The 55,787-nt window shown below is 66.1% G+C and carries 56 protein-coding genes and 1 pseudogene (1 of these 57 running past the window's edge); 12 read left to right on the top strand and 45 right to left on the bottom strand.

Annotated features, from left to right (window positions below):
* The 3 genes in view from ACODTA_RS19860 to ACODTA_RS19850 are tightly spaced (at most 49 nt apart) and all read right to left on the bottom strand, a layout consistent with a single transcriptional unit that may run on beyond the window.
* Positions 1-888 carry the 5' portion of an LLM class flavin-dependent oxidoreductase gene (locus tag ACODTA_RS19860; RefSeq protein ID WP_489067815.1) on the bottom strand. Its footprint begins 177 nt before the window's first position, so only the first 888 of its 1,065 coding nucleotides appear in the window; it begins with the start codon at positions 886-888; its stop codon lies off the left edge, out of view.
* Entirely contained in the window at positions 885-1,805 is a 921-nt protein-coding gene (locus ACODTA_RS19855) for an aldo/keto reductase (RefSeq protein ID WP_489067813.1), read from the bottom strand. Before ACODTA_RS19855 ends, ACODTA_RS19860 begins: the two co-directional genes overlap by 4 nt.
* Before the next feature lie 49 nt (positions 1,806-1,854).
* Positions 1,855-3,111 carry an MFS transporter gene (locus ACODTA_RS19850; RefSeq protein WP_489067811.1) on the bottom strand — a complete coding sequence of 419 codons (1,257 nt, stop codon included), beginning with the start codon at positions 3,109-3,111 and terminating at the stop codon, positions 1,855-1,857.
* Positions 3,112-3,230: 119 nt separating this feature from the next.
* Between ACODTA_RS19850 and ACODTA_RS19845 the strand changes: the two genes are divergently transcribed.
* Positions 3,231-4,271: a YeiH family protein gene (locus tag ACODTA_RS19845; protein WP_489067809.1), complete on the top strand. Its 1,041-nt coding sequence runs from the start codon at positions 3,231-3,233 to the stop codon at positions 4,269-4,271.
* 48 nt (positions 4,272-4,319) lie between these two features.
* Here the strand turns inward: ACODTA_RS19845 and ACODTA_RS19840 are convergent, their stop codons facing one another.
* From ACODTA_RS19840 to ACODTA_RS19775, 14 genes are all read right to left on the bottom strand, one after another.
* Entirely contained in the window at positions 4,320-5,327 is a 1,008-nt protein-coding gene (locus ACODTA_RS19840; RefSeq protein ID WP_489067807.1) for a LacI family DNA-binding transcriptional regulator, read from the bottom strand.
* The gene (locus ACODTA_RS19835; protein ID WP_489067805.1) at positions 5,324-5,791 is read right to left on the bottom strand and encodes a MarR family winged helix-turn-helix transcriptional regulator; all 468 of its coding nucleotides are present in this window, start codon (positions 5,789-5,791) and stop codon (positions 5,324-5,326) included. Before ACODTA_RS19835 ends, ACODTA_RS19840 begins: the two co-directional genes overlap by 4 nt.
* A 34-nt stretch (positions 5,792-5,825) precedes the next feature.
* Positions 5,826-6,662, bottom strand: a complete 837-nt coding sequence (gene dapD / locus ACODTA_RS19830; protein ID WP_489067803.1) for a 2,3,4,5-tetrahydropyridine-2,6-dicarboxylate N-succinyltransferase — start codon at positions 6,660-6,662, stop codon at positions 5,826-5,828.
* Positions 6,663-7,334 (bottom strand): pyrimidine 5'-nucleotidase, encoded by a 672-nt coding sequence (locus ACODTA_RS19825; RefSeq protein WP_489067990.1) that lies wholly within the window; start codon positions 7,332-7,334, stop codon positions 6,663-6,665.
* A gap of 124 nt (positions 7,335-7,458) precedes the next feature.
* Positions 7,459-7,812, bottom strand: a complete 354-nt coding sequence (locus tag ACODTA_RS19820; protein WP_489067801.1) for a HesB/IscA family protein — start codon at positions 7,810-7,812, stop codon at positions 7,459-7,461.
* Complete coding sequence (locus ACODTA_RS19815; RefSeq protein ID WP_489067799.1) at positions 7,812-8,285, bottom strand: SUF system Fe-S cluster assembly protein; 474 nt, start codon at positions 8,283-8,285, stop codon at positions 7,812-7,814. Before ACODTA_RS19815 ends, ACODTA_RS19820 begins: the two co-directional genes overlap by 1 nt.
* A complete protein-coding gene (locus ACODTA_RS19810; RefSeq protein WP_489067797.1) occupies positions 8,282-9,484 on the bottom strand; it encodes a cysteine desulfurase in 1,203 nt (400 codons plus the stop codon). Before ACODTA_RS19810 ends, ACODTA_RS19815 begins: the two co-directional genes overlap by 4 nt.
* Positions 9,485-9,540: 56 nt before the next feature.
* Positions 9,541-10,677: a SufB/SufD family protein gene (locus ACODTA_RS19805; protein ID WP_489067795.1), complete on the bottom strand. Its 1,137-nt coding sequence runs from the start codon at positions 10,675-10,677 to the stop codon at positions 9,541-9,543.
* Positions 10,674-11,417: a Fe-S cluster assembly ATPase SufC gene (gene sufC / locus ACODTA_RS19800; protein WP_489067793.1), complete on the bottom strand. Its 744-nt coding sequence runs from the start codon at positions 11,415-11,417 to the stop codon at positions 10,674-10,676. Before sufC ends, ACODTA_RS19805 begins: the two co-directional genes overlap by 4 nt.
* Position 11,418: 1 nt before the next feature.
* Positions 11,419-11,721, bottom strand: a complete 303-nt coding sequence (locus tag ACODTA_RS19795; RefSeq protein ID WP_489067791.1) for a hypothetical protein — start codon at positions 11,719-11,721, stop codon at positions 11,419-11,421.
* Entirely contained in the window at positions 11,718-13,187 is a 1,470-nt protein-coding gene (gene sufB / locus ACODTA_RS19790; protein WP_489067789.1) for a Fe-S cluster assembly protein SufB, read from the bottom strand. Before sufB ends, ACODTA_RS19795 begins: the two co-directional genes overlap by 4 nt.
* Entirely contained in the window at positions 13,187-13,594 is a 408-nt protein-coding gene (locus ACODTA_RS19785; protein ID WP_489067787.1) for an RrF2 family transcriptional regulator, read from the bottom strand. Before ACODTA_RS19785 ends, sufB begins: the two co-directional genes overlap by 1 nt.
* Before the next feature lie 93 nt (positions 13,595-13,687).
* Positions 13,688-14,563 carry a helix-turn-helix domain-containing protein gene (locus ACODTA_RS19780; protein WP_489067786.1) on the bottom strand — a complete coding sequence of 292 codons (876 nt, stop codon included), beginning with the start codon at positions 14,561-14,563 and terminating at the stop codon, positions 13,688-13,690.
* Between the two features lie 253 nt (positions 14,564-14,816).
* Positions 14,817-16,646: a DUF885 domain-containing protein gene (locus ACODTA_RS19775; protein WP_489067784.1), complete on the bottom strand. Its 1,830-nt coding sequence runs from the start codon at positions 16,644-16,646 to the stop codon at positions 14,817-14,819.
* 98 nt (positions 16,647-16,744) lie between these two features.
* Between ACODTA_RS19775 and ACODTA_RS19770 the strand changes: the two genes are divergently transcribed.
* Together ACODTA_RS19770 and ACODTA_RS19765 are read left to right on the top strand one after the other, a co-directional pair.
* Entirely contained in the window at positions 16,745-17,779 is a 1,035-nt protein-coding gene (locus tag ACODTA_RS19770) for a quinone-dependent dihydroorotate dehydrogenase (RefSeq protein WP_489067782.1), read from the top strand.
* Between the two features lie 79 nt (positions 17,780-17,858).
* Entirely contained in the window at positions 17,859-19,652 is a 1,794-nt protein-coding gene (locus ACODTA_RS19765; RefSeq protein WP_489067780.1) for an AMP-dependent synthetase/ligase, read from the top strand.
* Positions 19,653-19,771: 119 nt separating this feature from the next.
* Here ACODTA_RS19765 and ACODTA_RS19760 read toward each other — a convergent pair whose 3' ends face one another.
* From ACODTA_RS19760 to ACODTA_RS19715, 10 genes are all read right to left on the bottom strand, one after another.
* Positions 19,772-20,170 (bottom strand): hypothetical protein, encoded by a 399-nt coding sequence (locus tag ACODTA_RS19760; protein ID WP_489067778.1) that lies wholly within the window; start codon positions 20,168-20,170, stop codon positions 19,772-19,774.
* Between the two features lie 5 nt (positions 20,171-20,175).
* Positions 20,176-20,589, bottom strand: a complete 414-nt coding sequence (locus ACODTA_RS19755) for a hypothetical protein (RefSeq protein WP_489067776.1) — start codon at positions 20,587-20,589, stop codon at positions 20,176-20,178.
* Between the two features lie 46 nt (positions 20,590-20,635).
* Complete coding sequence (gene gloB, locus ACODTA_RS19750) at positions 20,636-21,364, bottom strand: hydroxyacylglutathione hydrolase (protein ID WP_489067774.1); 729 nt, start codon at positions 21,362-21,364, stop codon at positions 20,636-20,638.
* A complete protein-coding gene (locus tag ACODTA_RS19745) occupies positions 21,358-22,419 on the bottom strand; it encodes an NAD(P)H-dependent flavin oxidoreductase (protein ID WP_489067772.1) in 1,062 nt (353 codons plus the stop codon). Before ACODTA_RS19745 ends, gloB begins: the two co-directional genes overlap by 7 nt.
* Positions 22,413-22,808, bottom strand: coding sequence for a VOC family protein (locus ACODTA_RS19740; RefSeq protein ID WP_489067770.1), 396 nt, complete (start codon positions 22,806-22,808; stop codon positions 22,413-22,415). Before ACODTA_RS19740 ends, ACODTA_RS19745 begins: the two co-directional genes overlap by 7 nt.
* Before the next feature lie 210 nt (positions 22,809-23,018).
* Complete coding sequence (locus ACODTA_RS19735) at positions 23,019-23,795, bottom strand: tetratricopeptide repeat protein (protein WP_489067768.1); 777 nt, start codon at positions 23,793-23,795, stop codon at positions 23,019-23,021.
* Positions 23,792-24,529: an alpha/beta fold hydrolase gene (locus ACODTA_RS19730; RefSeq protein ID WP_489067766.1), complete on the bottom strand. Its 738-nt coding sequence runs from the start codon at positions 24,527-24,529 to the stop codon at positions 23,792-23,794. The genes ACODTA_RS19735 and ACODTA_RS19730 overlap by 4 nt, the downstream gene beginning before the upstream one ends.
* A 55-nt stretch (positions 24,530-24,584) precedes the next feature.
* The gene (locus tag ACODTA_RS19725; RefSeq protein WP_489067764.1) at positions 24,585-25,658 is read right to left on the bottom strand and encodes a M48 family metallopeptidase; all 1,074 of its coding nucleotides are present in this window, start codon (positions 25,656-25,658) and stop codon (positions 24,585-24,587) included.
* Between the two features lies 1 nt (position 25,659).
* Positions 25,660-26,886, bottom strand: a complete 1,227-nt coding sequence (locus ACODTA_RS19720; protein ID WP_489067762.1) for a YjgN family protein — start codon at positions 26,884-26,886, stop codon at positions 25,660-25,662.
* 78 nt (positions 26,887-26,964) lie between these two features.
* Positions 26,965-27,219, bottom strand: coding sequence for a DUF6356 family protein (locus tag ACODTA_RS19715; protein ID WP_489067760.1), 255 nt, complete (start codon positions 27,217-27,219; stop codon positions 26,965-26,967).
* A 146-nt stretch (positions 27,220-27,365) separates the two neighbouring features.
* Here ACODTA_RS19715 and thrS point away from each other — a divergent pair, with 146 nt between their 5' ends.
* The 3 genes from thrS (at position 27,366) to ACODTA_RS19700 (ending at position 33,051) form a co-directional block, all read left to right on the top strand.
* A complete protein-coding gene (gene thrS / locus ACODTA_RS19710; protein ID WP_489067758.1) occupies positions 27,366-29,366 on the top strand; it encodes a threonine--tRNA ligase in 2,001 nt (666 codons plus the stop codon).
* 164 nt (positions 29,367-29,530) lie between these two features.
* A complete protein-coding gene (gene infC, locus ACODTA_RS19705; RefSeq protein WP_222991653.1) occupies positions 29,531-30,070 on the top strand; it encodes a translation initiation factor IF-3 in 540 nt (179 codons plus the stop codon).
* A 266-nt stretch (positions 30,071-30,336) separates the two neighbouring features.
* Positions 30,337-33,051 carry a TonB-dependent receptor gene (locus ACODTA_RS19700; RefSeq protein ID WP_489067756.1) on the top strand — a complete coding sequence of 905 codons (2,715 nt, stop codon included), beginning with the start codon at positions 30,337-30,339 and terminating at the stop codon, positions 33,049-33,051.
* 89 nt (positions 33,052-33,140) lie between these two features.
* Here ACODTA_RS19700 and ACODTA_RS19695 read toward each other — a convergent pair whose 3' ends face one another.
* Together ACODTA_RS19695 and mutS are read right to left on the bottom strand one after the other, a co-directional pair.
* Positions 33,141-35,897, bottom strand: coding sequence for a [protein-PII] uridylyltransferase (locus tag ACODTA_RS19695; protein WP_489067754.1), 2,757 nt, complete (start codon positions 35,895-35,897; stop codon positions 33,141-33,143).
* 48 nt (positions 35,898-35,945) lie between these two features.
* A complete protein-coding gene (mutS, locus tag ACODTA_RS19690) occupies positions 35,946-38,525 on the bottom strand; it encodes a DNA mismatch repair protein MutS (protein ID WP_489067988.1) in 2,580 nt (859 codons plus the stop codon).
* A 239-nt stretch (positions 38,526-38,764) separates the two neighbouring features.
* Here mutS and ACODTA_RS19685 point away from each other — a divergent pair, with 239 nt between their 5' ends.
* Positions 38,765-41,029, top strand: a complete 2,265-nt coding sequence (locus ACODTA_RS19685) for an NADP-dependent malic enzyme (protein WP_489067752.1) — start codon at positions 38,765-38,767, stop codon at positions 41,027-41,029.
* 146 nt (positions 41,030-41,175) lie between these two features.
* Here the strand turns inward: ACODTA_RS19685 and ACODTA_RS19680 are convergent, their stop codons facing one another.
* Positions 41,176-41,643, bottom strand: a complete 468-nt coding sequence (locus ACODTA_RS19680; RefSeq protein ID WP_489067750.1) for an outer membrane protein assembly factor BamE — start codon at positions 41,641-41,643, stop codon at positions 41,176-41,178.
* A gap of 128 nt (positions 41,644-41,771) precedes the next feature.
* Between ACODTA_RS19680 and ACODTA_RS19675 the strand changes: the two genes are divergently transcribed.
* Positions 41,772-42,296, top strand: a complete 525-nt coding sequence (locus tag ACODTA_RS19675; RefSeq protein ID WP_489067748.1) for a ubiquinol-cytochrome C chaperone family protein — start codon at positions 41,772-41,774, stop codon at positions 42,294-42,296.
* The gene (locus tag ACODTA_RS19670) at positions 42,293-42,829 is read left to right on the top strand and encodes a YceD family protein (protein WP_489067746.1); all 537 of its coding nucleotides are present in this window, start codon (positions 42,293-42,295) and stop codon (positions 42,827-42,829) included. Before ACODTA_RS19675 ends, ACODTA_RS19670 begins: the two co-directional genes overlap by 4 nt.
* Before the next feature lie 14 nt (positions 42,830-42,843).
* Here ACODTA_RS19670 and ssb read toward each other — a convergent pair whose 3' ends face one another.
* The 4 genes from ssb to ACODTA_RS19650 form a co-directional block, all read right to left on the bottom strand.
* The gene (ssb, locus tag ACODTA_RS19665; protein WP_489067744.1) at positions 42,844-43,416 is read right to left on the bottom strand and encodes a single-stranded DNA-binding protein; all 573 of its coding nucleotides are present in this window, start codon (positions 43,414-43,416) and stop codon (positions 42,844-42,846) included.
* 9 nt (positions 43,417-43,425) lie between these two features.
* Positions 43,426-45,276 (bottom strand): ferrous iron transporter B, encoded by a 1,851-nt coding sequence (feoB, locus tag ACODTA_RS19660; protein ID WP_489067742.1) that lies wholly within the window; start codon positions 45,274-45,276, stop codon positions 43,426-43,428.
* Positions 45,273-45,521 (bottom strand): FeoA family protein, encoded by a 249-nt coding sequence (locus tag ACODTA_RS19655; protein WP_489067740.1) that lies wholly within the window; start codon positions 45,519-45,521, stop codon positions 45,273-45,275. Before ACODTA_RS19655 ends, feoB begins: the two co-directional genes overlap by 4 nt.
* A gap of 111 nt (positions 45,522-45,632) precedes the next feature.
* Positions 45,633-46,298 (bottom strand): COQ9 family protein, encoded by a 666-nt coding sequence (locus tag ACODTA_RS19650; RefSeq protein ID WP_489067738.1) that lies wholly within the window; start codon positions 46,296-46,298, stop codon positions 45,633-45,635.
* Between the two features lie 107 nt (positions 46,299-46,405).
* On the opposite strand from ACODTA_RS19650, the gene ACODTA_RS19645 reads away from it, so the two are divergent.
* Entirely contained in the window at positions 46,406-46,969 is a 564-nt protein-coding gene (locus ACODTA_RS19645) for a urate hydroxylase PuuD (RefSeq protein WP_222991664.1), read from the top strand.
* Here ACODTA_RS19645 and ACODTA_RS19640 read toward each other — a convergent pair.
* The gene (locus ACODTA_RS19640; protein ID WP_489067736.1) at positions 46,963-47,847 is read right to left on the bottom strand and encodes a DMT family transporter; all 885 of its coding nucleotides are present in this window, start codon (positions 47,845-47,847) and stop codon (positions 46,963-46,965) included. The genes ACODTA_RS19645 and ACODTA_RS19640 overlap by 7 nt on opposite strands.
* A 104-nt stretch (positions 47,848-47,951) precedes the next feature.
* Here ACODTA_RS19640 and ACODTA_RS19635 point away from each other — a divergent pair, with 104 nt between their 5' ends.
* Positions 47,952-49,028 carry an alkene reductase gene (locus tag ACODTA_RS19635; protein ID WP_489067734.1) on the top strand — a complete coding sequence of 359 codons (1,077 nt, stop codon included), beginning with the start codon at positions 47,952-47,954 and terminating at the stop codon, positions 49,026-49,028.
* Positions 49,029-49,040: 12 nt separating this feature from the next.
* Here ACODTA_RS19635 and ACODTA_RS19630 read toward each other — a convergent pair whose 3' ends face one another.
* Genes ACODTA_RS19630 through ACODTA_RS19600 form a run of 7 tightly spaced genes read right to left on the bottom strand, consistent with a single transcriptional unit; the run spans position 49,041 to position 53,483 of the window.
* On the bottom strand, positions 49,041-49,724 hold the full coding sequence (locus ACODTA_RS19630; RefSeq protein WP_489067732.1) for an ATP12 family chaperone protein: 684 nt from the start codon (positions 49,722-49,724) through the stop codon (positions 49,041-49,043).
* Positions 49,721-49,945: a hypothetical protein gene (locus ACODTA_RS19625; RefSeq protein ID WP_489067730.1), complete on the bottom strand. Its 225-nt coding sequence runs from the start codon at positions 49,943-49,945 to the stop codon at positions 49,721-49,723. Before ACODTA_RS19625 ends, ACODTA_RS19630 begins: the two co-directional genes overlap by 4 nt.
* Positions 49,942-50,601 carry an HAD-IA family hydrolase gene (locus tag ACODTA_RS19620; protein WP_489067728.1) on the bottom strand — a complete coding sequence of 220 codons (660 nt, stop codon included), beginning with the start codon at positions 50,599-50,601 and terminating at the stop codon, positions 49,942-49,944. Before ACODTA_RS19620 ends, ACODTA_RS19625 begins: the two co-directional genes overlap by 4 nt.
* A gap of 10 nt (positions 50,602-50,611) precedes the next feature.
* Positions 50,612-51,214, bottom strand: a complete 603-nt coding sequence (locus tag ACODTA_RS19615; protein ID WP_489067726.1) for an FMN-binding negative transcriptional regulator — start codon at positions 51,212-51,214, stop codon at positions 50,612-50,614.
* Positions 51,214-52,332 carry an RluA family pseudouridine synthase gene (locus ACODTA_RS19610; RefSeq protein ID WP_489067724.1) on the bottom strand — a complete coding sequence of 373 codons (1,119 nt, stop codon included), beginning with the start codon at positions 52,330-52,332 and terminating at the stop codon, positions 51,214-51,216. Before ACODTA_RS19610 ends, ACODTA_RS19615 begins: the two co-directional genes overlap by 1 nt.
* The gene (gene crcB / locus ACODTA_RS19605) at positions 52,329-52,703 is read right to left on the bottom strand and encodes a fluoride efflux transporter CrcB (protein WP_489067722.1); all 375 of its coding nucleotides are present in this window, start codon (positions 52,701-52,703) and stop codon (positions 52,329-52,331) included. Before crcB ends, ACODTA_RS19610 begins: the two co-directional genes overlap by 4 nt.
* 48 nt (positions 52,704-52,751) lie before the next feature.
* Positions 52,752-53,483, bottom strand: coding sequence for a hypothetical protein (locus ACODTA_RS19600; RefSeq protein ID WP_489067720.1), 732 nt, complete (start codon positions 53,481-53,483; stop codon positions 52,752-52,754).
* Positions 53,484-53,657: 174 nt separating this feature from the next.
* On the opposite strand from ACODTA_RS19600, the gene ACODTA_RS19595 reads away from it, so the two are divergent.
* Positions 53,658-54,092 carry an ExbD/TolR family protein gene (locus tag ACODTA_RS19595; protein ID WP_489067718.1) on the top strand — a complete coding sequence of 145 codons (435 nt, stop codon included), beginning with the start codon at positions 53,658-53,660 and terminating at the stop codon, positions 54,090-54,092.
* A gap of 118 nt (positions 54,093-54,210) precedes the next feature.
* Here ACODTA_RS19595 and ACODTA_RS19590 read toward each other — a convergent pair whose 3' ends face one another.
* From ACODTA_RS19590 to ACODTA_RS19580, 3 genes and pseudogenes are all read right to left on the bottom strand, one after another.
* The gene (locus tag ACODTA_RS19590) at positions 54,211-54,756 is read right to left on the bottom strand and encodes a GNAT family N-acetyltransferase (RefSeq protein ID WP_489067716.1); all 546 of its coding nucleotides are present in this window, start codon (positions 54,754-54,756) and stop codon (positions 54,211-54,213) included.
* Between the two features lie 68 nt (positions 54,757-54,824).
* The gene (gene ribH, locus ACODTA_RS19585) at positions 54,825-55,244 is read right to left on the bottom strand and encodes a 6,7-dimethyl-8-ribityllumazine synthase (RefSeq protein ID WP_489067714.1); all 420 of its coding nucleotides are present in this window, start codon (positions 55,242-55,244) and stop codon (positions 54,825-54,827) included.
* Positions 55,244-55,787 (bottom strand): annotated as a pseudogene (locus ACODTA_RS19580) (3,4-dihydroxy-2-butanone-4-phosphate synthase); the annotation flags it as partial. The pseudogene ACODTA_RS19580 and the gene ribH, both read right to left, overlap by 1 nt.

The following is a 55,787-nucleotide window of genomic DNA, read 5'->3' as shown; positions in this document are numbered from 1 at the left end:
AGCGCGGCCGATGCCGGTCCACAGATTCTCCTCGGCATAGCCGTCGTCGGACGCCGCCTCGCGCAGCGCGACCTGGGCGTTGACGCCGGCCGAGGTGGAATCCAGCGACTTGGCCTTGATCGCGGCACCGGTCTGGGCATCGAGCTTCGACAGCAGCCGATCGGCGGCGGTACGCGCCTCCGCTTCGGTATCGCGCACCACGACATGGGCACGATAGCCGAAGCGCAGCGTGCGGCCGTGCTTTGCGGCGCGCGCGGTCATGTCGGCGATGATCTCACGGACCACCTCCTGCCGGTCGGGCCACATCAGATAGACGTCGCAGCCCTTGGCCGCCGCCTCACGCGCGTCGGGCGACAATCCGCCGAAATAGAGCTGCGGCGCCTTGCCGGAGACCGTGCCGATGCGCGGCGGATCGAGCTTCAGCTTCCAGAACTCGCCGTCGTGATCGAGCGCCTCGCCGTTGAGTAAGGTCTTGAGGATGTGCATCGCCTCGACCGTGCGCGCATAGCGCGGCGCCGAAGCCAGCGTCTCTCCGGGCATGTCGGACGAGATGATATTGACCGTCAGCCGGCCACCCAGGATGCGATCGATCGTCGCGATCTGGCGCGCGAGCTGTGGCGGCCAAGTTTCGCCGATGCGCACCGCCATCAACAGGCGAATGCGCTTGACGAGCGTCGCGATCGCGGCGGCGAAGGCGGTGGTGTCGATGCCCAGCGCATAGCCCGACGGCAGCAGGATATTGTCGAACCCGCCGCTTTCGGCCTGAAGCACGATATCGCGGCAATGCTCCCAGCTCGATTTGAGCTTCGCGTCGGGAACGCCGAGAAATTCGTAATCGTCGTCGCACAGAGCCGAGAACCAGCTGATCTCGCAAGCGCCCTTGGTCATGGCAGCTTCTCTCCCATCGATGTCTGCAAAACCGCGTACCATTCCGCGCGCGTCCAGCGGGGGACGAGCGCCTGGGGTATCTCGCCGATACGCTCCGGATTCTGGGTGCCGACGATCGGGATCGGCCGCGCCGGATGCGCCATGATCCAGCTATAGGCGGCGGCGGCACGCGAGACGCCATAGGCATCCGCCTTCAGGTCGAGCAGCGCGGCCACCGCATGGACATGATCGTCGATCGGCCGGGCGAGACGCCCGCCGCCGAGCGGCGACCAGGCGAGCACCGCCATCTCCCCCGCCATCGCCTGATCGAGCACGCCATCGGTCAGCGGGCCGAGCGCCAGCGCCGAGAATTCGGGCTGGTGGCTTGCGAGCGGCACGGGCAGGAACTTGGCAAGCCCGGCCGCCTGCGCGGCGCTGTGGTTAGAAACGCCGATCGCGGCGATCTTGCCCGCGCGATGCGCATCCTCAAGCGCGCGCGCTGCTTCCTGCGGATGCGTCAGCATGTCGGGACGGTGGATCTGCCACAGCTCGACGCGATCGACGCTCAGCCGCGTCAATGACGCGTCGATCGCCGACGTCAGATAGGATGCGCTCGAATCATAGGGCACGCCCATGACGATGCCGCCCTTGGTCGCCAGCACCATGCGATCGCGCAGCCCCGGGGTCTCGGCGAACACGCGCCCCAGCAGCGCCTCCGCCGCGCCGAAGGGCTCGCCATTGTCGGGGCCGTAAATGTCCGCCGTGTCGAACAGCGTGACGCCCGCCGCCAGCGCCGCTTCGACGCGCGCGCGCGCCGCCGAAATATCGTCGCCGGCGAAGCGCCACATGCCCCAGGCGATCGGCGAAACGGAGATGCCGCTCCGGCCGAGCGGAAGCGTGGATGGTGGCGGGGGAAGATGATCTGATATCGCTGTCATATGACATGATCCTGACTGTTTGGGAAGAGGGCGATATGCATTTCAGCATTCAGTGCGCGAGGATCGGCGGCGTATCTTCCGGCACATCCTCGTCATCCGCGACGATTTTGGGCAGGATGAGTTGGACCGCCGCAAGCGCCAGCAGATAGGTCACCGCGCAGACGAGCAGCATCGGCAGATAGCCATGGCCCGCATCGAGCGACCAGCCTGCGAACTCGATCATGCCCATGCCGCTGAGATTGCCGGCGAAGGCGCCGATGCCGATCGCCGAGCCGACGATGCGCGCCGGGAACACGTCGGTGGTCAGGCCAAACACATTGGTCGAGAAACCCTGATGCGCGAACAGCGCCAGCCCCAGGATCAGCGCCGCGATCCAGGCGCTCTCGGCGTGGACGAGCAAGGGCACGGGCAGGATCAGCAGCGCATAGATCAGCATCGTCGTCTTGCGCGCGGCGTTGAGCGTCCAGCCGCGCCCCATCAGCCGCGCGGGCAGATAGCCGCCGGTCAGCCCGCCGAGCGCGGCCATGAAATAGACGAGCGCGACGGGCAGGCCCAGCGTGCCCTGGCTCAGCCCGAACAGCCGGTGGAAAAGATCGGGCATGAAGAACAGCAGGAACCACCAGACCTGATCGGTCAGCGCCTTGGCGAGGATCACCGCCCATTGCCGCCGGTCGCTCAGCAGCGAGCGCCAGGGAACCTTGGGCGCCGCCGCCTCCGCCGCCGCGCCGGGCTGTTCGGGCAGGCGGACGGCGAGCCACACCACAACCCAGACCAGGCCGAGTCCGCCCGCGATCAGGAATGTCGCCTGCCAGCCCATCGCCAGCGCCATGAGCGGGATCAGCAGCGGCGTCAGGATCGCGCCGACATTGGGGGCGATCCCGCCGATGCCCAGCGCGATCGAGCGTTCGCGCGCGTTGAAATAGGTGGCGGCGGTCTTCACCGCCGCCGGCGTGCCGATCGATTCGGCGGCGCCGAGCACGGCGCGCGACGTGACGAAGCCAGCAACGGTGGTGGCGAAGGCATGCGCCATGCCCGCCAGGCTCCAGACGCCGACGCCCAGCGCGAATCCCCAGCGCAGCCCCACCTTGTCGATGAACCAGCCGGTGCCCAGAAAGGCGAGCGCGGCGGAAAACTGAAAGGCCGAGGCCATGTGGCTGTAATCGCGGTCGCTCCAGTCGAACTCGGCCTGGAGCGTGGGCTTGAGCAAGGCCAGGATCTGGCGATCGACATAGTTGAGCACGATCGCGACGAATACGAGGCCGACGACGAGCCATCGCCTGCGATCGGCCATCTGCGCCTTGGTCATGCCCCTCATCCCTTCTCGACTTGTCGCCATAGGATAGCGCTGTCATAGACAAAGTGACAATGCTTAATCACAGCGTGCCAAAAAGGGCCACGGGGGAACGGGCAGTGAAGGACAGTGCGATGCAACGGCCGTTGCCGGCGGTGGCCGATCTCTATGGCGAACTTTACCAGCCCTCGTCGGTCCCAGGTCTGCGCGATCATATTCCCGGCCTGATCGTCACCGCCTTCGCCACGCTCGCGGCCGCCTATCTCTCCGATCATTATGGCGCGCCGCTGACCTTGATGGCGCTGCTCATCGGGCTGGCGCTCAATTTCCTCAATGCCGACAAGCGCCTTGCCCCCGGCCTCGCCTTCGCGTCGCGCACCTTGCTGCGCGCGGGCATCGTATTGGTCGGGCTGCGCGTCACCTTCGGGCAGATGGGGGAGCTTGGCCCGGCCGCGCTCGTCGCGATCCTGGTGATCGTCGGGCTGACGTTGGGCGCCGGCATCCTCGCCGCACGCGCCTTCGGCTTCAGCGCGGCCTTCGGCACGCTGGCGGGCGGCGCGGTCGCGATCTGCGGCGCCTCCGCCGCGATGGCGCTGGCGACCCTGCTCGGCGAGCGGCGAATCAGCCAGGCGCAACTCGCCCTGGTGCTGGTCGGCGTCTCCGCGATGAGTTCCTTCGCGATGTTCCTCTATCCGATCATCGCGCACCAGGCGGGGCTGGGCGACACGGCGGCGGGCTTCATGATCGGCGCATCGATCCACGACGTCGCGCAGGCACTGGGCGCCGGCTATTCCTTTTCCGAACATGCCGGCGAAACCGCCGCCATCGTCAAGCTGACCCGAGTCGCGCTGCTGGCGCCCGTGCTCGCCGTCGTCGCGATGTTCTTCCCCCTCGACAAGGGCGGCAGCGCGGGCATCGCCGCCCTGCCCTGGTTCGTGGTCGGCTTCTTCGCGCTCGCCGCCGTCAATTCGCTGGTCACGGTGCCGGCATCGGTGAGCAATGTCGCGCAGACCGGCGCTTCCGCCCTGCTCGCCTGCGCGGTGACCGCGACCGGCATCCGCTCGCCGATGGACAGCCTGCTCCGCGCGGGCGCCCGGCCGTTGCTGGTGATCCTGGGAGCGACGCTGGTCGCGTTGATGCTGAGCGCGCTCGGCGCCTTCACGCTGATTCGCTGAGAACCCGTTCAAACCGTTCGGGCTGAGCCCGAACAGGAAGCGGTGGGACTATCCCCCGCCCGGCTGCGCGGTCGATGCGCGGACGATCAGTTCATGATCGAGCCGCCGCCGCTCGACGCGCTCGTCGAACGCCAGCAGCAGATCGGCGGCGGCATAGCCGAGCGCGCGGATCGGCTGGCGGATCGTGGTGAGCGGCGGCCAAACCACTTGCGCCAGATCGGTGTCGTCGAAACCGGCGACCGACAATTGGCCGGGCACCGCGATACCGCGACGATGCGCGGTGGCGAGCACCCCCGCCGCCATCTCGTCGCTGCTCGCGAAGATCGCCGTCGGGGGCCGGTCGAGCGCGAGCAGCGCTTCCGCCGCCGCCGAACCCGATTGCAGATCGAACTGGCCGGCCTGGACCAGTGCGGGATCGAAGCCGATGCCGGCGCGCTGCAGCGCCTGACGATAGCCGGTCAGCCGCTGGCCGCTCGCGACATAATTGGCATGGCCCATCACCAGGCCGATCCGGCGATGGCCGAGACCGATCAGATGCGCGGTCATGTCGTCCGCCGCCTGGACATTGTCGATGAAGGAGGATGACGTCGCGGTCAGGTCCGTCCCCGGCTGTACGCGCACGAAGGGAATGCGCCGGCGTTCCAGTTCCTCCAGCGCGGGCGCGGCGTCAGCGACGGGGGGCGTCAGGATGATGCCGTCAAGCTGGGCCTGATCGATCAGGCTGCCGATATCGTCGATCAGCGCGGGCGAATGGATGTCGCAGGGCTGGACGATCATGCGGAAACCCGCCTCGCGGCAGCGCGCACCGACCCCGGCCTGCATGTTGTAGATATAATAGGGATTGGGATTGTCGTGGATCAGCCCGATCTGGAACGATCGCCGCCCGGCGAGCGTGCGCGCCGCGAGGCTGGGATGATAGTTGAGCCGCGCGACCGCCGCCTCGACGCGCAGGCGCGTGTCCTCGCTGACATATTTTTCCTTGTTGAGGACGCGCGAGACCGTCTTGATCGAGACGCCGGCCGCGTCGGACACGTCCTTGATCGTCGTCCGCGTCATGCCCCGGCATCCTCTGGGGCGAGCACGTCGAGCGCCGCCACTTCGATCCGGCGCAGCATCGTCATGAAACCGGACAGTTCCTCGCTGCCGAAATCCCTGAAGATCCGCGCTTCCAGTTCGAGCGCCTTGGGCGAGACATCGGCATATAGCGCCTGCCCCTCATCGGTGAGCGCGAGCAGGTGCGAGCGGCGATCGGCGCTGTGCGCGCTGCGTGCGATCAGCCCGCGATCGACCAGCGCGATCGCGGCGCGGCTGACCGTCACCTTGTCCATCCGGGTGCGCGTGCAGATGCGCTGCTGCGTCACCTGCCCTTCCTCGGCAATCACCGCGACCAGGCGCCATTCGGGGATCCTGAGCCCGAACAGCGCCTCATAGGCGCTGGCGATGATGTCGCTCACCACGTTGGAGGCGATCGACAGCCGGTAGGGGATGAAATCGTCGAGAACGAGGGAGGCGTGCGTCATGGCCGCGCACGATCCTCCCTTCGGTGCGTCGTCGTCAATCCCGCAACAGTTCGTTGATGCCGGTCTTGGCACGCGTCTGCGCATCGACGCGCTTGACGATCACCGCGCAGGCGAGGCTCGGTCCCGGCGAACCGTCGGCGAGCGGCTTGCCCGGAAGCGTGCCGGGCACGACCACCGAATAGGGCGGCACCTGGCCGATGAAGATCTCGCCGGTGTTGCGATCGACGATCTTGGTGGTCGAGGTGATGAACACGCCCATCGACAGCACCGAACCCTGGCCGACGATCACGCCTTCCACCACTTCGGAGCGCGCGCCGATGAAGCAGTCATCCTCGATGATCACGGGATTGGCCTGCAGCGGTTCGAGCACGCCGCCCAGACCGACGCCGCCCGAAAGATGGACATTGCGGCCGACCTGCGCGCAGCTTCCGACGGTCGCCCAGGTATCGACCATCGTGCCCTCGCCGACATAGGCGCCGATATTGACGAAGCTGGGCATCAGCACCACGCCCTTGTCGATGAACGCGCCGCGACGGACGACGCTGCCCGGCACCGCGCGGAAACCGGCGGCGCGGAAACGGTTCTCGCCCCAGCCGGCGAATTTCGACGGCACCTTGTCGAACCAGTTGGCGCCGCCCGGCCCCTCGATCACGACATTGTCGTTGAGCCGGAAGGAGAGCAGCACAGCCTTTTTGAGCCACTGATTGACCACCCAGTCGCCATCGACCTTCTCGGCGACACGCGCCTCGCCCGCGTCGAGCGCGGCCAGCGCATGCTCGACCGCGTCGCGGATCTCGCCCGTGGTGCCGAAACCCAAGGTATCGCGTGCGTCCCACGCAGCCTCGATCACCGCCTGCACGTCAGAACTCATTCATTCCCCCTTTTCAAGGACATGGTCCAGCCAATCGCCGAGATCGGCGGTTATATAATCGATCAGGTCGGCCTGTGCGTTGGCGCCGGCCTGTTCGGATCCGTTGTTCACCCAGACGGTCGTCATCCCCAGCGCCTTTGCCGGCACCAGGTTGCGCGCCATATCCTCGACGAACAGCGATTCGGGCGCCGCGATGCCGAGCACCGCGCACATCCGCTCATAACCCTCGGCATAGGGCTTGGGCCGATAGTCGAGCAGATGGATGTCGTAGATCGTCTCGAACAGATCGCCCAGCCCGAGCTTGTCGAGCACGCGCGCGGCATAGCTGGCGTCGCCGTTGGTGAAGACGATGCGCCGCCCGGGCAGCCGGGCGATGCCGTCGATCACGCGGTGGTCGGGAACCAGCCGGTCCATCGGCACGTCATGGACGAAGCGGAGGAATTCGTGCGGGTCGACCTGATGGTCGGCCATCAAACCGGCCAGGGTGGTGCCGTGGGCGTGGAAATACCCCTTCTGCACCTTGCGCGCCGCGATCCGGTCGACGCCGAGCAGCCCGCCGATATACTCGCCCATCCGCGCATCGATCAGCGCGAACAGATCCGCCGACGACAGATAAAGCGTATTATCCAGATCGAAGATCCAGTTGCGGATATGGGCGAGCGCTGGGTCCATGACAGGATCGGGCCTGTAGCCGAGGGGCCGGCCGGCGGCAATGGCGGTGCCGGCGGGCCAATATGCGATCTCGAAGATGCTGCGCATCCTCGATCGATTCGCTCAAGCGCCGCGCATCCCGGTATCAGACGGTAAAGCTTTCCCCGCAGCCGCACGCGCCCTTCGCGTTGGGATTTTCGAACACGAAGCCGGCGGTGAAATCATCCTCCACCCAGTCCATCTTCGAACCGATCAGATAGAGGATCGACGCTCCGTCGACAAAGAACAGGCCGCCCGGCGTCTCGATCCGCTCGTCGAAGCCATTGGCTTCGCTGACATAGTCGACCGAATAGGCCAAACCGGAGCAGCCCCGGCGTGGCGTCGAAAGCTTGACGCCAATCGCGCCCTCCGGCGCGTTCGCCATCAACTCCGCGATACGCTTTTCAGCGCCCGAGGTAAGCGTAAGAGCGGCAGGGCGGGTGCGCGTTGCCGTCGTCATCACAGCATTCCCAGTTCGAGCTTGGCCTCGTCCGACATTTTCTGCGGATCCCATGGCGGATCCCAGACCAGATTGACCTCGGCCGATCCGACGCCGGGCACGGACCCGACGCGCAGTTCGACCTCGCCGGGCATCGATTCGGCGACGGGGCAATGCGGCGTGGTGAGCGTCATGGTCACCACGGCATGGCCGTCATCGGTGATATCGACGCCGTAGATCAGGCCCAAATCGTAGATATTTACCGGAATCTCCGGATCGTAGATCTCCTTGAGCGATCCGATCACCGCTTCGTAGAGATCGCCGCCCGGCTGCCCCGCCGGATCGGCGACCGGCGCCTGCGCCAGGAAACCTTCCAGATAATCGCGCTTGCGCTCGAAGATGTCGCGCGGCGCCTCCGCGTCCTCGACGCGCGCCTTGGGCGGCTTTTCGGCCGCATCGACCTGCTCGATCTCGATCCTGCGTTCGTCGCTCACCCGAAGATCCTCGTCACTCTTTCGATACCCTTCACCAGCGCGGCGACATCGGCCTCGCTATTGTAAACGCCGAAGCTTGCGCGCGCGGTGGCGTCGACGCCCAGATGCGCCATCAGCGGCTGCGCGCAATGATGGCCGGCGCGGATCGCCACATGCCCTTCATCCAATATGGTGCCGATATCGTGGGGATGAACCCCCTCGATGCCGAAGCTGACGATGCCCGCCGAATCCTCGGGCCCGAACAGGGTGAGGCTGTTGATCGTCGAAAGCGCCTCGCGTGTGACGCGGACCAGCGCGGTTTCGTGTGCGTGGATCGCTTCCAGCCCGATACCCTCAACATAGTCGATCGCGGCATGCAGGCCGAGCGCACCGACGATGTGCGGCGTGCCTGCCTCGAAGCGCGCGGGCGGCGGTGCATAGGTCGTGCGTTCGAACGTCACCCGATCGATCATCGCGCCGCCGCCATGCCAGGGCGGCATCGCATCGAGGATGTCCGGACGCGCCCAGAGCACGCCTAAGCCGGTGGGCCCGTAAAGCTTATGCGCCGAGAAGGCATAGAAATCGGCGCCGATCGCGGCGACATCGACCGGCAATCGCGGCACCGCCTGGCAGCCATCGAGCAGCAGCTTCGCACCGACCGCATGCGCCAGTTCGGCGGCGCGGCGGACATCGAGCACGGAACCCAGCACGTTCGAGACATGGGCGAGCGCGACCACCTTGTGCGCGGAGGTCAGCATCGCCTGAGCGGCATCGAGGTCGATACGGCCATCGGGCGTGAGCGGCACGACATCGATCTCGATGCCGATGCGATCGCGCAGCAACTGCCAGGGCACGATGTTGGAATGATGCTCCAGCATCGACAGCAGGATGCGGTCGCCGCGCTTGAGATGCGCCTGCCCCCAGCTTTGCGCGACAAGGTTGATGCTTTCGGTCGCACCGCGCGTGAAAACGATCTCCGACGCAGATCCCGCACCGATGAAGCGCGCCACGCGTTCGCGCGCCGCTTCATACGCGATCGTCATGTCGGCCGAGCGCTGGTAGACGCCGCGATGGACCGTGGCATAGGTTTCCGCATAGGCGCGATCGATCGCCGCGATCACCGGCGCCGGCTTCTGCGCGGTGGCGGCGGTGTCGAGATAGGCCCAGCCCGCCGGGATCGCGGGAAAATCCGCGAGATGATCAAGCGGACGGGTACCCACCTCCCCTCCCGCTTGCGGGAGGGGTCGGGGGAGGGTGTGTGTGGAGGGCTCGGACGTCACGATACAGGCTCTCCCCTAGCCCCTTCCGCAAGCAGTGGGAGGGGGACTGATCCCGCACGCTCCAGCCACGCATCCGCATCCTTCACGAACGCCTCGCGAACCTTCTCCTCGCCGATCCGGTCGAGCGCATCGGCAACGAAGGCACGGGTCAACAGCGCTTCCGCCTGCTGGGGCGGAATGCCCCGGCTCTGCAGATAGAACAGCGCGTTGCGATCGAGTTCGCCGACGGTCGCGCCATGCGCGCATTTGACGTCATCGGCGAAGATCTCGAGTTCGGGCTTCAGATTGACCGTCGCGGTGCGCTTGAGCAGCAGGCCGCGCAGCGATTGTTCGCCATCGGTCTTCTGCGCACCGCGCGCCACCTCGACGCGTGCGGCGAGGCTCGCGGTCGCGCGATCGGCAGCGACCGCGCGCCAGGTCTGCCGGCTCGAACCGTTCTCGGCCGCATGGCGAAGAACGATCGCCGCTTCCTGGCGCTGATCGCCACGGCACAATAGGGTACCGCCCATTTCGGCGAAGGCGCTTTCGCCCGACAGGTCGAGCGCGGCATCGATGCGGCTGCCGGCCTCACCCGCGCCAAGCACGATCGTGACGAGGCTGGCCGCCTGCCCGATCTCGGCCTCGTCGCGCAGCGAGACGAACCCTTCCGTCTGCAACAGGCGGACCGAGCGCATCAGCCGCGCGCCCGACGCCAGATCGATATGCGTCAGCCGGTTGGACCAGCCGGTGCCTATGAACGTCTCGGCGATGCTGGCCTGCGCATTCTCCGCCAGTACGATCCGGCCGGGCAGATGATTGGCGCCGCCCGTCGCGACATGGACGATCTCGACCGGACCGGATGTCGCATGGTCCGCGCCCAGCGACAGCGTCCAGCCGGCGCCCATCGCGGCACGACCGAGCGGATGATCGGTCGCGGCATCGACCGGGCCGATCGCCACGCCCTGCGGATCGCTCGCCGCCGCATCGAACGCGCCGTCGACGAAAACCAGGCGGGGGCCACCAAGATCGAGGAAGAAGGCGGACGGATCGAGGGCCTCGGCTGCACCGCGCGGCGCGTCGGCGATCGCCTCCAGTCCCGACAGATCGGACCAGCGCCACGCCTCCTGGCGGACCGAGGGGAGCGTGAGATTCACGCCGCCAGCGCTCCATAGCCTTCGCGTTCGAGTTCGAGCGCGAGTTCCTTGCCGCCCGAGCGCACGATCCGGCCCGCGCTCAGCACATGGACGAGATCGGGCTGCACATAGTCGAGCAGGCGCTGATAATGGGTGATCAGCAGCACCGCCTTGTCGGGCGTGCGCATGATGCGATTGATTCCTTCGCCCACCACGCGCAGCGCATCGATGTCGAGGCCGCTATCGGTTTCGTCGAGAATGGCCAGCCTGGGATCGATGATCCCCATCTGCACCATCTCGTTGCGCTTCTTCTCGCCGCCCGAGAAACCGACATTCACCGGCCGCTTGAGCATCTCCATATCCATGCCCATCGCATCAGCTTGCGCGCGCGCGACCTTCAGGAATTCACCGCCCGACAACGGCGCCTCGCCACGGTTGCGCCGCTGGCTGTTGAGCGCCTCGCGCAGGAACTGAACATTGGACACGCCGGGGATCTCGACGGGATATTGGAAGCCCAGGAACAGGCCGGCGGCGGCGCGCTCGTGCGGCTCCATCTCGAGCAGGTCCTGCCCGTCGAAATCGACCGAGCCGCCCGTCACCTCATAGCCCGGCCGGCCGCCAAGCGTGTAGGCGAGCGTCGACTTGCCGGCACCGTTCGGCCCCATGATCGCATGGATCTCGCCCGGATTGATCGCGAGCGTCAGCCCCTTGAGGATCGACTTGCCGTCGACTTCGGCTTGGAGGTTCTCGATTCTGAGCATTTCAACCTTTTCCCGACCGCACGCGCGCGGCGAATTCTTCGAGTATCGCGGGCTTGCGCGCATCGATGCAGGTCCGCATCGCATCGGCGGCGACCTTGCCCTGCTTCGCGCATTTCGCGGCGGTCTTGCACAGTTGCGCATCGACCGCGGGGCTACCGCTCGATGCGCTGAGCCCGCATGCGAACTTGCCCTTGGCATCGCGGCTCAGGATCACCGACAGCGCCTGAAGCCGGCGGCCCATCACCACGATCTCGTCATCGGCGGGCGCCGCCTGCAGCAGCGCCGCCGCAAGCATCCAGATCACCCGACGCTCCCTTCGAGGCTGATGCCGAGCAGCTTCTGCGCCTCGACCGCGAATTCCATCGGCAGTTGCTGCAGCACTTCGCGCGCGAAGCCGTTGACGATCAGCGCTACAGCAGCTTCCTGATCCAGGCCGCGCTGCATCGCGTAGAACAGCTGATCGTCGCTGATCTTGCTGGTCGTCGCCTCGTGCTCGATCTGCGCGCTGGGATTACGCACCTCGATATAGGGCACGGTATGCGCGCCGCATTTGTCGCCGAGCAGCAGGCTGTCGCACTGGGTGAAGTTGCGCACGCCCTCCGCCGTCGGCCCGACGCGGACAAGCCCGCGATAGGTGTTGTTCGATCCGCCCGCGCTGATCCCCTTCGACACGATGGTCGAGCGGCTGTTCTTGCCGAGATGGATCATCTTGGTGCCGGTATCGGCCTGCTGACGGTTGTTGGTGACCGCGACCGAATAGAATTCGCCGACGCTGTTTTCGCCCGCGAGCACGCAGGACGGATATTTCCAGGTGACGGCGGAGCCGGTCTCGACCTGGGTCCAGCTCACCTTGGAGTTGCGGCCCTGGCAGAGCGCGCGCTTGGTCACGAAATTATAGATGCCGCCCTTGCCCTCGGCATCGCCGGGATACCAGTTCTGGACGGTCGAATATTTGATCTCGGCATCGTCGAGCGCGACCAGTTCGACCACGGCGGCGTGGAGCTGGTTCTCGTCGCGCATCGGCGCGGTGCAACCTTCGAGATACGAGACGTAGCTGCCCTTGTCGGCCACGATCAGCGTCCGCTCGAACTGGCCGGTATTCTCCGCGTTGATGCGGAAATAGGTGCTCAATTCCATCGGGCAGCGAACGCCTTCGGGAATGTAGACGAAGGTGCCGTCGGAAAAGACCGCGCAATTGAGCGCGGCGAAATAATTATCGTGCTGCGGCACGACCTTGCCCAGCCACTTCTTCACCAGATCGGGGAATTCGCGGATCGCCTCGGAGATCGAACGGAAGATGACGCCCGCTTCCTCCAGTTCCTTGCGGAAAGTGGTGGCGACCGAGACGCTGTCGAACACCGCGTCGACCGCGACCTTGCGCGCGCCCTCGACGCCGGCGAGCACTTTCTGCTCCTCGATCGGAATGCCCAGCTTGCGATAGGTCTCCAGGATCTCGGGATCGAGCTCGTCGAGCGATTTCAGCGACGGCTTCTTGCGCGGCTCCGCGTAATAATAAGCGTCCTGATAGTCGATCGGCGGAATCGAGAGCTTCGCCCAGTCGGGTGTTTCCATCGTCAGCCAGTGACGATAGGCCTTCAGCCGCCAATCGAGCATCCATTCGGGCTCGTTCTTCTTGGCCGAGATGAAGCGGACAGTGTCCTCGCTCAATCCCTTGGGCGCGAAATCCTGCTCGACGTCACTGGAGAAACCCCATTCATACTGGCTGAGCTTGTCAGCCGCGGCCTGGGCTTCGGCATTTCTGGTGGCCATCACGCGGCTCCCGACAGGCTGGCGAGGCTGACCCCGGCCAGCGCGCCGCGAACCGCGGCATTGGCGACATTCATATGCGGCTTCACATGGCACGCCGCCTCGCGGGCGCAGTCATGGCTGCCATGTTCGGTGCAGGCGGTCATCGCGATCGGCCCTTCGACCGCCTCGACCACATCGGCCAGGCTGATCGCGGCCGGCGGACGCGCTAGGCGAACGCCGCCGCCGGTGCCGCGGCTCGATTCGAGCAGCCCGGCCGACGACAGCCGGCTGACCAGCTTCTGCGCGGTGGGCAGCGGAATGCCGGTCTCCGCGCTCAGCGTGGTCGCGTTCATCTTCCGGCACCCGCAATTGCGCGCGGCCGCGGCCATCATCACGACGGCATAATCGGCAAGGCTCGACAGGCGCATTGTTGCGAATGACTCTCAATCGGATTGATTCGTTCCGATTGGGCATATGGCGGCGGACCGGGCGACAATCAACCCTTGCCCGCTCGGTTCGTCCTAGGTCTGGTAGATGATCGGATCCACCTGCCCGGCCAATTCGGCACGCTTGAGCGTCAGCCGCGCCAGAGTGGGCAGATCATCCTGGAAACGGCTGGGCGTCACGCCGGTGAACGCCTTGATCTCGCGGATGAAGTGCGACTGGTCGTAAAAGCCGCCGCCGATCAGGTCCGCCATCTCGGCCTCGCCACGGGCCAGCGTGATCGCCGCGCGCAGCGCGCGATATTTGCGCGCGAGCAGCTTGGGCGGCGCACCATAGAGCTTTTTGCACTGACGCTCGACATGACGGCGCGACACGCCAAGGCGCGTGACGAGATCGTCCACCTGCGGCGAGAGCGACGCCGCAAGCCATTCGTCGACTACGCGCGTGAAGGCCAGCGGCGCCTGATCGATCCGACGCGCCAGTTCCAGCGTCACGCGATTGCCGATCGCCACCTTCGCCTCCAGCGTCGGCGCGGCGCGCAGTTCCGCCATCACCTCTGCCAGCCCGGGGCCGAACAGATGAGTCGCGTCGACCGCGCGATTGACCAGGGTCGACGCCTCGATCCCCATCAAGGCGCCCCAACCGGCGGGCAGCAGTCCCGCGCCGAACACATGCACCGGCCCGGTGACGCGGATATGGGTGTTGCCCGTGGTCGGCCCGACGATCGCGATCGGGGGGGCAGCCTGTTCGTGACCATCGGCGAAACGATAGGCCCCCTCGCCCGCGAGCATGAAACGGAACTGCGCGAAATCCGCGCGCTCCTGATCCTCGAACAGTGGCAGATTCGCCCGAAAATCGTAGAAGACCGAGAGATAATCGCGCAGTTCGGGGCACGGGGCGGCATAATCGAGCGAGACCGGCGAAGGCGCGGCCTGGTCTGCAGTGTCGGTCATGGCGTCCCCAGTTTCGCCGACGCGGATGCGCCCGCATTCCCCGTCAAACGCACGAAACGGGTTTGCGGCCAAGGTCAAGGCGGATTTCGCACAAAAAAAGGCCCGGCCGGACAAGCCGGCCAGGCCCGATAAGTGAAAGAACTCCCGATCGGGAGCCCTTCGGGTCGCCCATTGGGTATAGGCGATCCAACACTTTCGGTATTGTACGGAATCGACAGGTGCGGCGGAAATGCGTGCCCCGCCAACGATCCGGTCAGGATTTCCCGTCAGCGATCCAGGCGTCCACGCGCGCCTCCAATATATCGAGCGGCACCGGCCCGCTCTTGAGCACGACATCGTGGAAACCCCGCACGTCGAAACGATCGCCAAGCGCCGCCTGGGCGCGATCGCGCAGTTCGCTGATCTTGAGCCTGCCGACCAGATAGGCGGTCGCCTGCCCGGGGAAGACGATATAGCGTTCGATCGCCTTGACGATGCCGCCCGGCGCGTCGGCTGAATTGTCCTCGACATATTTGATCGCCTGTTCGCGCGACCATTTCTTGTGATGGAGCCCCGAATCGACGACCAGCCTGATCGCGCGATGCAATTCGAGCTGGAGCCGCCCGAAATCGCGATAGGGATCGGTGTAGAGCCCCATGTCCTTGGCGAGCTTCTCGGCATAGAGCCCCCAGCCCTCTGTATAGGCGGTGACGCCGCCGAACTGGCGAAAGGGCGGCACGTCCTTCAATTCGGTCTGGATCGTGCGCTGGAGGTGATGGCCGGGAATGCCCTCATGATAGAACAGCGCCTCGACCTCGGTCAGCGGCATGTGCGCCATGTCGTACAGATTGGCGTAATAGGTACCCGGGCGTGAACCGTCGGGTGCTGGCGACTGGTAAAAGGCCTTGCCCGCCGATTTCTCGCGAAACGCCTCGACGCGCTTCACCACCATCGGCGCCTGAGGCAGCACGCCGAACCATTCCGGCAGCTTCGCCGTCACCCATTGCTTCGCCTTCTCGGTTTCCGCGAGATAGAGCGCGCGGCCCTCGTCGGTATTGGGCGCATAGAAGCGCGGATCCTCTCGCATGAACTTGAAAAAGGCCTGAAGATCGCCCTTGAAGCCGGTCTTCGCCATGATGCCGCGCATCTCACCGTGGATGCGCGCGACATTGTCGAGCCCGAGCTGGTGGATCTGGTCGGGCGCGAGCGCCGTCGTCGTATAATTCGACAGGCGTTCCGCATAATAAGCGGCACCGTCCTTGAAGCGCCAGATGCCGTCTTCGGCGGGCGCGCTCCCCTGCTGACGCTCCATCTCCGCAATCAGCCGACCATAAGCGGGTTTGACCGATTTGAGCAGGGCATCGGATGCGGCGGCGAGCAGCGCATCCTTCTCCGCCTGGGGCAGGTCGATCCGCGCGAGCTTGGCCTTGAAATCGGCATAGAGAGGGGCTTCGGTCGCGATCCGCGTGAACGGGAAACCCGTGATCGTGTTGCGCGCGTCGGAGATGACATAGGGATAGACCCATTTGGGCGGCGCATAACCGGCGGCCGCCCGTATCCGCGAATCGGCGATACGCTGGTCGATCGCCGCCCCCAGCGCGTTCAGCCGGCTGACATAGGCCTCGGCATGCGCCCTGGTGTCGATCCGGTGCATGTTGATCAGAAAGGCGGGCAACTGGCTCTGAGCGCCATTCATCTGATCGAAGACATAGCCATGGTCGCGAAAGCGCCAGGCATTGGCGCGCCGCTCCATCTGTTTTTCGAACAACAGATAGGACAGGCGATTCTCCGCCGACAGCGTCTTGGGGTCGAAACGCGCACGCATCGTCTTCAGCGCCGCCTGATCGGCGGCATAGGCACGCTCCTCCGCCGCCGGGCCCATATCGTCGAGCTTGCCGTAATCGCCGTCGCGGATGCCCCGCATCGTCTTGGTCATCGGCGAGCGCGCGAGCTGGTCGGCGTCATAGTCCCGGAAGAACTGCAACAGCGCCGCATCCTGGGCGCTCGACGCGGGCATCACGGGCGCCTGGGCGAAAACAGGCTGGACCGGCAATGCGGCAGCCAGGGCAAGCGCCGAAAGCGCGCTCAGCGAAGGACGGATCATCGAAATCTCTCCTGAACCAACTGTGTTGCGGCTTAGAGCAGGTCCGCCCGTGAAAGCGAAGCTTTGACCCGGTCGCGGTGCGCTGGCATAGGCGCGCCATGGGGCTCTATTCGATCGTCCGTCCGATGGTCTTCGCGCTCGACGCCGAGCGCGCCCATGGACTGACTCTTGCCGCATTGAAGCTGAAACCGAGCGCGCCGCCGCCATCGCCCGATCCCGTGCTGGCGACGCGCGTCGCGGGAATCGACTTCCCCAATCCGATCGGGCTGGCCGCAGGCTTCGACAAGAATGGCGAAGTGCCGGACGCGATGCTGGGTCTCGGCTTCGGCTTCGTCGAGATCGGCACGATCACGCCGCTGCCGCAGGGCGGCAATCCAAGGCCGCGCCTGTTTCGTCTCAAAGAAGACGAAGCGGTGATCAACCGCATGGGCTTCAACAATGGCGGGCAGACGGCGGCGCTCGAACGACTCAGCCGCCGGGCCGGACGGGGCGGGATCGTCGGCGTCAATATCGGCGCCAACAAGGACAGCGCGGACCGGATCGCCGACTATGTCCACGGCGTGCGCACCATGGTGCCCGTGGCCGATTATCTGACGGTCAACATCTCCTCCCCCAACACACCGGGGCTGCGCGCATTGCAGGATGCCGGCGCGCTGACCGCGCTGCTCGACGCGGTGATGGCCATGCGCGGCATGGACGGCCCGCCGCTGTTCCTGAAGGTCGCGCCCGATCTGGAGCCAGCCGATATCGACGATATCGCGCGCATCGCGATCGATGCACGGATCGATGGACTGATCGTCTCCAATACCACGATCGCCCGCCCGCCGTTGCGCAGCCAATATGCCGGCGAGACCGGTGGGCTTTCCGGCGCGCCGCTCAAGGACGTGGCGCTCCAGCGCATCCGCGATTTCCGAACCGCGACCGGCGCCGCGTTGCCGCTGATCGGAGCGGGCGGGATCGCGAGCGGCGAGGATGCCTATCGCCGGATCCGCGCGGGGGCGAGCCTGGTCCAGCTTTATTCGGCGCTGGTCTATCACGGCCCGGAGCTCGCGCGGCGGATCGCCAGCGAACTCAAGCTTCTGCTGGAGCGCGACGGCTATTCCAGGGTGATCGAGGCCGTGGGCGAACCATAAGCTTGCCGCTGCAACAAACCGCTCTACTATCGGCCTGAATCAAGCGACACGGGGGGCACCGTGCCTTGTGGGAGAGGCCATGCGCAGACTCGAACATTTTCCCAATCTCGTCACCATGTTCTTCACGCGCGCAGCGGAGAAGGGCGACGCGCCGTTCCTCTGGCACAAGGAGGGCGGACGCTGGGTTTCGCAAAGCTGGCGGCAGGTGGCGGAGCAGGTGGCGGCGCTCGCCGCCGGGCTGAAGCGCATCGGATTGCGGCCGGGCGAACATGTCATGCTCGTGTCCGAGAATCGGCCCGAATGGTGCATCGCCGATCTTGCCATCATGGCGGCCGGCTGCGTGACCGTGCCAACCTACATCACCAACACCGAGCGCGACCATCATCATATCCTGGAGGATAGTGAAGCGCGCGCGGTGATCGTCTCCACCGACAAGCTCGCCCGCGTGGTGATGCCCTCGGTGATCCGCTCGTCGCGCGTGCGCGCGGTGATCGGGATCGAGAAGATGCGGATCGGCCAGACCGGCGACACCGCCTTTCACGACTGGCGCGCGCTGATCGAGAGCGAGGCCCCCGACATCGCCGCGATCGCCAGCGCGGCCGAAAGCATCGGCCGCGACGACCTCGCCTGCATCATCTACACCAGCGGCACCGGCGGGGCCCCGCGCGGCGTGATGCAGCATCATGGCGCGATCCTGCACAATGTCGCCGGCTGCACCGCCGTCATCTCCGAGGATTTCGGCTGGGACGACGAGGTGTTCCTGTCGTTCCTGCCGCTCTCCCACGCCTATGAACATAGCGGCGGACAGTTCTTCCCGATCGGGCTGGGCGCCGAGATCTATTATTCGGAAGGGCTCGACAAGCTCGCCGCCAATATCGAGGAGGTCCGCCCGACGATCATGGTGGTCGTGCCGCGCCTGTTCGAAGTGCTGCGCCAGCGCATGGTGAAGACGATCGAGAAGCAGGGCACACTGCCCCAGGCGCTGCTCCGGCGCGCGCTGGGCATCGGGGCCAAGGAACTGAAGGGCGGGCTGCCCTTCTGGGACAGGCCGATGGACATGATCCTCGATCGCACGCTGCGCCCCAAGATCCAGGCGCGCTTCGGTGGGCGGATGAAGGCGCTCGTCTCGGGCGGCGCGCCGCTCAATCCCGATATCGGCGTGTTCTTCCACTCGCTCGGCCTCACCCTGCTGCAGGGCTATGGCCAGACCGAGGCGGCGCCGGTCATCTCGTGCAACCGGCCCAAGGCGGGAATCAAGATGGACACGGTCGGCCCGCCGCTGCCCGATACCGAGGTCGCCATCGCCGAGGATGGCGAGATCCTGGTGCGCGGCGAACTGGTGATGAAGGGCTATTGGCGCAACGAGGCCGAGACCGAACGCGCGCTCGTCGACGGCTGGCTCCATACCGGGGATATCGGCCATATCGATGCCAAGGGCCGGATCGTCATCACCGATCGCAAGAAGGATCTGATCGTCCTCGACAAGGGCGACAATGTCTCTCCGCAGAAGGTGGAGGGCATATTGACGCTCCAGCCGGAGATCGCCCAGGCGATGGTGGCGGGGGATCGCCGCCCCTATCTGGTCGGGCTGATCGTGCCCGATGCCGAATGGGCTCGCGAATTCGCAAAGACCCACGGCCTGCCGGGCGACATCGCGCTGCTGCGCGAGCATGAACCCTTCCGCGCCGCCGTCTCCGCTGCGGTCGATCGCGTCAACCGCGACCTTTCGACCACCGAGAAGGTGCGCCGCTTCGTCTTCGCCGACGAGGCCTTCTCGATCGAGAACAAGCAGATGACTCCGTCGCTCAAGATCCGCCGCCATGTATTGCGCGAGGTCTATGGTCCGAGGATGGACGCGCTCTACAAGGGCTGATGCACCGGCCTGTAAAGATCCGTTCGGGCTGAGCCTGTCGAAACCACGTCCTTCCCGGCTGGCGCTGAAGAAGAGCAGGGCTTCGACAGGCTCAGTCCAGACGGGCCTGTGATGGGGCGCTATTGCCCCTTTTCGTAAGGCGTGAAGCCACCCAGGCGGCAGCTTCCCATCGGCACGTTGAGCCCGCGATCGAGAATGTCGATCGCATCGCCTCGGCAGAGCTGGTTGCCCTGGAGCTGGAGCACGACGATCCGCTCCGGCCGCAATATGCCGCACATTTCGGGCAGATCGTTGCGCCAGACCCGCCGACTCATGTCACGATAGAGAATCGTGCGGCTGTCGATGATGCTTGGCCCGCTCAACCGCGCGACATCGACGCAATCGACGGTCGCGCCGGCCACGCGCCCGGCCAGCGCCTTGTCGAGCTTCGCCTGCGCGCGCGGGCTGCGTTCGCCATCGGGTACCGGGGCGGCGGCGAGCAAGGCCACGACGCCCGCGATCAGCAAAGGCAAGCGCATTCGGGTCACTTCCGATAAGGGATGAAATCGCCAAGCAAGCAGGTGCCGACGTCGAAACCGGCGGTCAGATCCACCACGCGCACGATGTCGCCACGGCACAATTGCGTGCTGGGCGTGCGCGTGATGAGGGTGCGGCCAGCGGCACTGGCCGGGCAACCACCCGCCGGATCGTTGCGATAGGCCAGGCGCGAACTGACTTCATAGATCAGCGTGCGATCGCCGATGGTCTTGGTCGAGCGGAGGTCACGCAGATTGACGCAACTCACCGGCTTGCCGGCGGTCTTGCCCTTCAGCGCATCCGCCAGTTCGGTTTCGGCCCTGGCGGCGCGCCGGGCGGCGGCGGCCTCCTCCGATGGCGAAGGCGTACCGGTGCAACCGGCCAGGACAGCAAGAGCAGCGAAGGGGATCAGAACACGCATCGAAATCTCCATCATGCGTTTCTATCTCCCTCAACCTATACGACAATCACCCGCGAAACGCATCCTTTTCCGCGCGGCGACGCGCCAGTTCCGAGACATTGGCGGCACGCATGAACGGATTGGTCGCACGTTCGAGAGCGATGGTGGTCGGCACGGTCGCCTCGCCGACGGCGCGCGCGGCATCCACTGCAGCCATGCGATCGCGCAGCGCCACATTGTCGGGCTCCGCGACCAACGCATAGCGCCCGTTGGATTGCGTATATTCGTGCGCGCAATAGATGCGCGTTTCGTCGGGCAGCGCAGCCAGCCGCCGCATGTTGCCGAACATCTGCTCCGCCGTCCCCTCGAACAGCCGCCCGCAACCCATGGCGAACAACGTGTCGCCGACGAACGCCAGCGCCTCGTCGGCGATGTGGTAGGCGATATGCCCGGCGGTGTGCGCCGGCACGTCCAGCACGTCGGCGGTGACACCGCCCAGCGCCACGCGATCCCCTTCGCTTACCAGCCGCTCAAGCGTGGGAATGCGTTCGGCTTCGGCGGCCGGACCGGTGATGGTGCAGCCGGTCGCCGCCTTGATCTCCGCATTGCCGCCGGTGTGATCGGGATGCCAGTGCGTGTTCCAGATCTGGGTGATGCGCCAGCCGCGCCGCTCCGCCTCCTCGAGCACGGGCTGCGCGACGGCGGGATCGACCACCATGGTTTCACCCGAGACGGGCTCATGGACCAGCCAGACATAATTGTCGCTGAGCACTGGAATACGGACGATCTCTAGCATGATCGCTCTCCCTTGATATGCGCGCGCGCTGCATCGGTCAGGCGGCGGGTCAACGCTTCGGCGGATTCGGGGCTGCCGAGCCGCGCCGACTGTCCGCTCCAGACCGTCGAGAAATCCGTCCGCCCCTGCGCTTCGGCGGCGACACGCAGACCGGCGAGGGCGGCGGAAGCATGGGGAAAAGGCGGCGCCGCCGGATTGACCGGACCCAGTTCCTCGACCAGCCGGTTGGGCAGGCCGCGCGCCAGACCGCCCGAGATCAGATTGGTGAACCGCGTCGCCTCCGCCGCCTCCCCCAGGAGCAGCGCGCGATGCGCCGGAGAGGCGAGGCTTTCGGGACAGTGGAGATAGGCGGTGCCAAGCTGCACCGCACGCGCGCCCAGCGCGAAGGCGGCGGCGACACCGCGCGCATCGGCGATCCCGCCGGCCGCGATCACGGGCAGGTCAACGGCATCGGAGATCTGCGGCAACAACGCGAACAACCCCATCTCGGTGCCGGCCGGCGCAGGCAGAAAGCGCGCGGTGTGTCCACCCGCCTCGAATCCCTGCGCGATGACGGCGTCGACGCCATGCGACGCCAGCCAGCGCGCTTCGGCCACGCTGGTCGCGGACGACAGGATGCGCGCGCCCGCCGCGGCGACGCGATCGAGCAAGGCCTGCGAAGGCAGGCCGAAATGGAAACTGACGATCTCGGGCGCGATCGCCTCGACCGCTTCGCACATCGCCTCGTCGAACGGCCGGCGCAGCGGCGGCGGGACCTCGGGTGGGCCGACGCCATATTCGGCGTAATAGGGCGCAAGCAATGCGCGCCATGCCGAATCGTCGCCCGGCGCTTCAAGGTGATGGCAGAAGAAATTGAGGTTAAGCGGCCCCCGCGCCTCGGCACGGACGGCAGCCGCCTGTTCGATCGCCTGTGGCGCGCTCAACAGCGCGCAGGGCAGCGAGCCGATCCCGCCGCCGCGAATCGCAGCCGCAGCCAGCGCAACGCCGCCAGCACCCGCCATCGGCGCCTGGATCAGCGGACGGGCGCCCAGCAGATCCGCGACCGGCTCTACCATTGTCCGGTATTGGGCATCGACGCCCAGGGCTCGGCAGGTTCGAGGCGGCCATCCTGAAGCAGTTCGATCGAGATGCCGTCGGGGGTGCGCACGAACGCCATATGGCCGTCGCGCGGCGGCCGGTTGATCGTCACGCCCGCGTCCATCAGCCGCTGGCAGGTCTCGTAGATATCGTCGACCCGATAGGCGAGGTGACCGAAATTCCGCCCGCCCGCATAAGGTTCGGGATCCCAGTTATGGGTCAGTTCGACCTGCGCGTCCTCGTCGCCCGGGGCGGCCATGAAGATCAGCGTGAAACGGCCCTGTTCGCTGTCCATCCGCCCGACTTCCCTGAGGCCCAGCAGCTCGAAAAAGCGGATGGTCTCGTCGGGATCGGTGACGCGGATCATGGTGTGGAGATATTTCACGGGAAAGGCCTGCCTCGATTGCCGCCCGGTCAGGGCCGGACCAGGACGATATAGGCGATCCCGCGATGCATTGCAGCCTCGCGTCCCGCGCCAGACTCGATCCGGTTCAGATTGAACCGGATCGAGTCTGAATATCCTTTGTTGACCGTGGTTCCCGAGCCGGCAGGTGTTGCCACCTGCCTCGGAACCACTTTATTGCGGCGTCGGCTTCGCCGGTTGCGGTGCTGCCTTCGCCATATCGGCCTCCAGCGCGGCGAGCGCCGCCGCCGCCGCCTTGCCGGCATCGCTGTCCGGCCGATTGCGCACCGCCTCTTGCCACGCCACCTTCGCGGCCTCCGGCGCGCCGGAGAGAATCGCGATGTTGCCCGCCTCCAGCGCGATCGACGGATCGTCGGGCGACAGCTTCGCGGCCTCCGCAATATCGGTCTGCGCACGCGCCAGATCGTTGGTCCGCCGCGCGAGCGTCGCCGAGAGCAGCCAGGCCAGCGGATCGGCGGCCACCAGTTTCAGCGCCGCGTTCAGATCGGCACGCGCGCCCGGATTGTCGCCGAGCGCGACACGCGCCCTGGCACGATCGAGATGCGCCTCACCCAGTTGCTCGCCCTCAAGCGTGCCGTGCGCAAGCGCCGCATCGAAAGCGCCGCGCGCCTGTTCCGGCTGCTTCGCCGCCAGCCGCGCATTGCCCGCTTGCACCCAGAGATTGGCGGCACGCGCGTCGCGCGCCATCTCCGCATCGCGCGCCGCCTGTTCGAACGCGACCGCCGCCGGCGCGAAGCGCTGCTGCGCGGCATAGGCGAGCGCAAGGCAATGCCGCGCCGGCACGCCGCCGCCAGCGATCCGCCACTGATCCGCACTGGCGATCGCCTTGTCCGGATCCTCGGCGATCAAAGCGACACAGGCGTCGAAACGCGCTTCGGCACCGGCCGGAGCGGCCGTCTGGGCGGCGAGCATCAGAAGGATCGGGGTCATCCGGTCTCCGGCAGGCTGGCGACGGTCGCGCGGAGCAGGGCGATATCCTGCTGACGCGACAGGCGATGGTCGCCGTCCTTGACCAGCGCCACCTGCACATCCGCTGAACGAAGCCGTTCGGCAAGGCGGAGTGAAACGCTCCATGGCACATCCGGATCGGCCTGGCCGTGGAGCAGCCGCACCGGACAGTCGATCGCGATCGGCGCATCGAGCATCAGGCTGACCTGCCCCGCCTCGAAGAAGCCACGCGTCGTCACATAGGGTGAATCGGCATAGTCGCTCGGCTCCTCGATCCGGCCACGCTCGACGATCTCGATCTTCTGCGCGTCGGTGAAGCCCCATTGGGTGAAGTCGGGCGCGGCGGCGATGCCGACCAGGCCGGCGAGACGATCCGGCCGCGCGAGCGCGACGAGCAGCATCAGCCAGCCCCCCATCGACGATCCGACCAGCAGCAGCGGCCCTTCGGTCAACGCGTCGATCAGGTGCAGCACGTCATCGCGCCACGACAGCAAGGTGCCGTCTTCGAACGCCCCCTCGCTGGCGCCGCAGCCGGCATAATCGAGCCGCAGCATCGCACGCCCCGTTTCGGCGGCCCAGGCGTCAAGCGCGAGCGCCTTGGACCCTTCCATGTCAGACATATAGCCGGGCAGGAAAACGACGGTGGGTCCGTTACCGGGGCGATGCGCGTAAGCGAGACGAAGCCCGTCGGGTCGGGCGAGGAAATCTGGCGACATGGACTGTTCCTAACCCATCATCCGTGAAAGCGGCACCCGCTTTTCGGCTGGCCTGTCACCCGGGAAACCAGCCTTCCTCAGCCTCGGGATCGTTCTTGCAGATATCGGACAGCGCCCGCCATTGCGCGGCGTCGAGCGCGGGGCGATAGTGCGTCGACGCGGTCACGCCCGCCTTGAACTTGCGTTCGCGCGACTCCGACAGCGGATGGCTGGACATATAACCGAGCGCGGCGCGCGCCGGACCGAGCTTCGCTTCGTCGCGCGCGAGCCGGGCGAAGAAGCCGGCCGTCGCGGCGGGGGAAATGCCCGCGCGCGACAGGGCGGAGATCGCATAATTGTCGGCGTTCGCCTCCGCCTCGCGCGAATAGGTGGCGGACAGCAGCGCGTTGAACGTGCCGCCGACATCGCCGCTGAAACCGCCGAGCAGGACGCTGAGCCCCATCTGCCGCAACAGCGCGGCGATCACGTCGCGATTGCGGACATGGCCGATCTCATGCCCCAGCACACCCGCCACCTCGTCGGGTGATTTCGCGTCGGACAGGAGTTCGCGGAAGATCACCACCTTGCCGCCGGGCAAGGCCACCGCATTGACCATCTTGATATTGGCGACGCGCACCTCGATCGGATCGCCGCCATGATCGAGCTGGCGGGCGAGCGCGTCGAGCGCCTGCTGACCGCCGGCCCCCTTGCAGAAACGCCCGCCGAAATCGCCGACCATGGCGTCGCCCAGCCGCTTCTCCCAGCTCGACGGCACATAGGGGGCGAGCCAGCCCGGCGCGGTGACGCCGATGAAGACGACGAAACCGGCGATGACCGCCAGCACCGCCGATGCACGGACAAGACCGAATCGGTCGATCAGCCGGCCATAACGTTCCGGATGCGGCAGCAGTGTATCGATTTCCGCCGGCATGTCCCCGGCAAAGCCGATCCGCCAGCCAGGATACGACTTGAGGCCATAGACGCGCTCATTCGCGCCGCCGGCTTGTGCGACAAGCGCTTCCCAGCCGAAAGGGCCCGACTCTGCCTCATCCTCGATCAGGCGGAATCCGGCGGCGTCCGGCACCAGCAGGGGATGGCGACGGCGTGCGGTGACGCCGTCATAATGCCAGACCGGAACGCCGTCGTTCACCTCAGATCGCACCCACGTCGAAAGCGTCGAGCAGCCCTTCGCCCTGCGTGGGCGTGCGGGTGGTCGACTGCGTCAATATGTCCGCATCGATCTCGCCATAGGCTTCGAGCCAGGTCACGCCAAACCGCCAGGTGCGATAGCGGATGAATGGGCCGACGAGCGCAAAAGGAATCACCAGCACGATAAGCGTGACGACGAAACCAAGACTGTTTTCCGAAAAAGGCGTTTCGCCCGGCTGCAGGTTCGTGAAATTCGCGAACAGGCCCAACGCCATGAGCGGGATGATCGCGACCGCCACCGCCAGCAGCCACAGCCCGAAATTGCCCAGGAATAACAACAGCCAGTGCTTGGTCCGCGCCGTGAACGCGAATTCGATCGTGCCGAGACGCAGCGCGCCGACCGCTTCGCGCATAAAGGCCGCGTAATAGACCAGCGCGGCCAGCGGTATCAGCACGTAGAAGGCGAGGACGAGCGCGAAGATGGCGATCATGAGGCCCGGCCCCGGCGGTTCGCCGCTGCCCGCCGCGATCATGATGACCGGGATCATCGCGAACATCAGCCCGACCGCCATCACCCAGGGCAAGGCCCAGCAGATCAGGTAGCGCAGGAAAAGATTGCCCCAGCGCGCATTCGATTCGAACGCCTGTGCACCGAAGCTCATCGCGTTCCAGCGTTCGTTCCACAGGCTGGCCATCGCCCAGGGCACCATGAGCGCGAGTGCGAGATAGCTGACCACCGTTTTCCAGAGGAAGGACCAGCCGTAGCGCCAGCCCTGATCGTCGCTGCCGCCGCGAATGCCCCGCCACCAGCTTCGACTCAGGCGATAGCGCAGCGCCCTGAAGCGGGCGATTCCGAACAGATAGAAGAAGAAGACATAGAGGAGGAAGAACAGGAAGCCGACCGCCACGAAATGCCCGCGCAGGATCATGCCCTGCGCGACGAACTGCAGCACGAACAGCGGCACGAAGACCAGCAGCACGACCAGGACGAAACCGATGAACAGTTCCAGCCCGGTGCCCGTCCATTCGAAACGATCGTCGATGAAGCGCGTGCGGCTCCACAAATAGCGGCGTTCGCGCGTCGTCGCCCAGAAGCGGTAGATGCCGAGCGTGACGATCGTCAGCAGCAGGTTCGTGATCGCGATCGGCGCGAATTCGCGCCAGGATCCGTCGAAGGCGAATGCGCTTTCGCCAGCACCTTGATCATGCGTTGCGGCGTGATCGTCCATTGCGGCTCCCCCAGTGATGCCCTGCCGGCAGCAGGCATCAAATCCCCTGCCGCGTCAACGGATTGGCTCGTAAACGGATCAGATTACCCATTCGATGGAGGCCATTTCGATATTGGCCTCACGCTTTGCGGCGCGCTTGGCGACCATGAGTTCGTAAAGCCGCCGGACCGCGCCACTACCCGTGGTCTGGAAGATACCGGGCACGATCGCGTGGATGATGCAGGCGATTCCGCCGACGATCATCGCGACACCGAAGCCAAAGGCGGCGCGGAAATGCTCGCCATAGCTTTCGCCGAGGTCGGCGGGATGGGCGCGGAACAGCTTGTGGAACACGGGAAAGCCCCTTCATTTGGCGAGCGAGACCACCATCTACCAGCCTCGCGCCGCTTTCTCCAAGCCACCCTTGGCATCGCGCGCCGCCAAAGGCATAAGCCGCGCGCGCAATTCCGCGTATCCAAGCAAAAGGCAAACCCATCCCCATGTCCGAGATGTTCCAGATCACGCTGCCCGACGGATCCGTCCGAGAGGTTGCGCCGGGGACTACCCCCGCGGACATCGCCGCGGCGATCGGGCCGGGATTGGCCAAGGCGGCGATCGCCGCGCGCGTCGATGGCGAACTGCGCGACATCATGCGCCCGCTGGAAGGCGACGCGCAGCTCGCGCTGGTGACGGCGCGCGACGAAGCCGACGCGCTCGAACTGGCACGTCACGATTTCGCGCACATCCTGGCCGAAGCGGTGCAGCAGCTTTTCCCCGGCACGCAGATCACCTTCGGACCGTCGACCGACGACGGTTTCTATTACGACTTCGCGCCCAAGGATCGCCCCTTCACCGACGAGGATCTGCCCGCGATCGAAGCAGCGATGCGCGCGATCATCGCCGCCGACAAACCGCTGAAGCGCGAGGAATGGAGCCGCAGCGACCTGATCGCGCGCTGGACCGAACAGGGTGAGACCTTCAAGGCCGAATGGGCGGCCGAACTGCCCGACGACGAGGCGCTGACGGTCTATTGGTCGGGCGGCGACTGGTTGGACATGTGCCGCGGCCCACATCTCGCCTCCACCGGGAAGCTCGATCCGCAGGCGTTCAAGCTGACGCGCGTTTCGGGCGCCTATTGGCGCGGCGACCAGAAGAACGCGATGCTCAGCCGCATCTACGGCACCGGCTGGCTCAACAAGAAGCAGCTCGACGCGCATCTGACGCGGCTGGAGGAAGCCGCCAAGCGCGACCATCGCAAGATCGGTCAGGAAATGGACCTGTTCCATCTCCAGTCCGAAGCGCAGGGCTCGGTGTTCTGGCACCCCAGGGGCTTCATCCTGTGGCGCCAGCTCGAAGCCTATATGCGCCGCCGCCTCGACGCGGCGGGCTATGTCGAGGTGAAGACGCCGCAGTTGATGGACGCCCGGCAATGGGAGCGTTCGGGCCATTGGGGCAAGTATCGCGAGAACATGTTCGTGGTGCCCGACGAGATTCCGTCGACCGAGGACGATGCGCCGGTGCTGTCGGGCAAGGGCGACCTGATGGCGCTCAAGCCGATGAACTGCCCCGCGCACGTGCTGGTCTTCAAACAGGGCATCACCAGCTATCGTGAACTGCCGATCCGCATGGCCGAATTCGGCTGCTGCCATCGTAACGAACCGCATGGCGCGCTGCACGGCATCATGCGCGTGCGCCAGTTCACGCAGGACGACGCGCACATCTTCTGTCGCGAAGACCAGTTGATCGAGGAGATCGTGGCGTTCTGCGACCTGCTCGACAGCGTCTATGCCGATCTCGGCTTCGAGAAATACGCGATCAAGCTGGCGCTGCGGCCCGATCAGCGCTTCGGCAGCGACGCCGAATGGGATCGGGCGGAACAGATCCTTCGTGACGCGGTGGCGGCGGCGGGGCGCGCCAATGACGAATATGGCTGGGAAGAACTGCCCGGCGAAGGCGCCTTCTACGCGCCGAAGCTGGAATTCCACCTGACCGACGCGATCGGGCGCACCTGGCAGGTGGGCACGATCCAGGCCGATACCGTGCTGCCTGAGCGCCTCGACGCCGCCTATGTCGCCGAGGACGGCGAAAAGCATCGGCCGGTGATGCTCCACCGCGCGATCCTGGGCACATTCGAGCGCTTCATCGGCATATTGATCGAGCATCATGCCGGGCGCTTCCCGCTCTGGCTGGCGCCGGTGCAGGCGGTGGCGGCGACGATCGTGTCCGACGCCAACGACTATGCCGCGACCGTCCTGGAGGCGCTGCGCGCCGCCGGGCTGCGCGCCGAGACCGATGTGCGCAACGAGAAGATCAACTACAAGGTGCGCGAGCATTCGCTCGCCAAGGTCCCGCACCTGCTGGTGATCGGCAAGCGCGAAGCGGAGGAAGGCACTGTCGCCATCCGCACGCTGGGCCAGGAAGGGCAGCGCGTGATGCCGCTGGCCGATGCCGTCGCGATGCTGCTGGCCGAGGCGACACCGCCCGATTTGCGGCGTAGCTGAACGAAGCGCAAAGCTCGGCGCCAGCCGCATCAGGTGACGCTTAATCGCAACGGTGCGGCGGAAATATGCTTTCCGTCGCACCGTTGCCCTTTTCTCGGACGCGGTGAATCGCTAAATGGCGCGCTCACGATCCCGATTCAGGAGACACTGCTATACGTCCGCCCATGACCCGGCGCCCTCTCGGCGCCCCGCCGGTGCCCATGAATGGCCCGCGCTACAATGAATTCATCTCGTCGCCCAAGGTCCGCGTGATCGATGAAAACGGCGAGAATCTGGGCGTGATGTATACAAGGGAAGCGATGGAGCAGGCCCAGGAGGCCGGGCTCGACCTGGTCGAGGTTTCCCCCAACGCCGATCCGCCGGTCGCCAAGTTCCTCGACGTCGGCAAGTTCAAGTACGAGGCGCAGAAAAAGGCGAACCTCGCGCGCAAGTCGCAGAAGACGCAGGAGATCAAGGAGATCAAGATGCGTCCGAACATCGACGACCATGATTACGACGTGAAGATGAAGAAGATTCACGCGTTCATCGGCGAGGGCGACAAGGTAAAGGTGACGCTGCGCTTCCGGGGCCGCGAACTCAGCCACGGTCAGCTCGGCATGGCGTTGCTCCAGCGCGTTCAGGAAGACACGGCCGAGGATGCCAAGGTCGAAGCCTATCCGCGCATGGAAGGCCGCCAGATGCTGATGGTGCTTGCCCCCAAATAAGCAGGGCGGGTTGCCGGTGAATGCCACCGGATTTCACCTTTGAACGCTTGAAAGGCGCGCGACTTCGGTCTGCGCGCCTTTTTGGCGTTCTTGCCGCACCGCAGCGCCCGCCGCTTTCCGTAGCGTCAAATGATACACTGTGGCAAAAAGGCCGCTAACCCAAGGAAAACTGCCATTCCCGGCACGCTGCCCGCTGGCGAGCTTCGGACGACCGCGTTAGCTTCACGGACAAATAGACAAGAAAACGACAATCGAGAGGAGCCTATATGTCCAAGTCCTTCTGGCTTGTTTCCGTTGCCTGTTTCGCTCTCGCGACCCCCGCCATCGCGCAGGACGCCGCTCCCGCACAGGCCACGGAAGATACGGCGACCAGCGACAACGACATCATCGTGACCGCACAAGGCCGCGCGCAGCAGCTTCAGGACGTGCCGCTCGCCATCTCTGCGGTTTCCGCCGAAACGATGCAGAATTCGGGTGCCAACGACATCCGCCAGCTCAACCAGGTCGCGCCGTCGCTGCTGGTGTCGTCGACCGGATCGGAAGCCAATGGCTCCGTACGCATCCGTGGCGTCGGCACCGTCGGCGACAATCCCGGCCTGGAAAGCTCGGTGGCGGTGTTCATCGACGGCGTCTACCGCTCACGCTCCGGCATCGGCCTCAACGAACTGGGCGAGGTTGAACGTGTCGAAGTCCTGCGCGGCCCGCAGGGTACGTTGTTCGGCCGCAACGCATCCGCCGGCCTGCTCAACATCGTCAGCAAGAAGCCCGCTTTCGAATTCGGCGCGACCGCCGAAGCCACTTATGGCAATTACGATTTCTGGCGGGTTGGCGGCAGTGTCACCGGCCCGATCGGCGAGACTCTGGCCGCGCGCGTGGACGGCGTGTGGGTCAAGCGCGACGGATTCTACAAGGACGTCACAAACGGTAACCGGATCAACGATCGCGACCGCTATTTCCTGCGCGGACAATTGCTGTTCGAACCGACCAGCGACCTCAGCTTCCGCCTGATCGGCGATTATACGAAGCGCGACGAGAGCTGCTGCGCCGCGGTCTATCTGCGCGCGGCGGACAATCCGCTGGTGGGCGGCTTGCTGGACCCCGCCCAGAACCCCATCGTCCGCGTGCTGACCGCGATGGGCCAGAATCCGGCATCGTTCACGATCAATCCCTATGAACGCGACGTCTATGTCTCACCGGGCCGTTCCTATGTCGGCAAGACCAAGGACATGGGCATTTCGGGCGAGCTCAACTGGAATTTCGGCAATGCCCGCCTGACGTCGATCACCGCCTATCGCGACTATAGCTCAAACCAGGGCTCGGACACCGACTACAGCCAGATCGACATCCTGTTCCGCGCGCCCGGCAAATCCGCCTATCAGCGCGATTTCCAGACCTTCAGCCAGGAACTCCGCCTGCAGGGCACGGCGTTCGACGACAAGCTCGACTGGCTGGTCGGCGGCTATTACGCCAATGAGAAGCTGAAGGTGACCGACAATCTGAAGTTCGGCCGCGATTATGGCCGCTTCGCCACCTGCCGCATCGTTTCGGGCAGCACACTCGCCGCCTTCTTCGACGCATCGCAGAGCGGCTGTCTCAGCGCCGCCGGCCGCGCCGGGCTGATCGCGACCAACGCGTTCGGCGCGGCCACCCCGCTTGTGCTGGGTGCGTTCGACCGGCTCGACGGCATCCGCAGCGTCGGCGACGACAACGCGGTCTATCGCCAGAAGAGCGAGAATTTCGCGATCTTCACGCACAATATCGTGCACATCACCGATACGATCGATTTCACCGCCGGCCTGCGCTGGACGACCGAAACCAAGAATTTCCGGGCCAATTTCAACAATAACAACACCGCCTGCCTTGTTCAGAAGCAGCAGCTCGGCTCGCTGCTCGCGGTGCCGGCGCTGGCGGCCACGGCAGGCGCGATCATCGGCCTGTCGTGCCAGGGCAATTCGAGCTCCGAGCTCAACGGCTACAATCTGTCGGACCGGATGAAGGACGACGAATTCACCGGTACGGCGGTGCTCTCGTACAAGCCCAACAGCGACATGCTGTTCTACGCCAGCTATTCGAAGGGCTATAAAGCGGGCGGCTTCAACCTCGATCGTTCGGCGCTGACCACCTCGACGATCTTCCCGTTCGCCAGCGCGTCGTCGGGCTTCAACGTCGCCAATCTGCGCTTCGACGCCGAGAAGGTCGATGCGTATGAGATCGGCACCAAGCTGTCGTTCCGCAACTTCACCTTCAACCTTTCGGCGTTCCGCCAGGACTTCTCGAACTTCCAGCTCAACACGTTCAACGGCACGGTCTTCCTGGTGCAGAACATCAATGGCTGTTCGAACCTGGTGGGCGGCAGCGCCGCGGATGAGGATCTCTCGCTCGCCACCGGCACCTGCGCACCGGGTGACGTCACCTATGGCGTGCGCTCGCAGGGTGTCGAACTCGAAGCGTCGATGACGCCGGCGCCCTATGTCCGCGTCAACGCCGGCCTCACCTGGGCACGCACCAAATATCGCGGCGACCTGGTCGGGCGCGACACCGGCGCGGCGCTCGATCCGGCGCTCCGCGTACTGCCGGGCAACCTGATGTCCAACGCGCCCGAGATCGTGACCACCGGCTCCTTCACCTGGACCCCGCCGATCGGCGACTCCGGCCTGTCAGGCCTGTTCTATGTCGATGCGCGCATGATGGGCGACTACAACACCGGATCGGATCTGTTCCCGCAAAAGGCACAGGACGGCTTCGCGCTGGTCAATGCCCGTATCGGCCTGCGCGGTCGCGACGAGAAATGGGCGGTCGAGCTCTGGGCGCAGAACCTGTTCGACAAGGGCTATACGCAGGTTGCGTTCAACTCGCCCTTCCAGGCCGGCGTGACAAGCGCGCCCTTCGTCGATCCGCAATATCCCGGTGGCCGTCAGATCTTCTCGGCCTATCTCGCCGAACCCCGCACCTATGGCGTCACGCTGCGCGGCAAGTTCTGACATGCCCGGCGAAGCGGTCGTTCGGCCGCTTCGCACCTCGCATCTGGGGGAGAAGGTCCGTTCCAGGAAACCGGGGCGGACCTTTCTTTTCAGGCCGCTTCGGCGGCGTCCTCACCCGCGGCCGCGTCGAGCAACCGGCGCTCCAGCGCCTTCAGCCGCTGCGCACCCTCCACCTTGTCGCCGATCAGATCGGTTATGTAGAAGGTGTCGACCGCGCGCTCGCCATAGGTGGCGATATGCGCCGAGTGAATCGTCACTTTCGACTGGAACAGCGCATAGGCGAGCGCATGGAGCAGAGCGGGCCGATCACGCGCGTTGATCTCCACCACCGTATAGCGGTTCGACGCCTTGTTATCGATCAGCACCGCGGGCTGGATCGTGAAGGCTTCCGCCCGGGTGCGGGCGAGCGGACGTTGGGCTAGCCGCTCGTTGAGCTTGTGGCGATTGGCGAGCGCATCCTCGATCGCGCGTTCGAGCCGCTTCAGCCGCTCGGGTTCGTCGAGCATGCGACCGAACGGATCCTGGACCAGGAAATTGTCGAGCGCCATGCCATCGCGCGTCGTGTGGATGCGCGCGTCGATGATGCTGCCGCCCGCCAGGTGAATGGCGCCCGCGACCCGATAGAAGAGCCCGGGATGGTCGCTGGCATAGACGGTGACGAGCGTCGCGCCGCGATCGGGATAGACCTGCGCCGAGATCGAGAGCGGCTGGTCTCCGGCCGCCGCCACATGCCGGGCATTGCGCTCGAGCACATCGAGCGGTTCGGCGATCCAATAGGATGCCGGCAGGCGGCGCGCCGCCGCCTTGATCGTCGCCTCGTCCCAGCCCATCGCGGTTGCCAGGGCCTGTTGCTTGGCGGCGATCCGCTCCTCCCGGCCCTTCTGCTTGTGGCCCAGGCGCAGCACTTCCTCCGCCGCCTCGAACAGACCGGTGAGCAACTGGCGTTTCCAGTCGTTCCAGACTCCGGGGCCGACCGCGCGGATATCGACGACGGTCAGGATCAGCAGCAATCTCAGCCGTTCGGGGCTCTGTACCGCCTCGGCGAAATCGAGAATCGTCTTGAAGTCGGCGAGATCGCGCTTGAACGCGGTCGCCGACATCAACAGGTGATAGCGCACCAGCCATGCAACGGTCTCGGTCTCGGCCGGCGACAGGCCGAAGCGCGGACACAGCTTCGTCGCGACTTCGGCGCCGAGCACACTGTGATCGCCGCCACGGCCCTTGGCGATGTCGTGCAGCAGCACCGAGACATAGAGCACGCGGCGCGACACGAGTTGGCGCGCGATCGTCGTCGACAGCGGATGATCGTTGTTGAGGTCACCCTTCTCGATCTGCGCGAGCAGGCCGATCGCGCGGATCGAATGTTCGTCCACCGTATAATGATGGTACATGTCGAACTGCATCTGCGCGACGACGCGGCCAAAATCGGGCACGAAGCGGCCGAAGACCGTCGCCTCGTTCATCCAGCGCAACACCGTTTCGGGATCGCGCGGCGAAGTGAGCACGTCGATGAAGAGTGCGTTGGCGCGCGGATCATTGCGGATGCCGGCGTCGATCAACCGCGCGTCGCGCGCCGCCGCGCGCATCGCGAGCGGATGGATTTCCAGGCCATGTTTGTCGGCCAGCGCGAAGATCTCGATCAGGCGGACCGGATCCTGCTGGAAGAAGCCGTCGTCAGGCAACGCCAGCCGGCCGCGATCGAGCACGAAGCCGGCCAGCTTGCGCGGAGTGCGGCGCAGCGCGGGCAGCCCCATGAACCGCCGGCCACGTGCGGCGAAGCTGTCGTCGAGATGCGCGAGGAACAGCCCGGTCAGATCCCCCACCTGCTTCGCGGTGAGGAAATAATGCTGCATGAAACGCTCGACGGCGGAGCGCCCCGGCCGGTCGGCATAGCGCATGCGCAACGCGATCTCGCGCTGGAAATCGAAGGTCAGCCTCTCTTCCGCACGCCCTGCGATCATGTGCAGATGGCAGCGCACCGCCCACAGGAAATTCTCGGCCTTCTGGAACCGGCGCAGTTCGTCTCGGGTCAGCAGCCCCTTGTCGACCAGTTCGGCGACGGTCGGCACGCGGTGCACATATTTGCCGATCCAGAACAGGGTGTGGAGGTCGCGCAGCCCACCCTTGCCTTCCTTGATATTGGGCTCGACGACGTAGCGGCTGTCGCCCATGCGCTTGTGGCGCACATCGCGCTCCGCCAGCTTGTCGGCGATGAAGGCGCGCCCGGTGCCCGCCATCACCTCACGATCGAACCGCGCCCAGGCCTCGTCGTACAACGCCTGATCGCCCCAGACATAACGTGATTCGAGCAGGCCGGTACGGATGGTGAGATCGCTTTTCGCCATGCGCACCATCTCGTCGAGCGAGCGGCTGGAATGGCCGACCTTCATGCCCAGGTCCCAGAGCGAATAGAGCATCGATTCGATGACCTGTTCGGTCCAGCCCGTCTGCTTCCACGGTGTCAGGAATGCGATGTCGACGTCCGAATAGGGCGCCATCTCGCCCCGGCCGTAGCCGCCGACCGCGAGCAGAGCCAGGCGCTCCGACGCCGTCGGATTGTTGATCGGATAAAGCCGCTGCGTCGTGAAATCGAAGATCAGCCGCAGGATCTGGTCGGTCAGGAACGCCTGCGCCGATGCCGCGTCGGTCCCGCGCGAGGGGTTCTCGGCCAGCCGCCGCGCGATCTCCGCGCGGCCGGCATCGAGCGCCTCGCGCAGCAGCGCCACCATCGCCGGACGTTGCTTCGCCGCCCCGCCGGTCTCGGGCAATGCCGCAAGCGCATCGGACAGGGCACGCCGATCGACGATGCGGCGGCGATTGGAAAGACTGTCGAAGCGCGCGGGCATGGGCTTCAGATAGGAGTTTCAGGAAGGTTCGTCACGCTTTCCAATCGCTCAGCCCTCCTCCGCCAGTCGCTTGAGACCATAGAGCGCCTCGAGTGCGTCACGGGGGCTGAGTGAGTCGGCGTCGATCGCGGCCAACGCGTCGCGCAAGACATCGCGCGCTTCCTCCGGTGCGGCCGCCATCGCGGCGAACAGCGGCAGATCGTCCAGGCCCGCCGCCAGCCCGCCGGTCTGCGCGCGACCCGCCTCCAGCTTCTTGAGAACCGTGCCGGCGCGCGACAGCACCGCTGGCGGCAAACCGGCGAGCTTGGCGACGGCCAGGCCATAGCTGCGATCGGCCGGCCCCGATGCGACCTCATGGAGCAGCACCAGATCGCCCTTCCATTCACGCGCACGGACGTGGTGGAGCGACAGGGCGTCGAGCCGTTCGGCCAGCCGGGTGAGCTCATGATAATGGGTGGCGAAGAGACAGCGGCAGCGATTGACCTCATGCACCGCCTCCACCACCGCCCAGGCGATGGCGAGCCCGTCATAGGTAGAGGTGCCGCGCCCCACCTCATCGAGAATGACGAAGCTGTGTGGCGTTGCCTGGGCGAGGATCGCGGCGGTTTCGACCATCTCGACCATGAAGGTCGAGCGGCCGCGCGCCAGATTGTCCGATGCGCCGACCCGGCTGAACAGCCGGTCGACCAGCCCGAGCCGCGCGCTCGCGGCCGGCACGAAGCTCCCGGTCTGCGCGAGGACCGCGATCAGCGCGTTCTGCCGCAGAAAGGTCGACTTACCGCCCATATTGGGGCCGGTGACCAGCCAGACACGCTCGTGCTCGGACAATCTGCAGTCATTGGCGACGAAGCGTTCGCCGGTACGACCGACCGCCGCCTCGACCACCGGATGACGACCGCCCTCGATCTCCAGGCAGGGATGATCGACCAGTGACGGCCGCGACCAGCCGCCTTCACCCGCGCGCTCGGCGAGCGCCGCGCCCACGTCGAGCCGCGCGAGCGCATCGGCGGTGGCGGCGATCGCATCGCGGCTGGCAAGCGCTTCCTCGGTCAATGCTTCCAGATGCGCGGCCTCGGCCGCCAGCGCATGCGCGCCGGACTGGGTGACGCGCAGCGCCAGTTCGTGCAGTTCGGGCGCATTGAAACGGACGACGCCCGCCAGGCTCTGACGATGGGTGAAGCCCGAATCCTGCGCCATCAGCGCGTCGGCGGATTTGGCCGGCACCTCGACATGATAGCCGAGCACGCCGTTGTGGCGGATCTTGAGTGTCGCGATGCCCGTCTGGGTGCGGAAGCGCGCTTCGAGAGCGGCGATGGCGCGGCGGCCGTCGCCGCCGATGCCGCGCAATTCGTCCAGCGCGGCATCATAGCCTTCAGCAATATAGCCGCCCTGCGCGGCGTCGATCGGTGGGGCGGCGACCAGCGCGCGCGACAGATGCTCGACCAGCGCGCCATGACCGTCGAGCCGGGGCAGCAGATCGGCGAGCAGCATGGGCGGATTGGCGAGCCGCCCCAGCCGCTCGCGCAACATCCGCGCCTCGCCAAGGCCGTCGCGAAGCTGACCCAGGTCGCGCGGGCCACCGCGCCCGGCCACCAAGCGCCCCAGCGCCCGCCCGATATCGGGCAGGGCCTTCAGCGCCACGCGCAGCCCCTCGCGCTCGTGTGGATCGTCGAACCAGAAGGCGACCAGATCGTGACGCGCCTCGATCAGCCCGCGTTCGGCGAGCGGCGCGCCCAGATCGGCCGCAAGCAGCCGCGCGCCCGCGCCGGTGACCGTCCGATCGATCGAATCGAGCAGGCTGCCGGCCCGCCCGCCACCCTGTGCCTGCGTCAGCTCCAGGCTTTCGCGCGTCGCCGCATCGATCATCATATGCGCGGTCGGCGCGCGCCGCAGCGGCGCTTGCAGGAAGGGCAGGCTGCCCTTGCCGGCATGGTCGAGATAGGCGACCAGCCCGCCCGCCGCGGCGAGCTCCGCGCGACCGAATGCGCCGAAACCGTCGAGCGTCGCGACGCCGAACAGCGATTTCAGCCGCGCCTCGCCACGTACGCTGTCGAAATCGCCGCGCGGGCGCGAGAAAGCGCCGTCTGGCCAGTGATCGGCATTTTCCGACACGATGATCTCGGCGGCGCCCAGGCGCGCCAGTTCGGCCCCCAGGCTTTCGGGCGCGATCTCGGCGACCTCGAAACGCCCCGTCGAGATATCGGCGGCGGCGAGCCCCAGCATGCCACCCGCCTCGCCCAATGCGACCAGCCAGTTGGCCGCGCGCGCATCGAGCAGCGTCTCTTCCGTCAGCGTGCCCGCCGTCACCACGCGGATGATCGCACGTCCCACCAATGCCTTGGATCCGGCGCGCTTCTTCGCCTGTTCGGGGGTCTCGATCTGATCGGCCAGCGCGACGCGATGCCCCGCCTTGATCAGCCGCGCGAGATAGGCTTCGGCCGAATGCGCGGGAACGCCGCACATCGGGATCGGTCGCCCGTCATGTTCGCCGCGCGCCGTGAGCGCGATATCGAGCGCCGCCGCCGCGATCTTCGCGTCGTCGAAGAACAGTTCGAAGAAATCGCCCATCCTGTAGAAGAGCAGGCAATCGGCGGCGTCGGCCTTGAGCGCCAGATATTGCGCCATCATCGGCGTCGGCTGGCTGGCGGCGGGAGCGGGGTGCTTGGTCATGCGAACCGCCGCTGATACCGGCTTCGCACCGCTTTGCCAAAGCCGCTTTTTGGCGCGATCGGGATCAAATGAGCCGGGCATGAAACGACAGGTCGTTGAAAGCCGGAATCATGCTTTGGATCAGGCGCCGAAGCGCTTTCGCCTCGGCCGATCACGTTCTATGGCACCCATGAAACGATATGAACGGAAGGCAGAGCATGAGCGAAGGAAGCAACGTCAAATTCTCGGAAGCGGAGGCGCTGCTCTTCCACTCCTACGGCCGTCCGGGGAAGATCGAGATCATCGCATCCAAGCCGATGGCGACGCAGCGCGACCTGAGCCTTGCCTATTCCCCCGGCGTCGCCGTTCCGGTCCGCGCGATCGCCGACGATCCGGGCACTGCCTATGACTATACCGCCAAGGGCAATCTGGTGGCGGTGATCTCCAACGGCACCGCCATCCTCGGCATGGGCAATCTGGGGGCGCTCGCGTCGAAGCCGGTGATGGAAGGCAAGGCGGTGCTCTTCAAGCGTTTCGCCGATGTCGATTCGATCGATCTCGAGCTCGCGACCGAGGATCCCGATGCCTTCATCAACGCGGTCGCGCTGCTCGAACCGAGCTTTGGGGGCATCAACCTGGAGGATATCCGCGCGCCCGAATGCTTCATCATCGAACAGGCGCTGAAGGAGCGCATGAACATTCCGGTGATGCATGATGACCAGCACGGTACCGCGATCATCACCGCCGCCGGCCTGATCAACGCCTGCTACCTCACCAATCGTTCGATCAAGGACGTGAAGGTGGTCGTCAACGGCGCTGGCGCCGCCGCGATCGCCTGCACCGAACTGGTGAAGGCGATGGGCGTGCCGCACGACAATGTGTTGATGTGCGACCGCCAGGGCGTGATCTACCAAGGCCGCGAAACCGGCATGGATCAATGGAAATCCGCCCACGCCGCCAAGACCGACCGGCGATCGCTGGCGGAAGCGCTGGACGGCGCGGACGTCTTCCTGGGCCTGTCCGCCGCCGATGCGCTCAAGCCCGAGATGGTGATGAAGATGGCGCCGCAGCCGATCATCTTCGCCATGGCCAATCCCGATCCCGAGATCACGCCGCCGGCCGCCAAGGCCGCGCGCCCCGACGCGATCGTCGCGACCGGCCGTTCGGACTATCCGAACCAGGTGAACAACGTGCTCGGCTTCCCTTTCATCTTCCGTGGCGCACTCGACGTGCGCGCCACCGCGATCAACGAGGAGATGAAGATCGCCGCCGCCGAGGCGCTGGCCGAACTCGCGCGCCAGCAGGTGCCGGAAGAGGTCGCGCTGGCCTATGGCGGCCTCGCCCACAGCTTCGGCCCCGATTACATCATCCCCGCCCCCTTCGATCCGCGGTTGATGGAGATCGTACCCGCCGCCGTCGCGCAGGCCGCGATGGATTCGGGCGTGGCGCAAAAGCCGATCCTCGACATGGCGGCCTATCGCCAGTCGCTGCGCGCGCGACTCAATCCGACCACCTCGGTGCTGACGCTCGCTTATGAAGCCGCGCGCGCGCGGCCGAAGCGCGTGCTGTTCGCCGAGGGCGAGGAAGAGACGGTGCTCCGCGCCGCGATCCAGTTCCGCGACGGCGGCTACGGCATTCCCGTGCTCGTCGGCCGCGAACAGGTCCGCGATCGGCTGCGTGCGATGGGCGTCGACGATCCCGACAGCTTCGAGGTGCACAACAGCGTCAATTCGCCGCTGGTGCCCAAGATGGTCGAGCATCTCTACGAGCGGCTGCAGCGTCGTGGCTTCCTGAAGCGCGAAGTCGAGCGGATGGTGAACCGCGACCGCAACATCTTCGGCGCGATGCTGCTGACGCTGGGCGAGGCCGATGCGATGATCACCGGCACGACGCGCACCTATGCGCAGACGATGCGCGAGCTGCGCAAGGTGATCGATCCGCGCGCGGGCGCGACGCCATTCGGCATCCATGTGCTGGTGGGGCAGACGCATACGGTGTTCATGGCCGACACGACGGTCAACGAGCGGCCGACCGCCGAGGAACTGGCGGACATCGCCGAAGGCACGGCGGCGGTGGCCCGCAAGATGGGCCACGAACCGCGCGTCGCCTTCCTCTCCTATTCGACCTTCGGCAACCCGCCGGGCAACTGGCTGGAGAATCTGCGCGAGGCCGTGGCGATCCTCGACGCGCGCGGCGTGAGCTTCGAATATGAAGGCGAGATGGCGCCCGACGTGGCGCTCAATGCCAAGGTCATGAGCAATTATCCGTTCAGCCGCCTGTCCGCACCCGCCAACGTGCTCATCATGCCCGGCCTGCAATCGGCCAATCTCTCAGCCAAGCTGCTGCGCGAACTCGGCGGAGACCATGTCATCGGGCCGATGCTGGTCGGCATGGACAAGCCGGTTCAGGTGGCCACGATGGCGTCGACGGCATCGGAACTGGTCACGCTCGCCGTGCTCGCCGCCAGCGATATCGCCAGCTAGCAAGGTTCCTCCTCGATACCGCCCCAGCGAAAGCTGGGGCCCATACGCTCTTCGAACGGCAGTGTAGCCGGGCACATCGCATGGGCTCCAGCTTTCGCTGGAACGACGGCAGGGTTTCAACCTGGCGACCTAACGCCAGGTTCGGATTATTGCGGTGCGCCGCCCGCGCCGGGAACGCCCACCGCGCCGATATTGCCGAACAGCTCCTGGAAGAAGCCGCGATGGCGGCCCAGCGTCGGCGTCTTGTCACCCATTGGCGAGATCGAGACGATCTTCTCGAGACCGGCCTTGTCGACCGCAGCCACGTTGCCGGCCTTGTCGAATCGGACGTGGAGGATCGTCTGCTCGGTCGGCTTGGGCTGGGCAAAGGCAAGCTGGCGCGTCTGGCGCGAGACATAGTACCAGTCATTGGAATCGAACTGGCCGACAAAGGTGGGGCCGCCCAAGGTCGCCTGCACCGAATCGCGATTGTCGACGCCGGGCTGGATGCCGTCGACCAGAACCTGATCGACGATATAGCCCTGATGGCCGCGGACACGGGTGCAACCGCCCGCCATGAGCAGCGCTCCAACGGCGGCCACCGCCGTCAGCCCCTGCTTCGTCAACACCGCCATCAAGCCTTCTCCTTGCGCGCCACGCGGACGCGCGCCATTAAAAGCCGCGTCCGCTGCCTCAATATGCGCTCGGATCACGCCCGGCAAGGGCAGCGGGGCACCAAGCCCAAACAGGAGTTCTCGATCGCGTGTCGTTTCTAAGCCGCCTCTTCAACCGCAGCAGCGGTCGCGACACGCTCGCCCCGCTCTACGCCGCCATCGTCGCCGAGGCACGCAATCCCTATTGGTATATCGAGGGCGGCGTCGCCGACACGATCGACGGACGGTTCGACATGGTGGCGGCGATCCTTTCGATCGCGCTGGTGCGCCTGGAACGCGAAGACGACGACGGCGCGGCGAACGCAGCCTTGCTCACCGAAACCTTCGTCGACGACATGGACGGCCAGCTTCGCCAGCAGGGCATCGGCGACGTCGTCGTCGGCAAGCATATCGGCAAGATGATGAGCGCGCTGGGCGGCCGGCTGACCGTCTACCGCCAGGGACTGACCGGGACCGGCGACCTGCCCGACGCGCTGCGGCGCAATCTTTATCGCGGCACCCCGCCCTCGGAAGAAGCGCTCGCGAACGCGACCATGCGGATACGGACGATCGCCGATGCCGTGAATGAGGCACCCGTCGATCGGTTGCTGTCCGGCGTGCTGGTTCAGCCATGAACGCCCCCGAATTCAGCCGGATATTCCGCCGCGACGAGATCGGCGAACGCCCGCGCGAGGTGCGGATTGAAGCCGACGCCCCCGAACGCGCCGCACTGGCGCGGCGCTTCGACCTGCAGGCGCTGGATGCGCTGACCGGAACCGCGACGATCACACAGACCGCCGCCGGCATCCGCGCCAGCGGCCGAATCGCCGCCAGGGCGACACAGAGCTGCGTCGTGACCGGCGAGGCCGTCCCCGCGATCATCGACGAACCGTTCGAATTGCTGTTCGTGGAGGAAAGCGCGCTGGCGTCGGACGCGGAAGAGATCGAGTTGTCCGCCGCCGATTGCGACGTCATCGGCTATGACGGCCAGGCGATCGATCTGGGCGAGGCGCTGGCGCAGACGCTGGCGCTGGCGCTCGATCCGTTTCCCCGGGCGCCCGGCGCGGACGCGGCGTTGCGTGAAGCCGGAGTGCTGAAAGAAGAAGAGGCCGGCGCGTTCGGTGTCCTCGCCGACCTCAAGAAAGCATTGGAAAAAGGGCGGGACTGACCCTTCAGCAGGGTTCAGAACGGAACATCGTCATCCAGATCGCTATCGAATGCCGATGGGCCACCACGGCCACCGCCCGAGGAGGATCCGCCCGAACCACCGCCATAGCCGCCACCCGACGAACCACCGCCGCCGCCCCAGCCGTCGTTCGAACGGCCACCGCCACCGCCACCGCCGCCGCCGAAACCGCCGCCGCCGCCATAGCCGCCACCCGAACCACCGCCCGAGCCGCCTTCTTCACGGCCGCCGAGCAGGACGAGTTCGCCACGGAAGCGCTGGAGCACCACTTCGGTCGAATATTTGTCCTGACCGTTATTGTCCTGCCATTTGCGCGTCTGGAGCTGGCCTTCCAGATAGACGCTCGATCCCTTGCGCAGATACTGCTTGGCGATCTTGCCGAGATTCTCGTTGAAAATCACGACGCGATGCCATTCCGTCCGCTCCTGACGGTTGCCATCGCGATCGTTCCACCGCTCGGACGTGGCGACCGAGAGATTGACCACCTCGCCGCCATTGTTGAGCGAGCGCGCTTCAGGGTCGGCGCCCAGATTGCCGACCAAAATAACCTTGTTGACGCTGCCCGCCATGAGATTCTCCTATAGACCGAGCGCCGTGGCTAACCAGAAAGTCGCACCGGCGGCAAGATAGGCCAGCGCGAAGAGATAGCCGAGCGCGAAGATCGGCCATTTCCACCCATTGGTTTCGCGGCGCATGACCGCGATGGTCGACAGGCATTGGGGCGCGAAGACGAACCACATGAGGAAGGCGAGCGCGGTGGGCAACGACCAGCGCCCCTGGAGCTGGGTGCCCAGCGAGCGTTCGGTTTCCGCCTCGTCATCGCTTTCGATCGAATAGACGGTGGCCAGCGCCGACACCGCGACCTCGCGCGCCGCCATCGCGGGAATCACCGCTAGCGCCATCTCGTGATTGAAGCCGATCGGGCGCACCACCACTTCAAGCCCCGAAGCGATGCGCCCCGCGATCGAATATTCGACCTGGCTGCGTCCCTCCGGCGCGACCGGGAAGCTGAGCAGCGCCCAGAGCGCGATCGTCACCATCATGATGATCGTGCCCGCGCGGCGGAGGAACACCCAGGCGCGCTGCCACAATCCGATCGCGACATCGGCGAGGTTGGGCATCTGGTAGCGCGGCAATTCCATCATGAAACCGCTCGGCGCGCCCCGCGCCACGGTCTTGCGCAGGATGAAGGCGACCGCGACGGCGCCAAGCACCCCGGCCAGGTACAGGCCGAACCAGATCAGTCCCTGAAGGCCGATGCCCCAGCCCAGGTCGCGCGCGGGAATGAACGCGCCGATGATCACCGAGTAAACCGGCAGACGCGCCGAACAGGTCATCAGCGGCGCGATCAATATGGTGGTGAGCCGCTGCTTCGGATCGTCGATCGTGCGCGTCGCCATGATACCCGGAATCGCGCAGGCGAAGGAAGAGAGCAGCGGAATGAAGGCGCGGCCGTTCAGGCCCACGCCCGCCATCAGCCGGTCCATCAGGAAGGCCGCGCGCGCCATGTAGCCCGACGCTTCCAGCAGCAGGATGAAGAAGAACAGGATGAGGATCTGCGGCAGGAAGACCACGACCGAGCCGACACCCGCGATCACGCCATCGACGATCAGCGATCGCAGGAAGCTGTCGGGCAATGCCGCCGTCACCCAGGCCTGCGCCGCGGCGAACGACTCCTCGATCCAGCCGATCGGCGCTTCCGACCAGGCGAAGACCGCCTGGAACATCACGAAGAACAGCGCGACCAGGATGAAAAGCCCGGCGACAGGATGGAGAACCACCGAATCGATCAGATGAGTGATCCGCCGCACCGGCGTTTCGGAAATGGTGGCCGCGACCGAGAGGGCGCGCGCGCGCCGCTGCAGCGACGCGATGTCGGCTGGCTCCGCCGAGACGGCCGGCTGCGAGGCACCGTCACCCAGCACCGATGCCAGCGCGTCGCGCAGTTCGTCCATGCCGCGCCGGCGCACCGCCACGGTCGGCACCACCGGCACGCCGAGTTCGCGCGACAGCGCCTGCGGATCGAGCACCAGCCCGTCGCGCTCGGCCATGTCGACCATGTTGAGCGCCACGACCATCGGCACGCCGAGTTCGCGGAGCTGGAGCGCGAAGCGCAGATGATTGTCGAGATTGCCGGCATCGACCACGACGATGAGCGCGGCGGGGCGGCGTTCGCCCTCCTGCGCGCCCATCACCACATCGCGCGTCACCGCTTCGTCGGGGCTCGACGGGGTGAGGCTGTAGGTGCCGGGCAGATCGACCAGTTCCACCGGCCGGCCGTCGGCCAGCGCCATGCGTCCCGATTTCCGTTCTACGGTGACGCCTGGATAATTGCCGACCTTCTGGCGCGCGCCGGTGAGCGCATTGAACAGGGCGGATTTGCCGGCATTGGGATTGCCGACCAGAGCGACAAGCGGCGCCGGATTCATGGCCGGCCCCGCTGGATCACCGAGATCGCCGCCGCGTTGCTGCGCCGGATCGCCACGGTCATGCGACCGACACGACAGGCGATCGGACCGCGCCCGAGCAATCCGCTGCGATGCCAGACCTCGACCGCGACCCCCTCGCCAAAGCCGAATTCCCGCAGTCGCCGTGCCTCGGCATCCGAAAGGGCAGTCCAGTCGATATCGGCGATGTGCGCGGGTTCGCGCAGTGGCAATTGATCGAGGCGCAAGATGATCCGTCCGCTTATGTCCTGCGACTGATTATCAATAACGTGCAGGAAAGGCCAGCCCCGGCGACGCGCGGCCGGAAAAGACGGATGAGGCTGTTTTATCGCGTGTCTTCAGATCGCCGGATAACGCAGCCGGCCGATGAAGCGCGAAAGGCTGGGCAGATGATCGCGCCGCGCGAGCAACCGGCCCTTGGCGCGCTCGAACCGCATGATCCCGTCGATACGGCGATCGAGAAAGGCGCGGGTCTCCGCCAGGTCCTCGCTGTCGTCGTCGAGCATGACGAGCGTCGTGCCACCATAAACACCCGAAAGGATCGCGCGCTTGCTGTAGTGATTATAATCGGTCGCAGTATCGCCGGCCAGGCGCCACATCGCATCGGCGGCGCGCCAGCCGAGCTGCATGCCGCGCCCCAGATTGGCGGGCATGGCGAGAATGGCGAGCGCGCGGCGCAGCGCATCGCGATGCGGCGCCACCACCGCGATCCGCGCCATCACCAGCGCGGCGATGCGATCGCGGATCTTCATCGCCGCAAGCGCCGACGTGGGCAGCGACGACGCCATCGCGACATCGACCGCGCCGAACCAGCCGTCGATCATGTCGACCGCGCCGCCGGGAAAGGCGAGCGCCGCGATATCGGGATCGACGCCAGCTTCCTCGGCGGCTCGCGCCAGCGCGGCGGTGCTCCAGCCGTCGAATCCCGCATGAACCGCGATCATCGGCGCCAGCGCGGCGCGGATCTCGTCGAGCGTTGGATCAGGGGGAAGCTTGGTCGTCATCATTCTCCAATGCGCCCCGCATCACGGCACCGCAAGCCCGTGACACCGCGATTCGCGCATGATAGCCTTTGTTTCTTCAAGGGGCGAAAATAGGGGGACGGTGTCAAATGGCGAAATTCTTCGGAAATCTGAACGCGGTGCTCGCCGTCGGCGTATTGCTGATGCTGGCCGTGCTGTTCGGCGTGCAGGGGATGTTCGACAATAATTTCTTCTGGCGCTTCCTGCACGTGATCTGCGCGATCATGTGGATCGGCCATCTCTATTATTTCAACTTCACCCAGATCCCGACGATGCCGAAGGTACCGGCGGAGCTGAAACCGGGCGTGTCCAAATATATCGCGCCGGCGGCACTCTTCTGGTTCCGCTGGGGCGCGGCCGCGACGGTGGCCACCGGCCTCGTCGTCGCGATCCAGGCAGGCTATGCGCATCAGGCGTTCACGCTGCAATCGCCGTTCCGCACAATCGGCATCGGCATGTGGCTGGCGCTGATCATGGCCTTCAACGTGTGGTTCGTGATCTGGCCGGCGCAGAAAAAGGCGCTGGGCCTGGTCGAGGCCGACGATGCGACCAAGGCGGCGGCGGCGACGCGCGCAATGATGTTCTCGCGCACCAACACGCTGCTGTCGATCGCGATGCTCTACTGCATGATCTCGGCCGAATCGGGTTACTGAGACGTTGGACTTCGGGAGGCGGCCGGCCGATCCGGCCGCCTCACCAGGACCAGCGCGATCGCCACGGCGACCGCGCCGACGAAATCGAGCAATCCCAGGCGCTCGCCATAGATCAGCCAGCCGATGGTGGCGGCGATGACGGGTTGGACGAGCAACACCAGGCCGACGACGATCGGCTGGAAATGCACCATCGCATAAGTCAGCAGTCCCTGGCCGACCACCTGGCTGACCAGCGCCAGCATGATCAGCGGCGTCCAGTCCGTCGGCAGGATCTTCTCGCCGAGCAGGCTTGCCATGGCGAGCAGCGGCAATATGCCCGCCATGGTCGAGAGGATCAGCGCGCTCCACGAGCCGAGCGTTCCGCGCACGCGCGTCATCGCGACCAGATAACCGGTGTAGAGCAGGCCGGCGAGCAGGCAGAGGAGATCGCCGATCAGATTCTCCGCCGACATTTCATAGGATCGCCCCATCAGCAGCGCCGCGCCGAACGCCGCGAGCAGCAGCGCCACCGCCTGGCTGCGATTGGGCCAGGCGCGCGCCATGATGAAGCCGTAGATCGGGAACAGCAGGATGCTGGCATTGCCGAACAGCGTCGCGTTCGCCAGCTTGGTCTGGTGGATGCCAAGATGCCATGCCCCCAGGTCGAGCGCGAAGAAGAGGCCGGCAATCGCCAGCGTCACCCACAGGCCGGCGCGCATGCGCGAAATCCGCTCACGCGACAGCCCGAGCATGATCAGCAGGAAGGGCACGGCCAGCGTGACTCGCCAGAAACCCGCCGCCACCGGGCCGACATCGGACGCCCGCACGAGCAGCGGACCGAAGGCAAGGCACAGATTGCTACCGAGCAGCGCCGCGAAGGCGAAGCGCGGCGGCGCCATTTTTCCACTTGGTGTCGCGACAGAAAAACTTGGAGGATCGGCCTGATGCATGGCGCCCCATAACGCCCTATGTCCACGCAGTCCCGTTTCAAAAAGGAACTGATATGCCAAGCCTGTTCGACCCCATCCAGCTCGGCGCGATCGAGGCGCCCAATCGCATGCTGATGGCGCCGCTGACACGCGGCCGGTCGAGCCGCGACCATGTGCCGTCGGAGATGATGGCGACCTATTATGCACAGCGCGCCAGCGCCGGCCTGATCATCAGCGAGGCCACGGGCATCAGCCAACAAGGCCTGGGGTTTCCCTATGCCCCCGGCCTGTGGACAGACGAACAGACCGAGGCCTGGAAGCCGGTGACGGAGGCCGTACACCGCGCCGGCGGGCGGATCGTTGCGCAGCTCTGGCACATGGGGCGGATCGTCCATCCCAGCTTCATGGACGGCGAACTGCCCGTTTCCTCCTCACCCACCACCGCGCCGGCCCATGCGCACACCTATGACGGCAAACAGCCATATGTGGAGGCACGGGAACTGGGGCTGGACGAGATTCCCGCGCTTCTGGAAGACTATGTCCGCGCTGCGCGCAATGCACGGAAAGCCGGTTTCGATGGCGTGCAGGTCCATGCCGCGAACGGATATCTGATCGACCAGTTCCTGCGCGACGGCACCAATTTCCGCGACGACGACTATGGCGGCAGCCCGGAGAACCGGATCAGGCTATTGCGCGAAGTGACCGAGGCGGTGGCGGGCGAAGTCGACGCCGACCGCACGGCGGTGCGCCTTTCCCCCAATGGCGATACCCAGGGCGTGATCGACAGCGATCCGGCCAGCGTGTTCGTGCCCGCCGCCGCCGCGCTCTCGAAGATCGGCATCGCCTTCCTCGAACTGCGCGAGCCCGGCCCCGACGGCAGCTTCGGCCGCACCGAACAGACCAAGCAATCGCCCGCGATCCGACGCGCTTTCGAGGGGCCGCTGGTCCTCAATTCCGACTATCGCGCCGACGATGCCCAGGCCGTGCTCGACAGCGGCGTCGCCGACGCGGTGTCCTTCGGCCGTACGTTCCTGGCCAATCCCGACCTGCCGGCGCGTTTCGCCAAAGGCCTGCCGCTCAATCCCGACGTGATGGCGACATGGTATGGCCGGGGGCCGGAAGGCTATACCGACTATCCGGCCGCTTCCTGAACGAGCCGCCGCTCAGCGAAGCAGAGACAGGAAGGACGCCGCGGCGATGAAATCGACGCGGCGCGCCTCCAGCGCCTGAGCGGCGAGGGCGTCCTCACCCCAGCGCTCGGCCTGCCAGCTTTCATCGACGGTGATCGCCGACCAAGCCTGATCGGGCGCCACCGCCTCTTCCGCCACCGCGAGCGCGGTGACAAGCGATCCGGAAATGGTGACGAGCGGCGACAGGCCGGCCAGCGCGAACGGGTCGCGCGCGACCGTCGCCGCCGACAGCCTGTCCAGCGTCGCCTCCGGCTGCGGCCGATGCACGATCCCGGTGGTGACGGTGAAGGCGACATCATAGCGCGTCGCCGCCCAGGCCAGCAGCGGATCCCATGCTTCCGCCTGGCGATAGACCAGCGTTTCAGGGCCATCGGCGCGATAACAGAGCAGGTCGCTCTCGCCATAGACGGAGAGCCCGCGCGCAAAGGCCTCGGGATCGGCTGCGACCCGATCGATCGCGGCATTGGAGAGACCCGTGAAGCGCATGGTGCGCGGATCGATCTGGTCGCCCTGCTCCGCCCATTCGCGCGCGATCGCTTCCGCCAGCGCTGTCGTCGGCGCGATCAGCGGCGCCCGCCCCGGCGTGCGCACCGGCCGGCCGTCTAGCGCGATCCCGCCGTCGGGGGTCGCGGAAACCGCCTTGTAGAAACGCTTCATTCCCCGCGCGGGCTCCGCCAGCGGCGCGCGAGCACGCGCGGCACGATCAGGAAATCGGCTAGGCCGATCAACACCAGCACATAGCCGGCAACGGGCGGGATGGCGCCAATCCGGCCCGAAACCGCCATCAGCCCGACGACGAGCATCGCCACGCCGGTCAGCCGCATCGCGCCGATCGCGAAGAAGCGATTGCGCGCCAGCGTATCAGGATCGGTGCTCATGCCAGTTCCTCCAGCAACGCCGGGATATCCGCGGTCAGCGCGGCGATGCGGTGTGCGCCGGCCAGGGTGAGTTCCTCGGGCGGGTGATAGCCCCAGGCGACACCGACCGCATGGGCATCGGCGGCGCGCGCCATGACCATGTCGAAGCTGGTATCACCAATAACGACGGTCGTCTCCGGCGAAGCGCCAGCCTCTGCGATCGCCGCCGCCGCCATCGCGGGATGCGGCTTGGAAGGATGACGATCGGCGGTCTGCAAGGTGACGAAGCGCCGCGTCAGCCCATGATGTTCCAGGCAGATCGCCAGCCCGCGATCCGATTTGCCCGTCGCGACGCCGAGCAGCCAGCCGGCATCGTCGAGTGCCGCGATCACGTCGGCGATGCCGTCGAACAGCGGCTCCTCCACTTCGCCGAGCCCGCGCATCCGATGAAAGGCGGACTTGTATTCGGCCGCGAGCATGTGGTGCGTGTCCATGTCCGCCTCCGGCAACAGCGCCCGCATCGCCTCGACCAGGCTGAGCCCCACGATACGCCGTGTGGCGGCGCGTTCGGGCGGATCGAGCCGCGCGCGCATGAAGCATTCCTCCATCGCGCGGCAGATATTGATCTGGCTGTCGACGAGCGTGCCGTCACAATCGAAGATGGCGAGACGGTTCATATCGCGGCTTTCATAGTGGCAGATGGCGCATCAGATGCGCCATCGCGCGCTTGCCCGACGCGTCCAGCCCGTCGGCCGCCGCCAGGCGCGCGGCATCGGACTTGTTCTGGCCGAGCTTGCGCGTCCCCCGCCAGGCCTGGATCTCCAGCGTATAACCGGTGATCGCACCTAGCATCTTGTGGAGCGTATCCGGGTCCATCTTGGCGCGCGTCCAGGCGGGCTTGGGCTCCAGCCGCGCCTCGTGCTCGGCGGACAGTCGATCGATCTGGTCGAGCAGCGCATCGCGATCCATTTTCACGATGCGCCCCTCAAGTTCGACGGCCAGATAATTCCAGGTCGGCACCTGATCTTCCACTCCGTACCAGTCCGGGCTGACATAGGCATCAGGGCCATGGGCCGAAAACAGCGCGGTCGCGCCGTCGAGATGGCGGGCGATGCCGTTTCCGCGCGAGACGTGGAAACCGATTCGGTCCTCCGCAACGAAGATCACGGGCACATGCGCGGCGCGCGGGCCGTCGGGCGTCGCGGCGAACAGCGTGCCGAAGCCGATCTCTGTGACGAAATCGCGCATCGCGGCGCGATCCTCCCAGCGGAATTTGGGATCGGGATGCATCAGCCGCGCTTTTCCCCCGTACGGCTGCGGCCACGGCGTTCGCCCTTGCGCTCGCGGCGCTTGTCCTTGGCGACCGCGGCCGCCTTGCGACGCTTGCCCTCGGTCGTTTCGGAAAACTTCACCTCGTCGAACGGCAGCGCCTCGGCAAGCAGCGGATCGAAGCCCAGCGTCGCGACGCTTTCCGCGAAGTGGCTCGGCAGGTCCGCCGACACGTCGACATGGCCGCCATCAGGGTGATCGACGCGGATGCGCCGCGCATGAAGGTGCATCTTGCGGCTGATCCCGCCGGAGAGGAACGCTTCCTTGCCACCATATTTGCCGTCGCCGACGATCGGATGGCCGATCGCCGCCATATGAACGCGCAACTGATGGGTGCGGCCGGTGAAGGGCTGGAGCTCCACCCAGGCGGCGCGGTTGCCCGCGCGCTCGATGACGCGGTAGCGCGTCCGCGACGGCAGCCCTTCCTTTTCGTCAACATGCATTTTCTCGCCGCCGGTGCCCGGCTGCTTGGCGAGCGGCAGTTCGATCATGCCATCGTCGATCGACGGCACGCCGATGACGAGCGCCCAATAGACTTTCCGCGCCGTCCGGCTGGAAAACGCCTTGGCGAAATGCGCCGCCGCCCGCGCGCTGCGCGCGAGGAGGAGCGCGCCCGAGGTATCCTTGTCGAGCCGGTGAACCAGCTTGGGTCGTCCCTCCGCCTCGAACTGGAGCGCATCGAGCAGCCCGTCGAGATGCATTTCGGTCTTGGTGCCGCCCTGGGTGGCGAGGCCGGGCGGCTTGTTGACCACGATCGCCTGACGGTCGCGATGGATCACCAGGGCTTGCGCGAAATCGATCTGGTCCTCGCTCAGCGGCGCACGCTGGCGCCGCGCCGGCGCGGCCGCCGGCTTGGGCGCCTCGGCCGGGGGCACGCGCAACACCTGGCCCGCCTCGATCCGGTCACCCGGCGCGGCGCGCTTGCCGTCGACGCGCAACTGGCCGGTCCGCGCCCAGCGCGAGACGAGGTTGAAGCTGACATCGGGCAGATGACGCTTGAACCAGCGATCGAGCCGGATCCCGTCGTCATCGTCGCCGACGGTGAATTGCCGGACATCGGCGGAAACGGTTTCGTTCATGCGAATCCCCTGGCCAGTGCGAGGCCGATAAAGAGAGCGGCGACCGATCCCACGACCGAGACGACCGCATAAAGCGCGGCGGTGCCGATGCTGCCGCGTTCGATCATGTTGGCAACCTCCAGGCTGAAGGCGGAGAAGGTGGTGAAGCCGCCAAGAACGCCGACGCCGAGCAGCAACCGCCATTCCTCCCCGGAAACGAACCGGCTGACCAGCCCGGCAAGCAGACCCATGGCGAAGCCGCCGGCCAGATTCACCGTCAGCGTCCCCCAGGGATAGCCGGGGCCGAGCACGGCGAGCGATGCCCGGCCGACGCCGTAGCGCGCGCCCGAACCGAGCGCGCCGCCCAGCATGACGAGAAACAGATGGATCATGGCGCTGCGCTTAGCGCAGCGGAGCCCGGCTGGAAAGGAAGCGGCGGATCAGCGCCCGTTATTGGCGATCAGGTCGACCTCGGTTCCGCCGCCGGCGCGCGCGCGCGCGATCACGATGAAGGCCCCGTCATCCTTGCCGCGCGTGCCGCCCAGCATATGTTCGCCGCCATCGACGCGATGTTCGGCGGTGAAGCCGCCGCGCACCGCCTGGGTATAGTAGAAGTCGAGCACCGTCTGGAGCGCCGCGCCGCTGGTGAAGCTGACGGCACGGCAACCGCCGGCATCGCTGCCCGCGGCCTCCGTCACCCGCGCCTGCGGAAAGAGCGGCAGATCGGCCGGCAACCGGGTCGCCCAGGTCTGGCTATAGCCGAGTTCGGCGCCACAGCTCTGGCCGGTGCGCCGGGCCTGCTGGCTGGCGAGGGCGCCGAGCGTCATCGGCGTTTCGGGCGCGTGCATCGCCACCGCCTTTGGCGCGGCAAGCAGCTTGCCGGTCCCGACATTAGCCGTAGCGGGGCCATCTGCGGGCACGGGAGCGCGCATCGGTTCGGCCGGCGGGCGGACGCTGTCGCGGTTGGCCTGCGCGCTCAGCGAAGGATCGACCATGATCTGGTCTTCGAGCGACGCGGCAAGCGCGGGATCGACGTCCTGTGCATTCACGGCGTTGCCGGCAAGGCTGCGGTCGAGCGCATTGAGCGCCTGATCGTTCTTCTGACCGCCACCGCCGCATGCGGCGAGCGCAAGCGCGAACAGCGGGCTCAGCCGGATTGCGGACGAGGTCATGACAATGCTCCTTCGCCCGTCCTTCTGGCGCAGCCGAGGTTAAAAATCCCTGTAAAACATCGTTAATTCCTGAATTTTTCGTTAAGATCTGCCCCAATATGGATCAGCTCGCGAACACTCGACACGCGCTTCTCGCGATGATATGTGATTATATCACATAACGAGGAGGTGGATATGAGGAAGCTTCACTCAACCGCGATCGCAGAGCCCCGGCTGCTGCAGGATCTGAACATCACGCCGCTGATCGACGTGATGCTCGTGCTTCTCGTGATGTTCATCCTGCTGATCCCGATCCAGTTCCACGAGGTACCGCTCGATCTGCCCGGCCAAAGCAAGGTGCCGCTCAGCGAACGGCCGGTGGTCCGGCTGAGCATCGGCGCGGACAATGTCGTGCGCTGGAACGGCAGCGCGGTCGGCGAGGACAGCCTGCCCGGCCGCTTCCACGGACTCGTCACCGATCCGGCCCAGCCCGTCCTGCAGATCGCGGCGGACGGTGCCGCGCGCTACGAGATATTCGATCGCACGCTGGCGGCGGCGAAGAAGGCGGGGATCACCCGGCTCGGCATGGTCGGCAACGAACAGTTCGTGAGCGCGATCGCGGCGCGCTGAGCGCTGGCACCCGCTTCGCGTCTTCGCGCGAGAAAAGGCAGCTCATGCGGAGACGCGGAGACGGTTCACTCGCCTGGTGTCATGCCAGGGCCTGGCGCGACCATGCTGCACCTGAAGCCTACAGATTGTTTTTCCGCGCCCGCCATTCGTCGGCGCTCTGCCCCCAGACATCGACAGAGGCTTCGTGATACGGCTCGGGCATCCGCGTCGGCCCCCGATTGACCGATCCGAGACGCGTGGCCAACGCGATCGATCCGGCATTCTCGGGATCGATGATATGGATCACATCGGTCCAGCCCAGGATCTCGAAAGCATAGTCCATGCTCGCGATCGCGGCTTCATGGGCATAGCCCCGCCCCGCGAACTCGCGCGAGACACCCCAGCCCACTTCATTGGCCGGCCACCCGTCGGGACGCCACGGCCCCACGCGGCCGACCCAGCGGCCGGTGCCGCGCTCGATCAGCGAGAACATCGCGAAGCCCGAAATCTGCCAGGCGCCGGCCATCGCGCACAAGCCGCGCCAGGCGACCGAGCGGGGCTGGACACCGCCCAGGAAACGCATCGTCTCCGGATCGGCGTGGAAATCGACCCAGGCGTCGAAATCGTCGCGCGTCGGCGGACGCAGGATCAATCGCTCGGTTACGAGCAGCGGTCCGTTGAACATGGCGTCCTCCCGATCAGCGCGCGAAAGGATGGGACCGATCGGCCCCGCCCCCGCAAGGGAGGATGCGTCTAGCCGAAACGGCCGCGTAGCGCGAGCATCGCGATTGCGGCCTTGGCCGCCTCGCCACCCTTGTCCTTTTCACTGCGGCGCGCTCGCGTCAGCGCCTGCGCTTCGTTCTCGACGGTCAGGATGCCGTTGCCGATCGCAAGGCCGTCGAGCGTCAATGCCATGATACCGCGCGCGCTTTCGTTGGAGACGATTTCGAAATGATAGGTCTCGCCACGGATCACCACGCCGAGTGCGACGTAGCCGTCATAGCGGCCACTCTCCGCCGCCAGCGCGATCGCGCCGGGCACTTCCAGCGCACCGGGAACGGTGACGGTCTCATGGGCATGCCCGGCTTCCTCAAGCGCGGTGCGCACGCCTTCGAGCAGAAGGTCGTTGAGATGGTCGTAGAAACGCGCCTCGACGATCAGAAACTTTGCCATCATGCCGCTCCCTTGCAGTCGATCGGGTGCTCGCCGACGATCGATAGGCCATAGCCGTCCAGGCCGACCAGAGTGTGGTGGGTGTTGGTGAGCAGGATCATGTCCTGCACGCCCAGTTCGGTCAGGATCATCGCGCCGACGCCATAGTCGCGCAGTTCCTCCATATCGGGCGTGGGCAAGCCCGCCTTTCGCAGCACCGCCGTGGTGAAGGCGTCATTGCGCTGGCGGTTGATCACCACCACCACGCCGGTGCCCTGCGCCGCGATGATCTCCATCGATCGTTGCAGCATCGTACCGCGATCGCCCGATTCGCCGAACAGGTCTCCAAAGGGCGAAAGCACGTGCATGCGCACCAAAGTCGGCTGCTCGGGATCAATCCGTCCCTTGACCAGCGCGATCTGCTCGGTGCCCGTCGCCTTGTTGTAAAAGGTCATCGCGGTCCAGTCGCCGCCCCAGCGGCTTTCGAAGCGCGCCTCGGCCTTTTTCTGGACGAGATGGTCGTGCTGGCGGCGATAGGCGATGAGATCGCGGATGGTGCCGATC

The sequence above is a fragment of the Sphingomonas sp. FG14 genome, from assembly GCF_057809675.1.
Note: the sequence above shows the minus strand (reverse complement) of the source record. Positions and strands in the feature narration are given on the sequence as shown.

Coding starts and splice junctions, on each gene's coding strand:
- ACODTA_RS19730 (WP_489067766.1), bottom strand. CDS start 24,529: ATGTCGCCAGATTTCCTCGCCCGACCCGACGGGCTTCGTCTCGCTTAC.
- ACODTA_RS19845 (WP_489067809.1), top strand. CDS start 3,231: ATGCAACGGCCGTTGCCGGCGGTGGCCGATCTCTATGGCGAACTTTAC.
- crcB (WP_489067722.1), bottom strand. CDS start 52,703: ATGATCCATCTGTTTCTCGTCATGCTGGGCGGCGCGCTCGGTTCGGGC.
- ACODTA_RS19755 (WP_489067776.1), bottom strand. CDS start 20,589: ATGCGTGTTCTGATCCCCTTCGCTGCTCTTGCTGTCCTGGCCGGTTGC.
- ACODTA_RS19720 (WP_489067762.1), bottom strand. CDS start 26,886: ATGGACGATCACGCCGCAACGCATGATCAAGGTGCTGGCGAAAGCGCA.
- mutS (WP_489067988.1), bottom strand. CDS start 38,525: ATGATGGCGCAATATCTGGCGCTCAAGGCCGACGCCGCCGATTGCCTG.
- ACODTA_RS19680 (WP_489067750.1), bottom strand. CDS start 41,643: ATGGCGGTGTTGACGAAGCAGGGGCTGACGGCGGTGGCCGCCGTTGGA.
- ACODTA_RS19650 (WP_489067738.1), bottom strand. CDS start 46,298: ATGACGACCAAGCTTCCCCCTGATCCAACGCTCGACGAGATCCGCGCC.
- ACODTA_RS19610 (WP_489067724.1), bottom strand. CDS start 52,332: ATGAACGAAACCGTTTCCGCCGATGTCCGGCAATTCACCGTCGGCGAC.
- sufB (WP_489067789.1), bottom strand. CDS start 13,187: ATGGCCACCAGAAATGCCGAAGCCCAGGCCGCGGCTGACAAGCTCAGC.
- ACODTA_RS19595 (WP_489067718.1), top strand. CDS start 53,658: ATGAGGAAGCTTCACTCAACCGCGATCGCAGAGCCCCGGCTGCTGCAG.
- infC (WP_222991653.1), top strand. CDS start 29,531: ATGACCCGGCGCCCTCTCGGCGCCCCGCCGGTGCCCATGAATGGCCCG.
- ACODTA_RS19770 (WP_489067782.1), top strand. CDS start 16,745: ATGGGGCTCTATTCGATCGTCCGTCCGATGGTCTTCGCGCTCGACGCC.
- ACODTA_RS19775 (WP_489067784.1), bottom strand. CDS start 16,646: ATGATCCGTCCTTCGCTGAGCGCGCTTTCGGCGCTTGCCCTGGCTGCC.
- ribH (WP_489067714.1), bottom strand. CDS start 55,244: ATGGCAAAGTTTCTGATCGTCGAGGCGCGTTTCTACGACCATCTCAAC.
- ACODTA_RS19590 (WP_489067716.1), bottom strand. CDS start 54,756: ATGTTCAACGGACCGCTGCTCGTAACCGAGCGATTGATCCTGCGTCCG.
- feoB (WP_489067742.1), bottom strand. CDS start 45,276: ATGAATCCGGCGCCGCTTGTCGCTCTGGTCGGCAATCCCAATGCCGGC.
- ACODTA_RS19625 (WP_489067730.1), bottom strand. CDS start 49,945: ATGAGCACCGATCCTGATACGCTGGCGCGCAATCGCTTCTTCGCGATC.
- ACODTA_RS19735 (WP_489067768.1), bottom strand. CDS start 23,795: ATGACCCCGATCCTTCTGATGCTCGCCGCCCAGACGGCCGCTCCGGCC.
- ACODTA_RS19765 (WP_489067780.1), top strand. CDS start 17,859: ATGCGCAGACTCGAACATTTTCCCAATCTCGTCACCATGTTCTTCACG.
- ACODTA_RS19600 (WP_489067720.1), bottom strand. CDS start 53,483: ATGACCTCGTCCGCAATCCGGCTGAGCCCGCTGTTCGCGCTTGCGCTC.
- ACODTA_RS19670 (WP_489067746.1), top strand. CDS start 42,293: ATGAACGCCCCCGAATTCAGCCGGATATTCCGCCGCGACGAGATCGGC.
- ACODTA_RS19825 (WP_489067990.1), bottom strand. CDS start 7,334: ATGGACCCAGCGCTCGCCCATATCCGCAACTGGATCTTCGATCTGGAT.
- ACODTA_RS19745 (WP_489067772.1), bottom strand. CDS start 22,419: ATGGTAGAGCCGGTCGCGGATCTGCTGGGCGCCCGTCCGCTGATCCAG.
- ACODTA_RS19850 (WP_489067811.1), bottom strand. CDS start 3,111: ATGACCAAGGCGCAGATGGCCGATCGCAGGCGATGGCTCGTCGTCGGC.
- ACODTA_RS19695 (WP_489067754.1), bottom strand. CDS start 35,897: ATGCCCGCGCGCTTCGACAGTCTTTCCAATCGCCGCCGCATCGTCGAT.
- ACODTA_RS19635 (WP_489067734.1), top strand. CDS start 47,952: ATGCCAAGCCTGTTCGACCCCATCCAGCTCGGCGCGATCGAGGCGCCC.
- ACODTA_RS19700 (WP_489067756.1), top strand. CDS start 30,337: ATGTCCAAGTCCTTCTGGCTTGTTTCCGTTGCCTGTTTCGCTCTCGCG.
- ACODTA_RS19760 (WP_489067778.1), bottom strand. CDS start 20,170: ATGCGCTTGCCTTTGCTGATCGCGGGCGTCGTGGCCTTGCTCGCCGCC.
- ACODTA_RS19785 (WP_489067787.1), bottom strand. CDS start 13,594: ATGCGCCTGTCGAGCCTTGCCGATTATGCCGTCGTGATGATGGCCGCG.
- ACODTA_RS19840 (WP_489067807.1), bottom strand. CDS start 5,327: ATGACGCGGACGACGATCAAGGACGTGTCCGACGCGGCCGGCGTCTCG.
- gloB (WP_489067774.1), bottom strand. CDS start 21,364: ATGCTAGAGATCGTCCGTATTCCAGTGCTCAGCGACAATTATGTCTGG.
- ACODTA_RS19740 (WP_489067770.1), bottom strand. CDS start 22,808: ATGATCCGCGTCACCGATCCCGACGAGACCATCCGCTTTTTCGAGCTG.
- ACODTA_RS19855 (WP_489067813.1), bottom strand. CDS start 1,805: ATGACAGCGATATCAGATCATCTTCCCCCGCCACCATCCACGCTTCCG.
- ssb (WP_489067744.1), bottom strand. CDS start 43,416: ATGGCGGGCAGCGTCAACAAGGTTATTTTGGTCGGCAATCTGGGCGCC.
- ACODTA_RS19820 (WP_489067801.1), bottom strand. CDS start 7,812: ATGACGACGGCAACGCGCACCCGCCCTGCCGCTCTTACGCTTACCTCG.
- ACODTA_RS19685 (WP_489067752.1), top strand. CDS start 38,765: ATGAGCGAAGGAAGCAACGTCAAATTCTCGGAAGCGGAGGCGCTGCTC.
- ACODTA_RS19615 (WP_489067726.1), bottom strand. CDS start 51,214: ATGCATCCCGATCCCAAATTCCGCTGGGAGGATCGCGCCGCGATGCGC.
- thrS (WP_489067758.1), top strand. CDS start 27,366: ATGTCCGAGATGTTCCAGATCACGCTGCCCGACGGATCCGTCCGAGAG.
- ACODTA_RS19645 (WP_222991664.1), top strand. CDS start 46,406: ATGGCGAAATTCTTCGGAAATCTGAACGCGGTGCTCGCCGTCGGCGTA.
- ACODTA_RS19620 (WP_489067728.1), bottom strand. CDS start 50,601: ATGAACCGTCTCGCCATCTTCGATTGTGACGGCACGCTCGTCGACAGC.
- ACODTA_RS19630 (WP_489067732.1), bottom strand. CDS start 49,724: ATGAAGCGTTTCTACAAGGCGGTTTCCGCGACCCCCGACGGCGGGATC.
- ACODTA_RS19835 (WP_489067805.1), bottom strand. CDS start 5,791: ATGACGCACGCCTCCCTCGTTCTCGACGATTTCATCCCCTACCGGCTG.
- ACODTA_RS19780 (WP_489067786.1), bottom strand. CDS start 14,563: ATGACCGACACTGCAGACCAGGCCGCGCCTTCGCCGGTCTCGCTCGAT.
- ACODTA_RS19640 (WP_489067736.1), bottom strand. CDS start 47,847: ATGGCGCCGCCGCGCTTCGCCTTCGCGGCGCTGCTCGGTAGCAATCTG.
- sufC (WP_489067793.1), bottom strand. CDS start 11,417: ATGCTCAGAATCGAGAACCTCCAAGCCGAAGTCGACGGCAAGTCGATC.
- dapD (WP_489067803.1), bottom strand. CDS start 6,662: ATGAGTTCTGACGTGCAGGCGGTGATCGAGGCTGCGTGGGACGCACGC.